Source organism: uncultured Sphingorhabdus sp. (assembly GCF_937872355.1).
Lineage (GTDB): Bacteria > Pseudomonadota > Alphaproteobacteria > Sphingomonadales > Sphingomonadaceae > Sphingorhabdus_B.
Genome location: NZ_CALMSV010000033.1, coordinates 1 through 50,492, shown reverse-complemented (window position 1 = coordinate 50,492; position 50,492 = coordinate 1). Strand labels below are relative to the sequence as shown.

51 protein-coding genes and 1 pseudogene are annotated in these 50,492 nt (G+C 59.0%); 30 read left to right on the top strand and 22 right to left on the bottom strand.

The window, feature by feature from the left end; translation table 11 throughout:
- From Q0239_RS01650 to Q0239_RS01640, 3 genes are all read right to left on the bottom strand, one after another.
- Nucleotides 1-705 (bottom strand): epoxide hydrolase family protein (locus Q0239_RS01650; RefSeq protein ID WP_298597338.1); only part of this gene is annotated, 705 nt, incomplete at its 3' end.
- Between the two features lie 61 nt (nt 706-766).
- Nucleotides 767-1,333: a TMEM165/GDT1 family protein gene (locus Q0239_RS01645; protein WP_298597337.1), complete on the bottom strand. Its 567-nt coding sequence runs from the start codon at nt 1,331-1,333 to the stop codon at nt 767-769.
- 31 nt (nt 1,334-1,364) lie between these two features.
- A complete protein-coding gene (locus Q0239_RS01640; protein WP_298597336.1) occupies nt 1,365-1,673 on the bottom strand; it encodes a hypothetical protein in 309 nt (102 codons plus the stop codon).
- Between the two features lie 204 nt (nt 1,674-1,877).
- On the opposite strand from Q0239_RS01640, the gene rpmG reads away from it, so the two are divergent.
- A complete protein-coding gene (rpmG, locus tag Q0239_RS01635) occupies nt 1,878-2,045 on the top strand; it encodes a 50S ribosomal protein L33 (RefSeq protein ID WP_115550391.1) in 168 nt (55 codons plus the stop codon).
- 87 nt (nt 2,046-2,132) lie between these two features.
- Here rpmG and nhaA read toward each other — a convergent pair whose 3' ends face one another.
- Nucleotides 2,133-3,344, bottom strand: coding sequence for a Na+/H+ antiporter NhaA (gene nhaA / locus Q0239_RS01630; RefSeq protein WP_298597334.1), 1,212 nt, complete (start codon nt 3,342-3,344; stop codon nt 2,133-2,135).
- A 121-nt stretch (nt 3,345-3,465) separates the two neighbouring features.
- Between nhaA and Q0239_RS01625 the strand changes: the two genes are divergently transcribed.
- The 3 genes from Q0239_RS01625 (at nt 3,466) to Q0239_RS01615 (ending at nt 6,038) form a co-directional block, all read left to right on the top strand.
- Complete coding sequence (locus tag Q0239_RS01625; protein ID WP_298597332.1) at nt 3,466-3,924, top strand: helix-turn-helix transcriptional regulator; 459 nt, start codon at nt 3,466-3,468, stop codon at nt 3,922-3,924.
- Nucleotides 3,925-4,073: 149 nt separating this feature from the next.
- Entirely contained in the window at nt 4,074-4,511 is a 438-nt protein-coding gene (locus tag Q0239_RS01620) for a hypothetical protein (RefSeq protein WP_298597330.1), read from the top strand.
- A 69-nt stretch (nt 4,512-4,580) separates the two neighbouring features.
- Nucleotides 4,581-6,038, top strand: coding sequence for a glycosyl transferase family protein (locus tag Q0239_RS01615; protein WP_298597327.1), 1,458 nt, complete (start codon nt 4,581-4,583; stop codon nt 6,036-6,038).
- Here Q0239_RS01615 and xseA read toward each other — a convergent pair.
- Nucleotides 6,004-7,479: an exodeoxyribonuclease VII large subunit gene (gene xseA / locus Q0239_RS01610; RefSeq protein ID WP_298597343.1), complete on the bottom strand. Its 1,476-nt coding sequence runs from the start codon at nt 7,477-7,479 to the stop codon at nt 6,004-6,006. The two genes, Q0239_RS01615 and xseA, sit on opposite strands and share 35 nt — an antisense overlap.
- Before the next feature lie 3 nt (nt 7,480-7,482).
- Between xseA and purD the strand changes: the two genes are divergently transcribed.
- The 3 genes from purD to Q0239_RS01595 all read left to right on the top strand — a co-directional run bounded on the left by purD (nt 7,483) and on the right by Q0239_RS01595 (nt 10,031).
- Entirely contained in the window at nt 7,483-8,760 is a 1,278-nt protein-coding gene (purD, locus tag Q0239_RS01605) for a phosphoribosylamine--glycine ligase (RefSeq protein ID WP_298597324.1), read from the top strand.
- On the top strand, nt 8,761-9,027 hold the full coding sequence (locus tag Q0239_RS01600) for a hypothetical protein (protein ID WP_298597321.1): 267 nt from the start codon (nt 8,761-8,763) through the stop codon (nt 9,025-9,027).
- A 107-nt stretch (nt 9,028-9,134) separates the two neighbouring features.
- The gene (locus Q0239_RS01595; RefSeq protein ID WP_298597317.1) at nt 9,135-10,031 is read left to right on the top strand and encodes a hypothetical protein; all 897 of its coding nucleotides are present in this window, start codon (nt 9,135-9,137) and stop codon (nt 10,029-10,031) included.
- Between the two features lie 69 nt (nt 10,032-10,100).
- Here Q0239_RS01595 and Q0239_RS01590 read toward each other — a convergent pair whose 3' ends face one another.
- The gene (locus Q0239_RS01590) at nt 10,101-12,212 is read right to left on the bottom strand and encodes a penicillin acylase family protein (RefSeq protein WP_298597314.1); all 2,112 of its coding nucleotides are present in this window, start codon (nt 12,210-12,212) and stop codon (nt 10,101-10,103) included.
- A 95-nt stretch (nt 12,213-12,307) separates the two neighbouring features.
- Here Q0239_RS01590 and Q0239_RS01585 point away from each other — a divergent pair, with 95 nt between their 5' ends.
- Complete coding sequence (locus Q0239_RS01585) at nt 12,308-13,864, top strand: leucyl aminopeptidase (protein ID WP_298597311.1); 1,557 nt, start codon at nt 12,308-12,310, stop codon at nt 13,862-13,864.
- A 110-nt stretch (nt 13,865-13,974) separates the two neighbouring features.
- Complete coding sequence (gene clpB / locus Q0239_RS01580) at nt 13,975-16,554, top strand: ATP-dependent chaperone ClpB (protein ID WP_298597308.1); 2,580 nt, start codon at nt 13,975-13,977, stop codon at nt 16,552-16,554.
- Nucleotides 16,555-16,765: 211 nt separating this feature from the next.
- Here clpB and Q0239_RS01575 read toward each other — a convergent pair whose 3' ends face one another.
- From Q0239_RS01575 to Q0239_RS01565, 3 genes are all read right to left on the bottom strand, one after another.
- Nucleotides 16,766-19,780 (bottom strand): TonB-dependent siderophore receptor, encoded by a 3,015-nt coding sequence (locus tag Q0239_RS01575; protein WP_298597305.1) that lies wholly within the window; start codon nt 19,778-19,780, stop codon nt 16,766-16,768.
- Between the two features lie 245 nt (nt 19,781-20,025).
- A complete protein-coding gene (locus Q0239_RS01570) occupies nt 20,026-20,886 on the bottom strand; it encodes a M23 family metallopeptidase (RefSeq protein ID WP_298597342.1) in 861 nt (286 codons plus the stop codon).
- 55 nt (nt 20,887-20,941) lie between these two features.
- Nucleotides 20,942-21,145 carry a DUF2093 domain-containing protein gene (locus Q0239_RS01565; protein ID WP_298597341.1) on the bottom strand — a complete coding sequence of 68 codons (204 nt, stop codon included), beginning with the start codon at nt 21,143-21,145 and terminating at the stop codon, nt 20,942-20,944.
- A gap of 107 nt (nt 21,146-21,252) precedes the next feature.
- On the opposite strand from Q0239_RS01565, the gene Q0239_RS01560 reads away from it, so the two are divergent.
- The 4 genes from Q0239_RS01560 (at nt 21,253) to Q0239_RS01545 (ending at nt 23,744) form a co-directional block, all read left to right on the top strand.
- Nucleotides 21,253-21,729 (top strand): response regulator transcription factor, encoded by a 477-nt coding sequence (locus Q0239_RS01560; RefSeq protein WP_298597302.1) that lies wholly within the window; start codon nt 21,253-21,255, stop codon nt 21,727-21,729.
- Between the two features lie 57 nt (nt 21,730-21,786).
- Nucleotides 21,787-22,173: a hypothetical protein gene (locus tag Q0239_RS01555; RefSeq protein WP_298597299.1), complete on the top strand. Its 387-nt coding sequence runs from the start codon at nt 21,787-21,789 to the stop codon at nt 22,171-22,173.
- Between the two features lie 27 nt (nt 22,174-22,200).
- A complete protein-coding gene (locus Q0239_RS01550; RefSeq protein WP_298597297.1) occupies nt 22,201-22,617 on the top strand; it encodes a hypothetical protein in 417 nt (138 codons plus the stop codon).
- A 62-nt stretch (nt 22,618-22,679) separates the two neighbouring features.
- A complete protein-coding gene (locus tag Q0239_RS01545) occupies nt 22,680-23,744 on the top strand; it encodes a hypothetical protein (protein WP_298597294.1) in 1,065 nt (354 codons plus the stop codon).
- Here the strand turns inward: Q0239_RS01545 and Q0239_RS01540 are convergent.
- From Q0239_RS01540 to ykgO, 7 genes are all read right to left on the bottom strand, one after another.
- Nucleotides 23,741-24,520 carry an enoyl-CoA hydratase gene (locus Q0239_RS01540; RefSeq protein WP_298597291.1) on the bottom strand — a complete coding sequence of 260 codons (780 nt, stop codon included), beginning with the start codon at nt 24,518-24,520 and terminating at the stop codon, nt 23,741-23,743. The genes Q0239_RS01545 and Q0239_RS01540 overlap by 4 nt on opposite strands.
- A gap of 10 nt (nt 24,521-24,530) precedes the next feature.
- Complete coding sequence (locus Q0239_RS01535) at nt 24,531-25,868, bottom strand: DUF389 domain-containing protein (protein ID WP_298597288.1); 1,338 nt, start codon at nt 25,866-25,868, stop codon at nt 24,531-24,533.
- Between the two features lie 12 nt (nt 25,869-25,880).
- Nucleotides 25,881-26,810 carry an electron transfer flavoprotein subunit alpha/FixB family protein gene (locus Q0239_RS01530; protein ID WP_298597285.1) on the bottom strand — a complete coding sequence of 310 codons (930 nt, stop codon included), beginning with the start codon at nt 26,808-26,810 and terminating at the stop codon, nt 25,881-25,883.
- Complete coding sequence (locus tag Q0239_RS01525; RefSeq protein WP_298597282.1) at nt 26,807-27,553, bottom strand: electron transfer flavoprotein subunit beta/FixA family protein; 747 nt, start codon at nt 27,551-27,553, stop codon at nt 26,807-26,809. Before Q0239_RS01525 ends, Q0239_RS01530 begins: the two co-directional genes overlap by 4 nt.
- 259 nt (nt 27,554-27,812) lie before the next feature.
- A complete protein-coding gene (gene sucC, locus Q0239_RS01520) occupies nt 27,813-29,018 on the bottom strand; it encodes an ADP-forming succinate--CoA ligase subunit beta (protein ID WP_298597278.1) in 1,206 nt (401 codons plus the stop codon).
- Between the two features lie 87 nt (nt 29,019-29,105).
- Complete coding sequence (locus tag Q0239_RS01515; RefSeq protein WP_298597275.1) at nt 29,106-29,708, bottom strand: HAD family phosphatase; 603 nt, start codon at nt 29,706-29,708, stop codon at nt 29,106-29,108.
- A gap of 93 nt (nt 29,709-29,801) precedes the next feature.
- Nucleotides 29,802-29,927 (bottom strand): type B 50S ribosomal protein L36, encoded by a 126-nt coding sequence (gene ykgO, locus Q0239_RS01510; RefSeq protein ID WP_029724010.1) that lies wholly within the window; start codon nt 29,925-29,927, stop codon nt 29,802-29,804.
- 118 nt (nt 29,928-30,045) lie between these two features.
- On the opposite strand from ykgO, the gene Q0239_RS01505 reads away from it, so the two are divergent.
- From Q0239_RS01505 to Q0239_RS01490, 4 genes are all read left to right on the top strand, one after another.
- Nucleotides 30,046-30,639, top strand: a complete 594-nt coding sequence (locus tag Q0239_RS01505) for a DUF4136 domain-containing protein (protein WP_298597271.1) — start codon at nt 30,046-30,048, stop codon at nt 30,637-30,639.
- A gap of 93 nt (nt 30,640-30,732) precedes the next feature.
- Nucleotides 30,733-31,869, top strand: a complete 1,137-nt coding sequence (locus Q0239_RS01500) for a M14-type cytosolic carboxypeptidase (protein WP_298597268.1) — start codon at nt 30,733-30,735, stop codon at nt 31,867-31,869.
- Between the two features lie 86 nt (nt 31,870-31,955).
- Entirely contained in the window at nt 31,956-32,654 is a 699-nt protein-coding gene (locus Q0239_RS01495) for an energy transducer TonB (RefSeq protein ID WP_298597265.1), read from the top strand.
- A 20-nt stretch (nt 32,655-32,674) separates the two neighbouring features.
- On the top strand, nt 32,675-33,130 hold the full coding sequence (locus Q0239_RS01490) for a GNAT family N-acetyltransferase (protein WP_298597262.1): 456 nt from the start codon (nt 32,675-32,677) through the stop codon (nt 33,128-33,130).
- On the opposite strand, the gene Q0239_RS01485 is transcribed toward Q0239_RS01490, so the two are convergent.
- On the bottom strand, nt 33,111-33,635 hold the full coding sequence (locus Q0239_RS01485; protein ID WP_298597259.1) for an Rrf2 family transcriptional regulator: 525 nt from the start codon (nt 33,633-33,635) through the stop codon (nt 33,111-33,113). The genes Q0239_RS01490 and Q0239_RS01485 overlap by 20 nt on opposite strands.
- A gap of 101 nt (nt 33,636-33,736) precedes the next feature.
- Here Q0239_RS01485 and Q0239_RS01480 point away from each other — a divergent pair, with 101 nt between their 5' ends.
- Nucleotides 33,737-34,354, top strand: coding sequence for a hypothetical protein (locus Q0239_RS01480; protein ID WP_298597255.1), 618 nt, complete (start codon nt 33,737-33,739; stop codon nt 34,352-34,354).
- Between the two features lie 68 nt (nt 34,355-34,422).
- A complete protein-coding gene (gene gpmA / locus Q0239_RS01475) occupies nt 34,423-35,109 on the top strand; it encodes a 2,3-diphosphoglycerate-dependent phosphoglycerate mutase (protein ID WP_298597252.1) in 687 nt (228 codons plus the stop codon).
- Between the two features lie 3 nt (nt 35,110-35,112).
- On the opposite strand, the gene Q0239_RS01470 is transcribed toward gpmA, so the two are convergent.
- Nucleotides 35,113-35,757 carry a GGDEF domain-containing protein gene (locus Q0239_RS01470; RefSeq protein WP_115549848.1) on the bottom strand — a complete coding sequence of 215 codons (645 nt, stop codon included), beginning with the start codon at nt 35,755-35,757 and terminating at the stop codon, nt 35,113-35,115.
- A 162-nt stretch (nt 35,758-35,919) separates the two neighbouring features.
- Here Q0239_RS01470 and purE point away from each other — a divergent pair, with 162 nt between their 5' ends.
- The 10 genes and pseudogenes from purE to Q0239_RS01420 all read left to right on the top strand — a co-directional run bounded on the left by purE (nt 35,920) and on the right by Q0239_RS01420 (nt 45,193).
- Nucleotides 35,920-36,375, top strand: coding sequence for a 5-(carboxyamino)imidazole ribonucleotide mutase (purE, locus tag Q0239_RS01465; protein WP_298597340.1), 456 nt, complete (start codon nt 35,920-35,922; stop codon nt 36,373-36,375).
- Nucleotides 36,372-37,442 carry a 5-(carboxyamino)imidazole ribonucleotide synthase gene (locus tag Q0239_RS01460; RefSeq protein ID WP_298597243.1) on the top strand — a complete coding sequence of 357 codons (1,071 nt, stop codon included), beginning with the start codon at nt 36,372-36,374 and terminating at the stop codon, nt 37,440-37,442. The genes purE and Q0239_RS01460 overlap by 4 nt, the downstream gene beginning before the upstream one ends.
- A gap of 38 nt (nt 37,443-37,480) precedes the next feature.
- Entirely contained in the window at nt 37,481-37,975 is a 495-nt protein-coding gene (locus Q0239_RS01455) for a dihydrofolate reductase (RefSeq protein WP_298597240.1), read from the top strand.
- A 3-nt stretch (nt 37,976-37,978) separates the two neighbouring features.
- Nucleotides 37,979-39,175 (top strand): dipeptidase, encoded by a 1,197-nt coding sequence (locus Q0239_RS01450; RefSeq protein ID WP_298597237.1) that lies wholly within the window; start codon nt 37,979-37,981, stop codon nt 39,173-39,175.
- Between the two features lie 2 nt (nt 39,176-39,177).
- Nucleotides 39,178-40,104 (top strand): bifunctional riboflavin kinase/FAD synthetase, encoded by a 927-nt coding sequence (locus tag Q0239_RS01445; RefSeq protein WP_298597339.1) that lies wholly within the window; start codon nt 39,178-39,180, stop codon nt 40,102-40,104.
- Nucleotides 40,101-40,937 (top strand): hypothetical protein, encoded by an 837-nt coding sequence (locus tag Q0239_RS01440; protein WP_298597234.1) that lies wholly within the window; start codon nt 40,101-40,103, stop codon nt 40,935-40,937. The genes Q0239_RS01445 and Q0239_RS01440 overlap by 4 nt, the downstream gene beginning before the upstream one ends.
- A 72-nt stretch (nt 40,938-41,009) precedes the next feature.
- Entirely contained in the window at nt 41,010-43,955 is a 2,946-nt protein-coding gene (gene ileS / locus Q0239_RS01435; protein WP_298597231.1) for an isoleucine--tRNA ligase, read from the top strand.
- Nucleotides 43,948-44,444: pseudogene (gene lspA / locus Q0239_RS01430) on the top strand (signal peptidase II). The gene ileS and the pseudogene lspA overlap by 8 nt, the downstream one beginning before the upstream one ends.
- Nucleotides 44,445-44,487: 43 nt before the next feature.
- A complete protein-coding gene (locus Q0239_RS01425; RefSeq protein ID WP_298597229.1) occupies nt 44,488-44,733 on the top strand; it encodes a DUF3035 domain-containing protein in 246 nt (81 codons plus the stop codon).
- A gap of 16 nt (nt 44,734-44,749) precedes the next feature.
- A complete protein-coding gene (locus Q0239_RS01420; RefSeq protein WP_298597226.1) occupies nt 44,750-45,193 on the top strand; it encodes a DUF3035 domain-containing protein in 444 nt (147 codons plus the stop codon).
- Between the two features lie 6 nt (nt 45,194-45,199).
- Here the strand turns inward: Q0239_RS01420 and Q0239_RS01415 are convergent, their stop codons facing one another.
- From Q0239_RS01415 to Q0239_RS01400, 4 genes are all read right to left on the bottom strand, one after another.
- On the bottom strand, nt 45,200-45,919 hold the full coding sequence (locus tag Q0239_RS01415) for a helix-turn-helix transcriptional regulator (RefSeq protein WP_298597223.1): 720 nt from the start codon (nt 45,917-45,919) through the stop codon (nt 45,200-45,202).
- Between the two features lie 5 nt (nt 45,920-45,924).
- Complete coding sequence (gene dxs / locus Q0239_RS01410; protein ID WP_298597221.1) at nt 45,925-47,856, bottom strand: 1-deoxy-D-xylulose-5-phosphate synthase; 1,932 nt, start codon at nt 47,854-47,856, stop codon at nt 45,925-45,927.
- 63 nt (nt 47,857-47,919) lie between these two features.
- Nucleotides 47,920-48,384, bottom strand: a complete 465-nt coding sequence (locus Q0239_RS01405) for a Fur family transcriptional regulator (RefSeq protein ID WP_298597218.1) — start codon at nt 48,382-48,384, stop codon at nt 47,920-47,922.
- Between the two features lie 43 nt (nt 48,385-48,427).
- Nucleotides 48,428-49,468 carry an alcohol dehydrogenase catalytic domain-containing protein gene (locus Q0239_RS01400; protein ID WP_298597216.1) on the bottom strand — a complete coding sequence of 347 codons (1,041 nt, stop codon included), beginning with the start codon at nt 49,466-49,468 and terminating at the stop codon, nt 48,428-48,430.
- A gap of 102 nt (nt 49,469-49,570) precedes the next feature.
- On the opposite strand from Q0239_RS01400, the gene Q0239_RS01395 reads away from it, so the two are divergent.
- Nucleotides 49,571-50,440 carry a LysR family transcriptional regulator gene (locus Q0239_RS01395; RefSeq protein ID WP_298597213.1) on the top strand — a complete coding sequence of 290 codons (870 nt, stop codon included), beginning with the start codon at nt 49,571-49,573 and terminating at the stop codon, nt 50,438-50,440.
- Nucleotides 50,441-50,492 lie beyond the last annotated feature (52 nt).

The window sequence follows — 50,492 nt, the reverse complement described above, 5'->3', positions numbered from 1 at the left end:
CGAATAGCCGCTGTCCTTTTCCTGATACCAGCCTGCCCGCATCGGCGATTGGGCCTCAAACGGTGTCGGCTCCGAAAGCACTTCAGGGGGAGGTGTCGCGACCGCCATGTTGACATGTATCGCGGCGCAAGCGCCTTTGTTCTGCGCACCGATGGCCGAGGTTACCATCGCCCCCCAATCGCCACCCTGCGCAAAATAGCGGTCATAGCCGAGCCCGCGCATGAGCACGTCCCAGCTTTCGGCAATCTTTTCGACCGACCAGCCCGCCCTGTCGGGCCGTCCCGAAAAGCCGTAACCGGGCAGCGAGGGCAGGACGAGATGGAAGGCAGGCTGACTGGGATCTGACGGCTCGGTCAACGCCTCAATGACATTCACAAATTCGAGCACCGATCCCGGCCAGCCATGCGTCATGATCATCGGGCGGGCATCGGCGCGGCTGCTTTTGATATGGATGAAATGGATATCGAGCCCGTCGATTTCGGTCTTGAAATGCGGCCAGCGGTTGAGCTCCGCCTCACACCGTCGCCAGTCGTAACTGCTGCGCCAATAATCGAGCAACTCCCGGGCATAAGCGAGCGGCAGGCCCTGATCCCAATCGTCGACGGTTTCCTTTTCGGGCAACCGGGTTAGCGCCAGCCGCGCTTGCAGGTCATCAAGCACGCTTTGGTCGATAGATACGGTAAAGGGCTGCGGTGAAATTGACATCGAGGCTCCACTCCTGATTGGAAGAGCCAAACTGTCGGCAATTTGCCAGTCGCGCAAGAGATCAGATGATATGCCAAGCCTTTAGCGCATGAATCAGCCCCAAAAGGCACAAGGCAACTCCGCCGCCAATCCGTATTTTCGATACAGGTAAGATCTTTGCCAGCCGCTCTTTCAGAAGGATCGCTGGGATCACGGCGACCAATGTGCCAAGCCAGCCCCCAATCGCGGGGAATAGCCAATGGTCGGCGCGCGCTGCATTGGCACCGATGATGAACTGCCCCTTGTCGCCAAATTGGAGGATGAAGATGCCCAGAAATGCCGTCAGGAACGGACCGGTCTTCCAACCCTCGAGCAGATCGACCGGCCTGCGCCAAGCGAGCATTGCCACGCCAGCCAGCACATAAGCGAGCCCGTTGAACAGCCGCACCGGATCCTGACTCACCCATTGGTCTATGAACGATCCGGCAAAAGCCGAAATCAGGCAATTTACAAGGCTGGCAGCTGCCAGCCCCAATATAACCGGTCGGTTGCTGGCAAAACGAATGGCCAGCGCTGCGGCTAACAACTGGGTCCGATCTCCGGTTTCGGTCAGAATCAGCGTCAGGAAGGATGCGATCAGGCTGTCCACCGGAGCTGCCTAGTCGAACGCTTTGCGCGTGTCAGCCACCAAGACGGATCGCGACCGAGGCGAGCAAAGCTTCGGATGCCGCCGGGTGCAGATGCGCGACACCGATTGCGTCAGATATAATGCCAAGGAAGCTGTCGCTTACCGCATGGCTGCCGTGCGCGCCGAAACGTTGCAGCGCCGCTTCAAAGGTGGCAGCAATTTCGGAAATCGCGGTCAGGCCGTGGCGCGCCGAGGTTTCGCGAATATTCTCCAGCCGCATCAGGAATTGCAAAGGATTGGCATCATAGGCGGTCATGCGCAAAGCCTCGACCAGTTCGCCCAGTTCCGCCCGAATCAACATGAGTTGATCATGATCATATTGCATGCCGGTTGCCCCCGATTGCCCTGACCCTGCTTTGCGCCTTTATGGTTACCGATTGGTTAAGGGTGACAGATTCATATGCGGGGTTGACTTTTGACCCGGTCCAGCGCAGTAGCGCGCCAGTTTCGGGCGGCATCGCGCCGTCCGTTTTCATTTTAGCGATTCGAACCGAAGGAACAGGCCATGGCGAAGCCAGCCACCATCAAAATCCGTCTCGTCAGCAGCGCTGACACCGGCTTCTTCTATGTAACGAAGAAAAACCCCCGGAATCAGACGGAAAAGATGTCTTTCCGCAAATATGATCCCGTCGCGCGCAAGCACGTCGAGTTCAAGGAAGCCAAGATCAAGTAAGCCTGGGCCGCGACCCGATCGGTCGCGCCGGAGCTGTCTGGCAATCGAATGAGGGACGCGATTTGCGTCCCTTTTTTGATTCGCAAATCAGGCCTTTTTCGCCTTGCTACCAAAGCGAAGCAGGAAATATCCGCTGAGTGCGGAAAGTATGGAACCCATCAGCACGCCAATTTTCACGGCATCGCCCTGGGTAGCATCGGTGAAAGCTAATCCTCCGATGAAAAGACTCATCGTAAATCCGATCCCGCACAGCAATGCCACGCCATAGACCTGCAACCAGCTGGCATCGCGTGGGCGTGCAGCCAGCCCGAGCTTGACGCAAGCCCAAACGCTGCCAAAAATTCCGACCTGCTTGCCGATGAAGAGGCCCAGCGCGATGCCAAGCGGCAGCGGTGCGAGCAGTGCATCCAAGCCCACCCCTTCGAGCGAGACCCCGGCATTCGCAAAGCCGAACAGCGGTACGATGACGAAGGCCACGGGTTTTGCCAGCGCATGTTCCAGTTGGTGAAGCAATGAATCTTCAGCATCGGGAGCAGCTTTTGTTCGACGCAAGGGAATTGCAAATGCCGCTAGAACCCCTGCGATCGTTGCATGCACCCCAGAAAGCAGGGTCGCATACCAGAGCAAAGCGGCAAGGATCAGATAAGGCCACAGACGCGCCACGCCGAAACGCCCCATAGCCAACATCGCCAGCCAGATAGCGGCAGCGGCACCCAATGCCATCATGTTGAGGCTGGCCGTGTAGAACAGGGCAATGATTGCGACTGCCCCCATGTCATCGACGATGGCAACGGTGGTCAGGAACAATTTAAGCGATGCCGGGGCACGGCTGCCCAACAAGGCGAGCACGCCGATGGCAAAAGCGATATCGGTTGCCGCAGGGATCGCCCAGCCACGGACCAGCGCCGGATCACCGCTAGCGATGAAAAGATAGACAGCCGCTGGTAGCGCCATTCCGGCTGCAGCTGCAATCATGGGTAGCAACCGGTCGTTCCAGCTGGCCAGATGCCCGTCGACAAATTCGCGTTTGATTTCCAAACCGACGAGCAGAAAGAAGATCGCCATCAGGCCATCGTTGATCCACAGATGCACCGTCATCGGGCCGAGTTTCGGTGTCAGTTCGGGCCCGGTTACCGCATGGATGAAATGGAAATAGCTCTCGGCAAGCGGCGAGTTGGCAACCAACATGGCGAGCGCGGCAACGCCCATCAGGATGATCCCTCCTGCAGCCTCGCTGTCGAGAAAATCGCGAAGCGCCGAAACAGGCTTAGCCGCTGCTGACTGGGCTTTTTCCATCATAGGGCAAACCAATAGCGCCCCTTTCAGCAAAAGGGCAACGTTTTACGGCAAAGTAGTTGCTTTCTGCCTGTTGGTTCAAGTAATTGCCAAGAACAGGCGATTGCCGGATGGGTGGAATTCGATGGACCAGCTTAACGTCGACAAACTGACCGATCGGCAAAAGGATTGCCTGCGGCTGGTCGCGCAAGGATTCACATCAAAGGAAATCGGTCGACTTCTCGACCTGTCGCCTTCGACTGTCGACAACCATGTGACCAGTGCGGTGCAGAGCCTTGGCGCTCCTAATCGTGGATCTGCCGCGCGTGCGCTTGCCGAAATCGAGCTTGGGCAGAAATTACCTAGGCAACCGCAGGCGCTTGCCCAAACCGACCAAAACGCCATCCTGACTGCCGAAGTGGGAGGCAGCAGTTTCAGCCAAGCATTGCGGCAGTTGCTGATCCTTCCCCCGGTAGGAGGGAAGAGAAATGACTTAGATGGCACATCGCGAACATTGCGTATCCTGCAGGTCGCGGTTCTGGCTTTGGCGTCGGTGATTGCATTGACGATCCTGGTATCCGGTCTCTTCCGGACATTCGGCTGAACCACACACCCTCGAACACGGCACCAGCGGCGGACCAGAGCCGCGTCTTGCCGGATGCGTTTCTGATTTTCCGGCAAAGGTCGGCAATATGCAGGTCGAAGCCACCACCCCGACTTGCATATTGCCACGGTCGATGGTCTTGACAGGACATGCCAACTACTTCCCTCCCCGACGCTCTGATCATCAGCCTGTTCTGGGTTTTTGCAGCCCTGTGTTGCGGTTTCGCCGCAATAACGGGTGGCAAAACGGGTCGCGCAGGCGCTGCGATGATCATGGCAGCAAGCGTCGCTTCAGCAGTAGCTGGCGAGTTCGGAAGCTGGGCTCAAACCCATATTCCCGTCATGGCCATCGACCTATTCCTTCTATTAGGTTTTTACTGGCTTGCCCTGCACAGCCAAAGCTTCTGGCCTATCTGGGCCACCGGTTTCCATTTGATTTCAGTAACATCGCATCTAGCGATCTTCTTCAGTGAAGGCGTCCAGCAGATGCTATATTACGGATTTGGCGCATTCTGGTCATTGCCGGTGATGCTCACCATGGTGATCGGCATCGCTTTGGACCGCGCGCGATTCCCAGTGGAACCCTGAATCGACTGCAACCCGCTGGGCATAACCGGTCAAGCCTGACCATCCAGCAGAGCTTGGACCACGGGATCAATGATATCGCCATTGGCTGCTCCCTCACTATGGTTGACGCTGGAGAGTTGGCAGCACGAACTTCTGCTGTTCAGCGCTATCTGGTTTCTGGTTGGGGCCATTGATGACCTGATTGTCGACGCTTTATGGTTATTGCACCGATCCGGACGGTGGCTGGCACGTTATCGAATTGCACCGCCGATGCGCGCAAGCGAACTGCCTGAACCGCAAGTAGCGGGCTTGATAGCCATCTTCATCCCAACTTGGTGCGAAGCGGACGTTATCACCACCATGCTCGCGCGCTGTCGCAACGCCTGGTTGGATAATGGCACGCACTACCGCATTTATATAGGTTGCTACCCGAATGATCGCGCCGGCGTAGCGGCGATAATGGCTGGTTGTCGACAATATGGAAGCGCCCGCCTCGTGTTGTGCGACCAAGATGGACCGACTTCGAAAGCGGACTGCCTGAACCGATTGTGGATTGCCCTGACACGTGACGAACTTGCCGCCGGGATCAAGGCCAAGGCGGTCGTGCTCCACGACGCTGAAGATATGGTCCACGCCGACGAGCTTCGAGTTTACGACTATCTGATCGAACGGGCGACCGCGGTGCAACTACCGGTGATTCCCGTGCGCGTTCCGGGCTCACGCTGGATCAGCGGTCATTATTGTGATGAGTTTGCCGAAGCCCATGGCAAGGCGCTGGTCGTGCGCGAAGCTGTGGGGGCGGCGATCCCGCTAGCCGGTGTCGGATGCGCGATATCGCGGACACATCTCGGCCGGATCGCGCTGAAAAATGGCGGCCTGCCCTTTGACCAATCGTCGCTGACTGAAGATTATGAACTGGGTTTGGGCGTTGCGGGCGATGGCAATAGAACGATTTTCGCCCGCATTCAGGATGCGTCGGGCCAATTGGTTGGCACGCGTGCCTGCTTCCCTGACACGCTGGGTACTGCGGTTCGGCAAAAGGCGCGCTGGATGACGGGGATTGCGCTTGCGGGGTGGGACCGGCTTGGCTGGCAGGGCGGATTGATCGAGTTCTGGATGCGCATGCGTGACCGAAAAGCCGTTTTTGCAGCGATCGTGCTGACGGCTGCCTATGCCTGTATTTTCCTGACAGCCCTCTTAATTCTTGGCCAGCTTGCGGGGTACCATAAGCCGAAACCTTTTGGTGATTTTCTGCTGATTATCTTGGCCATCAACGCAGTTCTGCTGATCTGGAGGCTAACAGTGCGGGCGTGCTTTGTCGCCCGCGTGCACGGCAAAGGTGAGGCGCTGGTATCGGTGCCGCGAACACTGATCGCCAATATCATCGCGATCATGGCGGCAAGGCGCGCGGTGACCGCATATCTCCGCCATATCCTGGGTGCTGCCTTACGCTGGGACAAAACTGCGCACAGCCATTTTCCAGCTTCGTCTTCCAGCACGAGCCAGTCCCCAATCAACCCTCACCAAACAGGTCCTGCTGGGTTGTAGAAGGCCCGCTACCCGAAGAAAGTTTCGCCTTTTGCGTTGGCGCTTTTCCACCCTGCACCAATGCATCGACACCGCCATCGCTAAAATTGAGGCGCACAACACCGGCCGCCACAGCCTGTTTGCTGCTGACGATGGTCGACTTGCCATCAGCAGTTGTTACCCGCGCAAAACCACGGGCCAGCGGCGATTCTGGATGGAGCGAGTTGAGCAGCCGATCGAGCCCCATCAGCCTTGAATTGCGTTCCTCCAACTGACGTTTGATCAGCGCCATCGGCAACCGAAGCGACTGTAACCGCTCTTCCGACATTGCCACACGGCGCCGCAACATGGCAGGCGACAACCGACCGCTGACCCCTGCAAATGCAACCCGTGCAAGGTCTGCCCGCTTTTCCAGCCCCCGACGCAGCCGATCTGCCAGATCGTCGGCATTCTGCTGACGCACTCCGATGATGTCGACTGTCTTTTGCAACAGCCTGATATGCGTCGTCAGCCGTTCGCGCGCCCGGTCGACAAAACTGCGAAGCCCGCCGGTTAGCCGCATCCCGCTTTGCGTAAGCTGCTGCGCAAGATCGAGCCGCACAGGCACGGCCATTTCGGCGGCAGCCGTGGGTGTAGGAGCACGCAAATCGGCGGCATAATCGCACAATGTCGTATCCGTCTCGTGCCCCACCGCCGAAATAACCGGGATGGACGATTCAGCAACTGCGCGAACCACCGCTTCCTCGTTGAAGGCCCACAGATCCTCGATCGATCCGCCGCCACGCGCGACAATCAGCAAATCCGGACGCGCCACCGGGCCATCTTCCGGCAGCGCAGAAAAGCCCCGAATGGCTGCGGCTATTTGTGCTGCTGAGCCATCGCCTTGCACCATCACCGGCCAAAGCACCACATGGCTGGGAAAGCGGTCCTCAAGCCGATGCATCATATCGCGGATTACTGCGCCAGTAGGCGAAGTTACGATACCAATCGTCCGTGGCAAGTGGGGGGCCGGCGTTTGGCGCGCGCCATCGACCAGCCCTCCGGCGGCCACCCCCTCTTTCATCTTTTCAAACAGAAACAGCAGCGCGCCTTCGCCCGCCAGTTCCAAACGATCGGCAACAATCTGGTAGCTCGAACGACCGGCATAAGTGGTGAGTTTTCCGGTCGCGATCACTTCCAGCCCGTCTTCGGGTGCAAAGGGCAGCCGCCCGGCATTACCCTTCCACATAACCCCGTCGAGCTTGGCATCAGCATCTTTGAGACTGAAATAGAGATGCCCCGATGCCGCCCGCTTGAATCCGGAAAGCTCACCGCGCACACGCACATGGCCAAAACGATCCTCAACCGTGCGCTTCAATGCATTCGAAATTTCGGAAACCGACAGGGCGGGGGCATTGCTGCCAGCCTTGGCCTCGGCTAACAGCCGCGCATTGCCTTCGTCATCGGGAATCGGGGAGTCCATCACTTGAATATCTTGCTTATCGGTTCGGGTGGACGCGAACATGCGCTGGCGTGGCGGCTTTCGCAATCGCCTCTTTGCGAAAAATTGTTCGCAAGTCCCGGCAACCCTGGAATTTCCGAATGTGCGGAATGTGTAGATGTCAATCCGGCCGACCATGAGGCTGTCGTCGCATTCTGCGCAAAGAAGCGCGTTGAGTTTGTCGTTGTTGGCCCCGAAGCACCGCTCGTCGATGGACTGGGCGACCGCCTGCGCGCAGCGGGTATCAAGGTATTCGGCCCCAATGCCAACGCGGCGGTGCTTGAGGGATCAAAGGGCTTTGTGAAGGACCTGTGTGCGCGGGAAGACATACCCACGGCCGCCTATGCCCGCCACAACGACAAGGCCGCGGCCCTTGCCGATCTTGGCCGTTTCGGTTTGCCGGTCGTGATCAAGGCGGATGGCCTTGCCGCTGGCAAGGGCGTGATCATTGCCGAAACCGCGGCCGAGGCGCAGGAAGCCATCGAACATATGTTCGGCGGCGGCTTCGGCAATGCCGGGGCGGAGGTCGTGATCGAAGAGTTCATGACGGGAGAAGAGGTCAGCTTTTTCGCGATCAGCGACGGCCAAAATGTCGTTCCCTTCGGCTCGGCGCAGGATCACAAGCGCGTCGGCGATGGCGATACCGGCCCCAATACCGGCGGGATGGGGGCCTATTCGCCAGCACCGGTATTTACGCCCGAACTCGAAGCCGACGTGATGAACCGCATCATCGAACCAACAGTTAAGGCGATGGCGCGCGACGGACGGCCCTATAGCGGCGTGTTTTTCGCAGGACTGATGCTGACCGCCCATGGGCCCAAGCTGATCGAATATAATTGCCGCTTTGGCGATCCCGAATGTCAGGTGCTGATGATGCGCTTTGAAGGCGATCTGGTCGCGCTGCTATTGGCAGCAGCGACAGAGGGCGGATTGGCCGAGGGCGCGCGCCCCGTTCTTTCGGATGAACATGCCCTCACCGTCGTGATGGCCGCGAACGGCTATCCCGGCACGCCCGAAAAGGGAGGGGCGATCACTATAGGTGATGTCGGCGCAGCGCGGATATTTCATGCAGGAACCGCAATGAAAGGCGATCAGCTGGTCGCTAATGGTGGCCGTGTATTAAATGTCACAGCCACCGGTGCTTCAGTAACCGAAGCGCAAGCCGCAGCCTATACCGCTGTCGGTGCCATCAGCTTCCCGACAGGTTTCTCGCGTCGCGACATCGGCTGGCGCGAAATTGAGCGCGAGAAGTCACAAAGTTGAATGACGGGCGATGTGGTAACCGACTGGACCTGTTTTGCACTCGGCGTAGGCGCTGGTTTCGCCTTGTGCTTCTTACTTTTGCGACGAAAGCGCGTGCAAACGCCGTCAGTGCAGCCTTTACAGGCGATTGAATTGCCACCGGATCTTAAGTCACTCGTTCTGCTCTACCGCGCCGACGGGCGCTTGATCGAAGCTATAAAGCTGGTCCGTGAACGAACCGGGTGTGACCTGCGTACAGCCAAATATCTGGTCGAGCATATCCGCTGACAGTTGGCCCAAATTTGGTTAAAAGCTGATACTGGACACTGGCTCTTGGCCGGTTAAGGTGCTCGCTACATGAATCTGAACAGCCGAAGGCTGGAGGGGAGTTTTAGATGGAATCGACTGCACTCATTTTTCTGGTTGTCGGCTTAGCGGTTCTCGCCATCCTCTTTTTTGTTTTCCCACGCAAAAAGGCTGAACCGCTCAAAGCTGAACCAAAGATTGAATCGCCCGCACAAACGGTGTCGCCGCCAGTTGCGCCCAAAGCGGTCGAGCCCGAACCAGTCGTCGCCGAGCCTGCGCCTCTGATGGATACGGCAGCTGCGAAACCAAAGCCAAAGGCGGCGGCAAAAGCCCCTGCAGCGAAGGCACCTGCCAAAGCAAAAGCAGCGCCAGCGAAGCCCAAAGCGGCTCCTGCAGCAAAGGCAGAGCCCAAGGTCGAAGCTGCCATACCCAAAAAGACCAAAGCCGCTCCAAAGGTAAAGGCTGTTGCAGCGCCCAAAGCCAAGACCGAGCCACAAGCAAAAGTTGCGGCCCCCACCAAAGCGAAAGCCGCACCCAAGGCTAAAGCAGCAGAACCGGTAAAAGCGAAAGCTGCGCCGAAGGCAAAAGCCGCGGCGCCAGTTAAGGTCAAATCGGCGCCAGCTCCTGCGCCAAAGAAGGTGGCAGCCCCTAAAGCAGCAGCGCCAAAGGCGAAAGCGGAGCCAAAGGCAAAGAGCGTCGCCGCAAAGCCAGCTGCCAAGCCCACCATTCCTGACAATATCGAACTGCTGAAAGGTGTCGGCCCGAAACTGGTGACGCAGCTCAAATCGCTGGGCATTACCAGCCTAGACCAGATTGCGAACTGGACCGCTGCCGACATCGCGGACATTGATCCGAAACTCGGTGTGTTCACCGGCCGTATCGGGCGTGACAATTGGGTCGATCAGGCCAAATTACTCGTCGCAGGAGACGTCGCCGGTTTCGAAAAGAAATATGGCGCTCTCGGCAGCGAAATAACCAAGGGGTGATGGCAGCCGCTAAAGCGGCACATCAAGAGGGGAAGGCGGGGTCTGGTGACACCCGCCTTTTTCTTTGCCTCAGGGTCGATAGCGCCGCTTTGCATTTTTTGCCGCGTCGGCCCAGTCGAAGTGCACGGGCTTGAATTTGCCGGCGACATAGAGCTTCATTTGATCGGTATAGTGCGGCGAATCCGGGCGGTTGGTCGCGGCACCATAAGGCTGGATCGATTCTGAAACGACTTGACCTGCCTTATTCCAGCGCACCAGCATGATGAAACTATCGCCGTGACGGACGCGCATCTTGCCGTCGGCCTGTTCGCCATCCCACATGGTGGTGGCCCGTAGCGTATCGGTACCGCCGAGCATGGGCAGGTCGACCTTACCGCGCCGCAAGCGCTGGATGTCGCCCAGCGCCGGGTCGAGCCGACCGAAGCGCTCGCCAAACTCTTCCACCGTTTTTTGCAACGTCTCCCGCGGATTGGGCAACGGATCATTCCGCCAATTGGCGCGAGCTGCATGGCGGATCAGGCGTTCGGCAATCGCATCAGCCCTGCCCTTACCGTCGCTCGACCAATCCCATTCGCGCAGCAATTTTTGTGCCTCGACCAGTTTCGCATCACCTTTGGCATCAACGGCCAACAGGCTGTCCATCCAGAGCTTGACCCAGCTCGACTTGGCGTAGCGGGTATCCATCTTGATCGCGAGTAGCTCTTCAGGCGTGATCGATGTATCGTTCATCATCAGTCCGGTGCCCATCAGCCCACGATTGGTCATACCCAATTCAATGCCCAGATAGGGTGACTGCGTCTTGGGATCGATTTCCGAACCCCGCCCGGCCGCCAAATAAGGCGTGTTGTTGGCATTTTGCACGAAGCCCGACACGGGGCTGACGACCTTCGGGAAGCGATCAAACGGCACAGGCCCTTTCCATACCGGCGCGGAGCTGTCACCCGGCAATATCTTGGTATAGTCAAAACCCGGTTTCCGGTCCGGGAATAGCGCATTGTAGACATAGGCAATACGCCCGGTCTTGTCGGCATAGATGAAGTTCGTTCCGGTGATGCCGCCAGTCGACATCGACTTGGTCCACTCTTCCCAATTGGTCGCCTTGGTGTTGCGATAATATTGCTCAACCGCCTTAACATTATCGATCCCGGCATAGCGGATCGCGAAAGCGCCCTGATCGTTCTTGATCACAGGCCCATGCACAGATCGATAGATGGTCTGCGGGATCGGCACGGTGAACCAGCCGAATTTCACCGGCAGCCAGACGCGTTCTTCCTGCAGCGGTAGCCATTTGCCATCGTAGCGATATTGATCGCCCGCTTCGTTGACCACCAGCTTGTAGATATCCACTAGATCGGGCCGGTTGACCGTATTGGTCCAGCCCAGATGGCGGTTATGGCCGAGCAGGACAAAGGGCGAGCCGGGAAACAGCGCGCCCGCCATGTCGAGCCCTTCGCCTGAATGGACAACCGCTTCATACCAGGCGACTTGGCCCTCGAGAGGCTGGTGCGAATTGGAAACCAGCCAGGTCTTGCCATCGGCCATCCGGCTCGGTGCAACCGCCCAGGCGTTCGAGCCATTCATTTCGGGATCGCGCCCAATCGGCGTCATCGCCGCAGCGCTTTCATTGGGCGGCGGCTTCCCCTCAACCAGCGTCGAAATGTAATTGTCGAGGCCGTAGAAGAAGGGCGCACGCAGCACGAATCCGGCCACGATATCCTTACCATTCACTGGGAAGAGGTTCGACAATCGCACCTCTTCTGGATGCTTTTCAGCATAATGGTTGAGCCCCGCCGCATAGGCATCAAGCACCGCCCTTACATCCGCCGGAATTTCTTCATAGCGCCGCTCGACGGTGTCTCGCACACCGAGCAGGTGAAAGACGAAATCGACCTTCGCGCCATCCTGCCCGGCAATCGCGCCATAGCGGCCCCGCGTCATCGACACGACTTCCTCAATCGTCGAAAAATCATCCTCGGAATGCGCGAAGGCGAGGCCATAGGCTGCGTCGGCATCGGTCTTGCCATTGATGTGCGGTACGCCGAAACCATCGCGGACGATTTCGACATCATAGCTTTTGGAGGGCGGCGGTGGCGCGCTTTCGGCAGCAAGTGGTTCCCAGAACATCGATGCGCCGCCAATCATCGCGACCACAGCGGCCCCACCCCACAGCCATTTGCCCATCTATCTCTCCCCTTCGTCGAAGCTATCTTGTCGCTGTCGCAGCATTGCCTAAAGAGCGTTGCATATAGAAGATTCAGGGAAAGGAAAGTTCACCCATGCGCCGTCACTTGTTCGCACTCATTCTCGCTACCGCCAGCGTGCCTGCCTTGGCACAGGGCGTACCGGCTGGATCGGGTATCGAACCCTCCACCGCCGCCAATTCGCAGGCGCGCCCGATTGCCTTTGCAAACCGCGCTGCCGATGATGGCGTGCTCGTGATACTGATGCGAAATGCCGATCTGCCAACGGGCGTGCTTGGCAGCGCGACTGAAGCCAGCGTCAAGGCGGCAATCGCCAATGCGAAGTTCGATGGCAAGGACGGCAGTGATCTGACGTTACGCGGAATTGGCCGCCACGCGCGCATCGATCTGGTCGGCATGGCTGGCGATGGCGATGTAGCAGACAGGCTACGCCGTGCAGGCGGACGCATTGCTCAGGACATGCGCGATGAAGCCCATCCCGTGAGCATTGTCGGTGCCGCCAGCGATGAAGCGGCAAACGTCGCGCTGGGCTATAGCCTCGGCCAATATCGGTTTGACCGGTACAAGACCGTCGGTAAATCAGTGCCCTCTGCGCAGCCTGCCACTATCGTAGTCGGGGACGTTCGCAGTGCCGAAGCCGAATGGAAATCGCGTGGTGCCCCGCTGGCCGAAGGCGTTACGCTCACCCGCGATCTTTCGACCGAACCCGCCAATGTCATCTACCCCGAAAGTTTCGTCGCCCGCGTGCGCGAAGCCTTTGCCGGAGTATCGGGCGTAAAGATCGAAGTGCTCGACGAAGCTGCGATGCGCCGTCTGGGCATGGGCACTCTGGCAGGCGTGGGCCAAGGCTCACGCCGTCCGCCCCGCCTGATGCTGGTCGAATATCGTGGCGGAAACGGAGCGCCCATTGCCTTGGTAGGCAAGGGCATCACCTTCGACAGCGGCGGCATTTCGATCAAACCCAATTCGGGCATGTGGGAAATGAAGTCGGATATGGCAGGCGCTGCCTCAACGATGGGCGCTGTCCTTTCGCTCGCCAAATCGCGCGCCAATGTGAATGTCTTGGCGGTCGCAGCCCTAGCGGAAAATATGCCGGGCGGTAACGCACAGCGCCCTGGAGACGTCGTTCGCACCTATAGTGGCAAAACCATCGAAGTGATGAATACAGACGCCGAAGGGCGTCTCGTCCTCGCTGATGCCAATGAATATGTCATCGCCAACCATAAGCCCGCGGCGCTGGTAAATATCGCCACGCTCACCGGCTCGGTCGGTCAGGCATTGGGTTATGATTATGCGGGCCTGTTTGCGCGTGACGATGCCATGGCCACACAAATGGCCGCTGCAGGCAAGGCAGTGGGCGAAGAAGTCTGGCGTTTGCCGCTCCATCCCAACCACACCAAAACCATGAAATCCGACATCGCCGATATCAAGAATTCGGCCGAAGGCGGACGTCCGGGTGCCAGCCTCGGCGCTGCCTTTATCGGATTTTTCGTCAATGAGGCGACACCTTGGGCACATCTCGATATTGCCGGCGTCAACTGGGCCGACAGCAGCGACGATGTCACCCCGAAAGGTGCATCGGGTTGGGGTGTGCGCATCCTCGACGAGTTTGTCCGCAACTGGAAACGCTAAGAAAAAATCGCGCCCTCGTCCCTTGTGTTGCAAAAATGCAACATTACATCTTTGCCTGAGGCTTCCTAAATTGGTTTTGGGGAAGCGCTGAGACACAAGGGACGAGGGATATGAATCTCGAGAAATTTACCGACCGCGCAAAAGGTTTCCTGCAGTCGGCCCAGACCGTTGCGATCCGCATGAACCATCAACGGATTTCACCGGAACATATCTTGAAGGCATTGCTCGAAGACGAGCAAGGCATGGCATCGGGCCTTATCAAGGCGGCAGGTGGCGATGCGGCTGCGGCTGTACGCGAGACCGACGCCGCACTGGCGCGCGTGCCTGCCGTAACGGGTGGCGGCGCTCAACAGACCCCGGGCCTCGATAATGATGCGGTCCGCGTGCTCGATGCAGCCGAACAGGTGGCGCAGAAAGCAGGCGATAGCTTTGTCACCGTGCAAGCGATACTGTTGGCGCTCTCCTTGGGTGGCAATACCGCTGCGAGCAAGGCATTGGCCGCTGCTGGCGTCAAAACTGAGGCGCTCAACACCGCAATCAAGAACCTGACCGGTGGCCGCACCGCCGATACAGCCGGTGCCGAAGACCGCTATGATGCGCTAAAAAAATTCCCCCGCGCCCTGGCCGAGGTGCCCCGCGGGGGAAATCCCGACCCCGTCATCGGCCGCGATGAAAAAACCCTTCGTACCATAAAAACCCCCGCCCGCCGCACCAAAAACAATCCGGTGCTGATCGGCGAAGCCGGAGTCGGCAAGACCGCGATCGCTGAGGGCCTCGCGATCCGCATCGCCAATGGCGACGTGCCCGACAGCCTGAAAGACCGCAAGCTGATGTCGCTCGACATGGGCGCGCTAATCGCTGGCGCCAAATATCGTGGTGAGTTTGAGGAGCGGCTGAAGGGCGTGCTCGACGAGGCCAAACAGGGCGAAGGCGATATCATCCTCTTCATCGACGAAATGCACACGCTGGTCGGCGCGGGCAAGGGCGAAGGCGCGATGGACGCCTCCAACCTGCTGAAGCCTGCCTTGGCCCGCGGTGAGCTCCACTGCATCGGTGCGACCACGCTCGATGAATATCAGAAGCATGTCGAAAAAGACCCGGCGTTGCAGCGCCGTTTTCAGCCGGTGTTCGTCGGTGAGCCGACAGTTGAAGATACAATCTCGATCCTGCGCGGGTTGAAAGAGAAATATGAGCTGCACCACGGCGTGCGCATCACAGACGGCGCGCTGGTGAGCGCGGCGACGCTTTCGCACCGCTATATTTCCGACCGTTTTCTGCCCGACAAGGCGATCGACCTGATGGACGAGGCTGCTTCGCGCTTGCGCATGGAGGTCGAATCCAAGCCGGAGGAAATCGAAAATCTCGACCGCCGCATCATGCAGCTGCAGATCGAGCGTGAGGCGTTGAAGAAGGAAAGCGACGCGGCCTCGAAAGACCGGCTGGCGACGCTCGAGGCCGACCTTGCCAACCTCGAACAGCAGTCGACCGAACTTACCACCCGCTGGATGGCGGAAAAGGAGAAGATTTCGGCCGAGTCCAAGATCAAGGAAGCGCTCGACCATGCGCGCATCGAGCTGGAGCAGGCGCAGCGCAATGGCGATTTGGCCAAGGCGGGTGAGCTACAATATGGCACGATCCCCGGCCTTGAAAAACAACTGGAGGATGCCATTGCCGCAGCCGGCAATGCGATGCTGCGCGAGGAAGTGACGAGCGAAGACATCGCCTCGGTCGTCAGCCGCTGGACCGGAATCCCCGTCGACAAGATGATGGAGGGCGAGCGCGAAAAGCTCCTCAAGATGGAGGAATGGCTTGGCGCGCGCGTTATCGGACAGAAGGATGCCGTCGAAGCCGTTTCGAAAGCCGTGCGCCGTTCGCGAGCCGGTTTGCAAGACCCCAACCGCCCGCTTGGCAGCTTCCTCTTCCTCGGCCCCACCGGCGTCGGCAAGACCGAGCTGACCAAGGCGCTCGCGCAATATCTGTTCGACGATGACAGCGCGATGGTCCGCATAGACATGAGCGAGTTCATGGAGAAGCACAGCGTCTCCCGGCTTATCGGCGCACCTCCAGGCTATGTCGGCTATGACGAAGGCGGAGTGCTCACCGAAGCCGTGCGCCGCCGCCCCTATCAGGTGGTGCTGTTCGACGAGGTCGAAAAGGCGCACAGCGATGTCTTCAACGTGCTGCTGCAGGTGCTCGACGATGGCCGCCTGACCGACGGTCAGGGCCGCGTGGTCGATTTCTCGAACACGCTGATCATCCTGACCTCCAACCTCGGCAGCCAGTATCTGGCGGCTTTGGGCGATGATGAGGATGTCGAAAAGGCCGAGCCGCAGGTGATGGAAGTCGTCCGCGCGCATTTCCGACCGGAATTCCTGAACCGGCTGGATGAAATCATCCTGTTCCACCGCTTGGCCGCGCAGCATATGGCACCGATTGTCGACATCCAGGTCGGCCGTGTGCAAAAATTGCTCAAGGACCGCAAGATCATCATCGAACTCAGCGATGGTGCGAAAGGCTGGCTGGGCCGTGTCGGTTACGACCCGGTTTACGGCGCCCGGCCGCTGAAGCGTGCAATCCAGCGCCATTTGCAGGATCCGCTAGCCGATCTGATTCTTAGAGGCGAAGTACCAGACGGCGCGACGCTGAGGATTGAAGAAGGCGATGGCGCTTTGATCTTCAAGGTTGTCTAAGGTCAGTCCTGACTAGATATAATTGTGATCCGAAGTTGCCTAACTAAGTCGCCCATGCCAGTTTCTGGCCGTCAGAAGCGCATCGGTCGGCTTGGACTGTTTTGATATTTCAGACCGATCGACGCAAATACCGATCGATTTAAACATCATCGTTCCGCACGAAAAAAAGGGCGGCCATTGGCCGCCCTTTCTTTTTTGTTTCCGACAGTTGTCAGAGGGTGACTTTCGCACCGATGCGGAAGTAGCGACCCATGATATTCGGACCAGCCCAAGCCGGGTTGAACTGGAAGAGGTGATACGCTGCCGACGGTTCGAACGGCGCATCGATATCGAAGACGTTCAACACGTTGGCGTAGATCGTGAACTTGTCGTTGAGTTTGTGAGTCAACGTCATGTCCGCATTCCAGGTCGGCTTGGCGCGGCAAAGAACTGGCGTACCATCGACATAGCCGAGGGTCGACGATGCGATGTCAGCATTGCCCTGGCAGTCGCCCTTTACGCCACCGAAGTCGATCGACGCTGTGTCGTATCCGCTGGTGTAGTAAGCCGTCAACGACAGAGTGGTATCACCGAAGTCGACGGAATTTTGCCAGCTTGCACGCCACTTGGGAGCACCCGAACATGAAGTGATGTTGCAGGGGCTGAGTGTACCATCATAGCGAAGCACATCGCCGGCATCAGTCGTGAGTTCATACTTCATCAGGTACGAAGCGTCGAAGCTGCTACGGAACGAAATATTTTCGCTCAACGGCAACGACAAATTGGCACCGAAGTCCAGACCGCTAACCGTCTGACGGTCTTGGTTGGCGTAAGACGACTGGATGAAACCGATCTGCGGAAGTGCGTTCGGGAACGCCGGATCCGGCTGTCCAGGTATCACGGTGATGCCCGGAATGTTCACGACTCCGTTGTTGGAGTAATAGGCCGCTTCAGCAGCTGCGGTCGAAGTAACGCCTGAAATCAGGCCCTTTACCTTGATGCGCCAGAAATCAACCGTCAGATTGATATTGCGGGTCGGCTCGAATATCGCACCGGCAGTGAACGCTGTCGATTTTTCAGGGTCGAGAGCCGGGTTGCCGATCTGAGTCAGACCCAATCCATATTGACCCGTCGCATAGGCATTGTTGCCGTGCGCGGCGCAATAGGCAGCGTAAGTGGTGCAGTTAACCTGACGCGTCACGAAACCGGTGGTCGGCAGACCAAAAGCTTCGTTGAAGCTGGGGATACGGAAACCCTTCGACCAAGTTCCGCGAATAGCGATTTCAGGGATCGGGGTGAACTTAGCGCCAACCTTAGGCGAAAAGTTTTCCTGGCCCGTCGAGTATTTGTCGAAACGACCAGAAACGTTCAGCTCGAGCTGATCGAGGATCGGTGCATCAATTTCAAAGAAAGCCGACTTGACGTTGCGGCTTCCCTTGGTGCCGACCGAGTTGATCGAATAGTAACGCTCGTACTGGTTGCCGAGCGTGCCCGGGTTTGCGCTGGGTGCATTGATCGATTCCTGACGATAGGAAAGACCAACGGCTGCTTGTGCAGTGCCCCCCGGCAGTTCGAACAGGTCACGTGACAGGTTGGCTTGTGCCTGCCAGAGCTTCGAGGTCGAATTGACGATGTTATCGGGTGCGATAAAGTCCCAAGCAGCTTCCGAGTTTGCGTCGAGGTCCATGAAATTGAACGTGCCGCGCGCAAGTGCATCCATGATTCGCTGCGGAATCATATAGTTGGCTTGCGTGCGCTTCAGGCGAACTTCCGAAGCGGTGAAATTGGCCGAATAGCGCCAGCTATCACCAAAGCTTCCGTCAACCCCGAGAACGCCGCGGAGCGTCTGCGAGTTTGTGTCAACCGTACGCGGACGAGTTGAACGCACAAAAATCTGCGCGGTCTGACCGAGCGCTGCAAAGGGGTTGTAGGGGTTCAGCGTACCATTGGTTGCATCGCATCCGGTACCCACACCATTACGGGTGCCGACGCCGGTTGAGCAGATGTAAACGGGCGCGATGGCGTTGTACGCGCCTGCGCCGTTGTTCGGAGCCGTCGGTGTGCCGTTAAAACCAAGTGGTGTGAACGAGGCATGGCTCTGGGTGTTGTAATAGTTCACCATCGCATAGACTTGCGCGCTATCGCCGATGTTGAAAGTCACGCGACCTGACAGGCCTTTACGTTCGATTTCCGGCTGCAGCATGATGTAGTCGTTCTGGAAGTCAACTTCGCAGACCGTCGATGGTGCCGTTGCGGACACGCCTGCAGGAAGCGTGTAAGACGAATAACCACGGCAGCCGGCCGCAGGGTTCAGGAACGAGAACTGCCCGGCACCGCTAACTGCGCCGGCAACCGTCACGGGACGAACAAGGGCAACGCCAGGAACGCTGATGAGACCGTTAAAGGCAGCAGGAATGTTGCCTAGCTCAGGCGTGAAGCCGTTCCAGTTGAGATTTTGCATACAGCTGCCAGTGTCGCCGCAGATGTTGCTAAGGTCAGAACTGTTGAACGGATAGCCACGGTCGCGTGCCCAGAGTTCGTCCTGACGCTGATATTCGGCGCTCACATAGAAATTGAAGCCTTGATCGTCGAGGCTGCCATAGCCCCAAGTGGCATCAAAGCGCTGTTCGCCAGCATCGCCACGCTGCGATATGCCGGCTGATGCATTCAGGTGAAGGCCTTGAACTTCTTTCTTGGTAATGACGTTGATAACGCCTGCAATTGCGTCCGCACCATATGTGGACGACGCACCGTCACGAAGAACTTCGATACGTTCAATAATCGCATCGGGGATCGTGTTAAGGTCAACGAAGTTACGCTGACCATCGTCGGCAAGCGGATAGGGCGCAATACGAAGGCCATCAGCGATCGAGAGTGTCGATTGGACAGTCAAACCGCGAAGCGCAGGAGCGTTGGCGCCGCTGGCGAAGTTGAAGCCAGTGTTCCAGCCCTGTGTAATCGCACCCGCGTTGTTCGCGGTCAAGCGCTGGACCGCATCGGCAGCAGTGTTGATGCCGCGCTCATCCAAGGTTTCTGCAGACAGAACGGTAACGGGTGACGGAGACTCAGCACTGGTACGGCGCAGAATCGATCCAGTCACAATGATCGTTTCATCTTCTTCCGATTCTTCGGCAGCAACCGCTTCATCGTCAGCAGATTGAGCGAATGACGGCGCTGAAATCAGCGCGAGACCGAGCGCAAGCGGCGCGGTCGCATATTTGAATTTGCTAATACGTGTGTTTTTCACGTTTCCAGCCCCTTAATCTGAATTGGCATTGGCCTCCCCTCCCATTTGAAGAGCCGACCGTGCCGGTTTCGACTTCTCTGTTGGCCTGCACGGAAAGAGGACGCACCTCACCCACGCAAAACACCAGATTGCCGAAGGTGTTGGAACAAAACGTCGGGCAGGGCAAAGAAAATGTCGCAAGAACACTTAGTTTTGTGGGTGGCTGTCACTATTCTGCAACAGATTGGCAAACGGGCGCGATGCGATTAAATATTTGTTAGCAAGTTCAAAGGATCGACCCGGGCAGCGTTCCACTTCATACCCCAATGCAAATGCGGGCCACTCGCTCTACCCGTCGCGCCAACTTTGCCGATTACCTGCCCCTGGCGGACATGCTGACCCTCTTCGACCAACAACTCGGAACAATGCAGAAAAGCGCTGTTCAGGCCCATTCCATGATCGATCATCAGCAAATGCCCCTCCAGCGTAAAGGCATCTTTTGCTGCCAGCACGACGACACCATCGGCAGGTGCGACAAATGGCGTGCCGGCAGGCATCGCGATATCGAGGCCGCTGTGATAGCTGCCAGGGCTGCCATTGTAGATTCGCTGCGCTCCGAAACGCCCCGATATCCGGCCCCGTAATGGCCAGACGAAATCCTGCCGCCAGCCATCGCTCTCCACAGCCCTTGCGCGTGCGGCATTGATTCGCGCGAGTTCAGGCCCCCGCCTTGCCTGAAATTCGGCAGTGGTTTTGGCGCCGCCCAGCCGATTGGCGTTCACATGCTGAATTTGCCAGTTACCGGGTTTGACGGGCAAATATTGCTCGACATGCCGTCCGTCCGCCAAAGTGGCCACCAGACTTGCACTGTTTTCAGAATCGCGGTCAAAGCCGATGATGAAAAAGCCATCCGCTGTCAGCGGTATCTGCTTTCCATTGAACAAAATGCTTTTGGCTCCAGACGGTGCCCGCGCCACACTAACGGAACCCTGCACAGGTTCGCGTGCGAGCCAGAATCGTTCGCGATTACTTGCGACCGGCGTTTGATTTTCGGTTGCAGCGGCAACCGGCGTTGGCGGGCTTGGCAAAGGCGCGGCCGCCTGTGGTGGTATTGCCGTGCACGTCATGAGCGCGGCAAAGGCAAGCAGCGAAACTGACGAGCGAGCGAGGTTCATCGAACACTTATCGCTGTGCGAGCGCCGCTTTCACGGAAATTTCCGCACTGGCATAAGGCTCCTGCCGGGAGACGCTCCAATAACGCAACTCATCAAGCGAAATCGTTTCGCCCGTGACGGCACAGACCACATGGTCTCCGCTCGACAACATACGAAATCCGTTGGCCATATAATGCAATTTGGCCTGTTTATTGCGGTTCATCATCAACATGGAGCCAATATGGCGCAAAAGCAGGATTTCGGCAACTGCCGCGCGGCAATTGGATTCTAACCATAATTATATGGCAGGCCGGATAGGATTTACGCTATTTTAGATCTGTGGGCGAAATCAGCGGTCTTGGCATAGAGAAACTATCGGCTGCGCAGGTGGAAACCTTGCAGCATGTTTACGCGCATCGAAGTTCCAAGGAAATTGCCCGAATCATGGGCGTGTCGCCACATACCGTCGACGAGCGCTTGCGGCGGGCGATCCGCATCCTCGGTGTGAATTCGCGAATCGAAGCGGCCCGGCTGGTGGCGGGAGAAGTACAGCCTACGACATATCAACCTTTGATATATCAGTCTTCGGAGCTGGTAGAGGGCAGAATTGCAGCCGATGAGCAGGCTGCCCCGGCCGGAAGGGTCGAGTTAGTTGCGCTCAGCATCGGCTACCCCTTTCCGACCAGGGCCAGGCCAATCAACACACATGGCCTGAGAGAACGGATTTTATGGCCGATACTGATCGCCTTCTGCACGATCATGGCATTTGCCGCGCTCTACGCCGTCCTTCTCGGTCTGGGGGCCATGCTTACTTGACCGGGTCAACAATTTCGCCGCCTGCTAGGTGGCATAAAGACCGACAGGGAATAGGAAATGCTCAAAGAACGCTTAGTTGCTGCAGAGCGCATTGCAGCCGAATTGCATGATGCCGAACACGCCATCGATCAGGCTATTGTCAAAATTGCCCAGCTGGCAGCAACGCTACCGATTGCGCGAATTGATACCAACATGTCTGCGATCGTCGGACAGGAGGCTGTCGCAAAGGTGACGCAGGCAGTGGCGGCGGCAGGTCAGGTCCGCCAGATGATGACCGAGGCGCATCAGGCGCTGGGCGAAACGCAAAAGCAGGTCGGCCTTGGTGCGCGCATGTTCGGTGCCGGCTTGAACAAGCCGCCAAGCGGCAGCCATAATGTGCCGTTGCCGTTCAATCAGAATGGATCAGAATCGCCAGCGGGATTAACCGAAGGCGTAGCCGCCTGAAGCGCAGAGAGCGGAGCGGTAAGGACGATGGATCACAAACTTCTTTATTACATCGTCCTTGTCACCACCGTAACCGTGGCATTCTGGAGAGGGTCACAGAGCGAGCGTTGGGGTGCGGTGACGGCGTTGGCGGGTTCGCTCGCGTCGACACTCACCGCACTCAACGCAAACTGGAGCGGACTGATCGTCCAGCTTTTTGTCATCGACCTGCTGGTCCTTGCCAGTTTCTGGTGGCTGGCGATCAAAAGCCGTCGCTACTGGCCCTATTGGGTCACCGGCTGGCAGCTGGTTGCAGTTTTGGTGCACATACAAAGGGCACTTTTCGAAGACATATTGCCTGCCCCCTATGCGCTGATGACAATGTATCTGTCTTACCCGACGCTGCTATTGATCCTCTTTGCATCGGTACAAAGCCAGCGAAGACCCTCTGAAGCGATGGGTTGAAACGCCAACTTCCAGCCTCCGTTCACGGAACAGTCCCCATTCATCTTGAAAGGACCCCCGCCATGCCGGGTTTCAAGGGGCGTGCCCTTATCTATCCCGGTCTGCTCATCGCAGGCTGGATTGTCGGTCGCAGTATCAGCCTGTCTGCATCGCCTCCCGCATCGATTGCGGAGCCTGCCCTGCCCGCAGAGACGCGAACGGCAGGAGCAGGGCTGGCATCGGTTGGCATCGCCTGCCCAATGCCGGTTCCGCACTATCCAACAGCCGCACCTCAATATCTGCCAATGCGGCCCCGCTTTCTATATGCCGGGATGCATCGGCAGGCGCGGCCTGCTTTTTCTGCTGGCAGGGCAGATCCTGCCCTAGCACTTGCCCATAGGCCGGCGCCCTACACCAGTGTAACGGAAACAGAATCGTTTCAGTTTACTGCCCTTCCGGCTACTACGCGGGCGCAGGCAAAGGCTCAACCCAACGCCGCTTTGCCCAAACAACGGCGACTAGAGTTTTACAGCTATAATTTCTGGCGGCAGGGCAGTGCTGGCGCGGCGCTAGCACCTCAAGCACAATATGGCGGCAGCCAATATGGCGCGATTGCGACCTGGGACCCGCTGGGTAGTGCTGGCAAAGGTCCGGCATTGCTGGTGCGCGCTTCGGGCACGCCGGACGGACAGCAACAGGAAGTTGCCGTCGGAGCCAGGTGGCAGCCTGTCAGGAAATGGCCGGTATCGCTTTCAGTCGAGCGCCGTTTCCGTTTCTACGGGAAAGACGGTTTTGCGGCCTATGTAGCGGGTGGAGTGGATACGGCTCCGCTGGTTGGGAAGTTGACACTCGATGCCTATGGGCAAGCGGGCTATTCGCTGGGCGGCATATCCAGCCCGTTTGTCGATGCTCAAGCGCGCGTACAGCATCCGCTGGCCAAACCGCTTGGCATCCCGATCCGGATAGGGGGCGGGGTTTGGGTGGGCGGCCAAAAAGGCGCCTATCGCGGCGATATCGGGCCGACATTGTCTGCTCAAGTCGACAACCGTTTCGCCGACTTCACTTTGCAACTCGATTGGCGGAAACGCGTGGTCGGTAATGCGGCCCCGGTCGATGGCCTGGCCTTGACCGTCGCGACAGACTTTTAACCCTGCGTTCGTCCGCGCTCGATCACGGCCATGCGGCGAGCCTCGACTTCCTCCGCACTGACACGGCCGTTGGCGGCGGTCGATACGCGCGCTTCGTGCGCCATTGCCTCGCCAAAGGGCAGCGCATAGCCATCGTCGATGATGCGCTTATAGGTTTGCACCATCACCGGATCGACCGATGCGATATCGCGGGCGAGTGCCTTTGCATGGGTCATCAGTTCATTTGCAGGCACGACAAAATTGACCAAGCCCCAGTCAGCGGCGGTTTCGGCATCAAGGAAGTTGCCGCTGAACGACAATTGCTTCGCGCGCGATATGCCGATGGTGCGCGACAGTTTTTGCGACAGGCCCCAGCCGGGCATGATCCCGACCCGGGCATGGGTATCGGCAAAGCGGGCGTTGGTGGAGGCTATCAAGATGTCGCAGGCAATTGCGACCTCGAACCCGCCCGTGATGGCGACGCCGTTGATGGCACCGATCACCGGCTTGCGACAAATCTCGATCGCCTTCACGGGATTTTCGTCGGCACTCTCGGCATTGGCCGCGCCCAGATTGCTGGTGTCCGCGCCCAGTTCCTTGAGATCCAGCCCAGCGGTAAAGGCGCGCTCGCCTGCCCCGGTCAGGATGACGCAACGCACGCTGTCATCAGCATCAACCGCCCGCATCGCCTTGGCCAGTTCTGCCCGCAACGCCCGCGACAGGGCATTCATCGCCTCCGGGCGATTGAGGGTTACGACGGCAATGCCATCTTCGATTTCGGTTAAAACCGGTGCCATTCGACGCTCCTCATTCATTGTTCACTTCAGGCGCTGCCTCGCTGGCGCTAGTCGCACCTTCAAGATTGGCGCTTTGCAACAGCCAGCCCGGGAAACGTGATTGTGCCTCAGTCACGATGCGGTCCTTCGCGGCAGCCACTTCGCCAGCTTCTGCACCGCGATCGCGGTTGATGATGGCACGCCGCGCCTGCGCATCGAACAGAATGCTATCACGTTCAATCAGACCTCCGACGGTCAAACTGGAGAGGATTGCCTCGACCTCGGCATCACGTTGTTCAAGCGCGCTGATGCGCCTATTGAGCCGATCCTGCGACTCTTCCGCCGCATTCGTCTGTCGTTTCACCTGCGCCAGATCGACAAGCACTTCGCGACCAAGGCGCTGTCCACTCGTCTTGGCGAGCTTGTCACCAAGGGATGGTGTGAATTTGTCCACCAGCACCACACCTTCAACCGAAACATCGTCACCGGCGATGCTCACGTTGAGATTTTCTATCCGATCGCGCGGCTGCAACAGCCCCGCCAGTTCGGATTGGACGATCGCCCGAGCCCGCACCTCGCGACCAATATTGTCGAGCGAGATCGCCAATGGAATCGACAGCACGCCCAGAGTGGCAATGATGCCAACCAGTTGCACTGCCGTATGTTGCGGGGTCAGCGATGGCCCGAAACGGTTGATGCGGGCGACAATCGTTGCCGCAAAGGCAATGGCGAGCGTATTGGTCAGGAACAGCAAGGCGGCACCAGTGGCAAAATCGGCCCGACCGGTAACGATGCCGAAGCCAACCGTTGCCAACGGCGGTACCAGCGCGGTGGCAATCGCCACGCCGACCATGACACCACTCATATTGCGAATGATGGCGATAGCCCCAGCTATACCGCCAACGACTGCCACGCCCAGATCCATCAATGTCGGCTGTGTGCGAGCCCGCAATTCAGGGGTTACATCCTGAATAGGTGAAATCAGGATGATAAACATCGCCACCAACACCGCCAACGCCATACCAGCGGCAAGCGTAACCAGCGACCTTCGGATGAGCCCAAGATCGATGGTAGCAACGCCAAATCCGACCCCCATGATTGGCCCCATCAGCGGCGAAACCAGCATGGCGCCAATGACCACAGCTGTCGAACTTTGCAGCAAGCCAAGCGTAGCAATTGCCGATGCCAGCGCGATCAGGATCAGAAACTGTCGGTCGAGCCGGGCATCGCGGGCAACGCCCGCCAGCGTCAGTGCGCGACTTTCATCTGTTCGTTTTTGCGCGGAAAGGTCAACAAAAATGCCGGAGCGTTCAGCCCCGGCATGATTGGTTGCGCTGTCCGACCCTGATGTTCCTGATCGGCTCGCCATATATGTGTTCCCTCAGAGCTTGCTCGTAAGTTCCGGTACCACATTGAAAAGATCGCCGACAAGGCCGATGTCCGCGACCTGGAAGATCGGGGCGTCTTCGTCCTTGTTGATGGCGATGATGGTTTTTGAGTCCTTCATGCCAGCCAAGTGCTGGATCGCGCCGGAAATGCCGACAGCGATATAGACTTCGGGGGCGACGATCTTGCCGGTCTGGCCGACCTGATAGTCGTTGGGGACATAGCCCGCATCGACCGCAGCGCGCGACGCTCCGACAGCGGCGCCCAGCTTGTCAGCAAGCGGGAAGATGGTCGCTTCGAAAGTCGGCCCGTCCTTGAGCGCGCGACCGCCCGAAACGATGATCTTCGCGCTGGTCAGTTCGGGGCGTTCCAGCTTGACGATTTCGGCGCCAACGAAGCTGGAGGTGCCGGCATCACCGGGGCCCGAAACGGCTTCGACCGCCGCGCTGCCGCCGCTAGCTTCAGCCTTGGCAAAGGCGGTACCGCGAACGGTAATCACCTTCTTCGCGTCCGAGGACTGCACGGTTGCGATAGCGTTACCGGCATAGATCGGGCGGGTGAAGGTATCGGCACTTTCAACCGAGAGGATATCGCTGATCTGCATCACGTCGAGCTGGGCAGCGACGCGCGGAGCGATGTTCTTGCCATGTGCGGTCGCGGGGAACAGCACCGCATCATGATGGCCCATCAATTCGGCAACCAGCGGTGCGACATTTTCAGCGAGCTGGTTGGCATAAGCGGCGTTATCGGCGACATGCACCTTGGAAACGCCTGCAACCTTGGCAGCCGCATCGGCAACCGCACCACAATTGTGGCCGGCAACCAGAGCGTGCACTTCGCCAAGCTGCGAAGCGGCAGTCACGACGGCCAACGTCGCATCCTTCATCGAGGCATTGTCATGTTCGACATAAACGAGCGTCTTCATCCTGCGACTCCCATTTCTTTGAGCTTGGCGACAAGCGCATCAACATCGGCAACCTTGATACCGGCGCTGCGCACCGGCGGTTCGGCAACCTTCAATGTCTTCAGGCGCGGGCTGACATCGACGCCATAATCGGCGGGCGTCTTCTGCGCGAGCGGCTTTGACTTTGCCTTCATGATGTTCGGCAGCGATGCATAGCGCGGTTCGTTCAGGCGAAGGTCGGTGGTGACGATCGCCGGAGTCTTCAAGGATACAGTTTCAAGGCCGCCATCGACTTCGCGGGTCACTTCAACCGCATCGCCCTTAACTTCGACCTTCGACGCAAAGGTGCCCTGCGGACGACCGGTGAGCGCAGCCAGCATCTGGCCCGTCTGGTTCGAATCGTCGTCAATCGCTTGCTTGCCGAGGATCACGAGGCCGGGGGCCTCTTCCTCAACAATCTTGGCAAGGATCTTGGCAACGCCAAGCGGTTCTACATCTTCGGCAACCACGAGGATCGCACGGTCCGCACCCATGGCGAGCGCGGTGCGCAGCGTTTCCTGCGCCTTGTCGGGGCCGATCGAGACCGCAACGATTTCGGTCGCTGCGCCCTTTTCCTTCAGACGGATCGCTTCTTCGACAGCGATTTCATCAAAGGGGTTCATCGACATTTTGACGTTCGACAGATCCACACCCGTGCCATCCGGCTTCACGCGGGGTTTCACATTATAGTCGATCACCCGTTTCACGGGGACGAGGATTTTCATGGGTCTCTCCCTTTCCAAACCGACTCAACTTACGGGGCAGGATAGCCCCAAAAACTGGCGCCCTATGAATGACGTTTACGTTAACGTCAAGTAGGCAGTCTCTCTCCTTCAGGGGAGAGAAAGACTTGGCTTGGAAACTTGTTTCCTAGCAAGTCTTGAGAGGGGGGTCTCCGGCGCGAGATCAGCCCCTCTCCACTGCGACTAGGCAGCAAGCTGCCAAGTCTCGCTCCTCTCCCCTGAAGGAGAGAGGGCGTCGTTCTCAAGCCGCGCGAACCTCGGCGACAATCTTCTTCGCGGCATCGCCCAGGTCGTTCGCAGGAACGATCGGCAGGCCACTGTTCGCGAGGATATCCTTACCCTGCTGCACATTGGTGCCTTCGAGACGGACGACAAGCGGAACCGAGAGGTTCACTTCCTTCGCCGCAGCAACGATGCCTTCGGCGATGATGTCGCACTTCATGATACCACCAAAAATGTTGACGAGGATGCCCTTCACCGCAGGGTCCTTGAGGATGATCTTGAACGCTGCGGTCACCTTTTCCTTGTTGGCGCCGCCACCTACGTCGAGGAAGTTGGCGGGAAATTCGCCGTTCAGCTTGATGATGTCCATCGTCGCCATGGCAAGGCCTGCGCCATTGACCATGCAGCCGATATTACCGTCGAGCTTGATGTAAGCGAGGTCATATTCGCTGGCTTCGACCTCGGCCGGGTCCTCCTCGGTCAGATCGCGCAGTTCGGCTAAATCCTTGTGGCGGAACATGGCGTTACCGTCGAAGCCGACCTTGGCGTCGAGTACCAGCAGTTCGTCGCCATTGGCACCTTCGCAAACTGCGAGCGGGTTGATTTCGATCTGTTCGGCATCGCAACCGAGAAATGCCGAATAGAGGCCAGCCAGAACCTTGGCAGCCTGCTTCGCCAGATCGCCTGTCAGACCCAGCGCTTTGGCAACGCTTCGGCCATGGTGCGGCTGAAGCCCGGTTGCGGGATCAATAGTAATGGTGTGGATCTTGTCGGGCGTGTTGTGCGCGACTTCTTCAATGTCCATGCCACCTTCGGTCGAAGCGACAACCGCAATGCGGCTGGTCGCGCGATCGACGAGAAGCGCAAGATAGAATTCCTGCTTAATGTCTGCGCCATCGGTAATGTAAAGCCGGTTGACCTGCTTGCCTTCAGGCCCGGTCTGGATTGTGACCAGCGTGTTGCCGAGCATTTCCTTCGCATGTGCTTCGACTTCTTCGACACTTTTGGCCAGACGTACGCCCCCCTTCGCATCCGGACCCAGTTCCTTGAACTTGCCCTTGCCGCGACCGCCGGCGTGGATTTGCGATTTCACCACATAGAGCGGCCCGGGAAGCTGCTTGGCAGCAGCCACAGCTTCTTCGACAGAAAGCGCGGCAATGCCCTTGGGCACCGCAACGCCGAATTTCGCGAGCAGTTCCTTGGCCTGATACTCATGGATGTTCATGGAAAAAGCGTCCTTTCGATGGCGGAGTCGAAAGGGCCTTAAGCACAGCTTGCGCGCTAAGGGAAGTAGGCCAAACCCGCTTTTTTGCTAGAGCAGCCCCAGCGCGGCCAACTCAACCCGCAGCGTCGGTGCATCGATGAAATGATGGGCGTGGAAGCCGTTGGCGCGCGCGGCTTCGACATTGGGCAGGTTGTCGTCGATGAACAGCCCCTCGCCCTCTGCCAATCCAAAGCGACGCAGCGCCAACTGGTAGATCTCGGCATCGGGCTTCACAAGCCGCTCTTCGCCGGACACAACAATGTCGCGGAAGTGATTGAAGATCGGCTGCGTTGGGCGGAACATGGCCCAGAATTCGGCGCCAAAATTGGTGATTGCAAATAACGGCACATCGCGGCGCGCCAGCTCTTCGACAATTTCATAAGACCCAGCCACCGGCCCGGGGATGGTTTCGTTGAAGCGCGTGGCATAGGCATCAATATGCGCAGCATAGTCCGGAAATTGCGCCTGCCGTTCGGGAACCATCTCCGCGAGCGGACGGCCAGCATCGTGCTGGAAATGCCATTCGGGGGTCACGACATTTTGCAGGAACCAATCGAGTTCGCTTTCATCGTCGATCAGTTTTTCGAACAGCGTGCGCAATTCCCATTGTACCAGCACCCGTCCGACATCGAACACAACCGCCCGAATCATCAAACCCTCCCAAGCTCAAACGCAAAAAACCGCCCGCGGATTTTCCGGGGCGGTTGCTGCCGGCATGCCGGGCATGCCTGCCAATCCGGCGAATCAGCCCTGGCGGGCTTTGAAACGGCGGTTGGTCTTGTTGATCACATAAGTGCGGCCACGACGGCGAATCACGCGGTTGTCGCGGTGACGGCCCTTGAGGGACTTGAGAGAATTGACGATCTTCATCGAACTGTTCCGTAAATCTTGGGGCCATTGGCCGGAATTGAAGGCGCGCCTCTATGGGGGAGTCGGCGCAAAGTCAAGCACCATTGCGGCTTTCGGGCGAACGCGATAGGGTTTGGTCATGAACCTGTTCCGCAAAGCTCCGCTCCTCCTCCTGCCGCTCGCGCTGTCCGCCTGCATGATACCAACCGGCCCGGTTGAAGTCACCCGCTTCAATCGCGTTGCCGAGGGCATTGTCTATGGCAAGGGCAGCTTTTCGGTCACTCCTGGCGATGCCGCTGCTGGCGACAGCTTGAAACTCTCACCGTACCTTGCAGCCGTGCAGAGGGAGATGTTGCGCGTCGGCTATACGCAGGCGCTCGATCAGGGTGATGTCGTCGCCGAAGTTTCGGTCAATCGCTTCGAATTTCGCGGTAATGATCGTAGCCCGGTTTCGGTGGGTGTCGGTGGATCGACGGGCAGCTATGGATCGGGCGTCGGCATGGGGGTAGGCGTCAACCTCAATGCGTTGGGAGACCAGCGCGGCATTGAAACCACATTGAACGTTCGCATCCTGCGCACCACCGACAATCTGGTGATCTGGGAAGGTCGCGCGGTGCAGCGCGGCGCGCTCAATTCGCCCGCTGCCCAGCCGGGGATCGCCTCATCAAAACTGGCCGAGGCGCTGTTTAAGGATTTCCCGGGCACCAACGGCGAAACGGTTACGGTTCCCTGACGACATTTTTCACCGAAGTCCTGAGCTTGTCGAAGGACGTCTCTCAGCATAGAAGCGCCCTTCGACAGGCTCAGGGCTACGGTAAGATATTATATGACAATTCACAGCATCAACGCCGCCTTCGACAGCGGCAATATCGTTGTCCACTCGATCGATGGCGCGACCGCCAACCTCACCATCCGCAAGGACAAGGATTCGGACTTCTTCCAATGGTTCCATTTCCGCGTCGTTGCCGAAGCGGGTGAGGAATTTGTCCTGCGGATCACTGGCCTCGAAAAAAGCGCCTATCCCGGCGGCTGGCCCGATTACCGCGCCTGCGTTTCCGAAGATCGCGACTATTGGGCGCGCGCCGAGACCAGCTATGACAAGACCGAAGACGGCGGCACGCTGACCATTCGCTACACCAGCGTTTCGGGCCTCGCCTGGTTCGCCTATTTCGCGCCTTATTCGATGGAGCGGCACTACGACCTCGTCTCCGAAACTGCGGCCTGCGAAGGCGTCGACTATCGCTGCTTGGGCACCAGCCTGGAAGGCCAGCCGATCGACTGCCTCGAAATGGGCAATGGCGATATGCAGGTCTGGCTCTACGCCCGTCAGCATCCGGGTGAGAGCATGGCCGAATGGTGGATGGAAGGCGCGCTCGACATGCTCACCGACCCCAGCGACCCGCACACGCGCAAATTGCTCGAAAAATGCCGCATCCATGTTGTGCCCAATTGCAACCCTGACGGCAGCTGCCGTGGCCATCTGCGCACCAACTATGTCGGGGTGAACCTCAACCGCGAATGGGCCGAGCCCAGCGCCGAGCGCAGCCCCGAAGTCCTCGCCATCCGCAACGCGATGGACGCCACCGGTGTGCATTGGGCGATGGACGTGCATGGCGACGAAGCTATCCCCGCCGCCTTCATGGCAGGCTTTGAAGGCATCCCCAGCTGGGCCGACGCGCAAGGCGAGCGCTACACCCGCTTCATCAACCGCCTCGCCGAACGCACCCCTGATTTCCAGACCAAGCTTGGTTATGGCATTTCAGGGCCGGGCAAAGCCAACCTTACTATGTCGACCAACCAGCTTGCCGAGCGCTTTGGCCCGTCGCATGGCTGCGTGAGCATGACGCTGGAGATGCCCTTCAAGGACACCATCGGCGCCAACGATCCCGAACAGGGATGGTCGCCTGAGCGTTGCAAGCTGCTGGCTCGGGAGTGCCTAGCGACATTGGCGGAGATGGTTTGATGTCGATCCGAATATTGTCGCTACTAGCTGTATTCGCCATTTCCGGCAACGCGCAAGCGCTATCAAAAAGCCCTCCCAAAGGGCATTTGGGCAGCGAATGGGAAGCCAGAAATGGCGACTTGATCCACCCGCAACTTGGCCTTTCGTTGATGGCTCCTGCGCCAACTGCGGATGTCTTCCGGCCCGAAGGGTTTGATTGGCGCAATTCGAACATCCAGCAGGGTCCCTACCCCCCTAAAGCACTGAAAGCGGACAAAGAAGGCGTAGTCCCGCTGAACTTGACGGTGGATGTAGCCGGAAAAATCAAACATTGCGAGGTTGATGGCACCAGCGGCCTTGCCGAATTAGACGGTCATGCCTGCCCGCATTTGGTGCGCACAGTGCGCCTCTACCCGGCACTTGGTGCAGATGGTAAACGCATAGAGCGAACCATCTCTGCACAGCTGAGCTACGAACTCAGATTGCGAATAACAACTTTTGCTGAAGGCGGTACCGTTGAGAGCACACCTAAAGTGCGAGCCAAGCGAAATGGTCCGATTAGTCTGGAGTCCATCGGCATAGCAACAGAGGTCAGGAAATTAAGAGACGCACGAAGCTTTGCCGCATGGGTAAAAGTCCTTCCCGATGGTCGCCCTGAAAGTTGTCAATTGGTATCGCCAACATATGATGATGGCATTGATGCGCTTGTGTGCAACACCTTGATGCAAAAGACCACATATTCGCCAGCCCGCGACGCAGTTGGCAACGCCGTTGCCGATACCGTAAATGTTTTTCTAAGTTGGTAGCGACGCGGCGCATTGCAAATATGCACATCATCGAAGACGATCTTTCCGGCCCCGAAATCCGCGCACTGCTCGAAGTGCATTTCGCCGGGATGCTCGCCAATTCGCCCAAGGATAGCTGCCATTTCCTCGATTTTGAGGGGCTGAAGGGGCCCGGCGTAACCTTCTGGTCGGTGTGGGATGAGGATGCGCTGATGGGATGCGGCGCGTTGAAGGAAATCGATTCCGGCCACGGAGAAGTCAAATCGATGCGGACCCATGCGGATCAACTCCGCAAGGGCGCGGCTGCGGCGATGCTCGAACATATCATCGCAACGGCGAGGCAGCGGGGCTATAATCGGCTGAGCCTTGAAACCGGTTCCGGCCCGGCCTTCGATGCCGCACATGGTCTCTACCTGCGCTATGGCTTTGAATATTGCGGGCCCTTTGCGGACTATAAGGAAGACCCGTTCAGCCGCTTCATGACGCTGGCGCTTTAGGCTTTTTCTCGGGCAGCACCGTCACATTGGCTTCATACCAGCGGAGCATTTCGAGCATGTGCTGCGCGTTGCCCTCCCCGGTTACATCGGAGAGGATATCGCTCAGCCGGATTTCGCGCAGCAGATCGCGATAGACATTTTCGGCACGGCTAAAAGCGGCGGCGATGGCGCAAGGTGCACGACATTCGGCACGCGGGATGGCGCATGGCCCCTTCTGGCGGATTTCGGTGCAGCGAAAGGCGGGTGCGTTGCCATCGACCGCCTGTTTGATATCCCAAAGGCTGATCTCCTGCGGCGCTTTGGCGAGTGCATAGCCGCCGGTATGGCCACGGCTGGTGCGGACGATCCCGGCCTTGCTGAGCAGCTGCATCTGCTTTGCCATATAGGGCAAGGGCACGCCATGATAGTCGGCGAGCGCCGCGAGACTGAGGCCCCTTCCCGCCCCCAAAGGCGCGAGCAAGGCGCAGGCGTGGACCGCCCATTCGACACCCTTGTTCATCTTCATCCGGAACCACCTGACCTATGTTCGCCGCCCCTGCTTGCGGCGGCGATTTATTTCGGATATTTAATATCCATATTGATTCGCTATTTCAAGGAAAAAGCCCCATGACCCGCAAGCTGCACCGCATTACCGGGGGCGTAATCGCGCTCTTTCTTTTCACCCATCTTGCGGTGCATCTGTTCGCGCTCGCCGGGCCGGAGGCGCATAATGCGGCGCAGAAATCGGTGCAGTGGATCTATCGGAACCCGCTCGTCGAGCCACTGCTCATCGCCGCCCTGCTGTTCCAGATCGGCCTCGGTATCCGCCTCGCGCTGCGTCGCTGGCACGAACCGGGCAAGAGCCGCTGGGCCAAGCTGCAGCTGGCGAGCGGTTTTTACCTCGCTTACTTCATTGTCGCGCACAGCGGCGCCGCGCTTTACACCCGCTACGGTGCCGGATTGGACACCAACTTCCTTTGGGTGTCCGGTCCGTTGCTACATGCCAAAATGCAGGGCTATTTCTATCCCTATTACGCCCTAGCCGTGCTGTCGGTCGGGGCACATCTGGGCGCGATCCTGCATTTCAACGGGAAAGAAAAAGCGGCCCGGATCGCGGCGTGGAGTGCCGTCCCGGTGGTGCTGGCCTATTGGGCAAGCTTTGGCGGCTGGCTGTATCCGGTAGAAATCCACCCCGATTACCGCGATTATTATGATGGTCTGTTAGCGATTATCGGGCTGCCCTGAGGCTTGCGTCCGAGGGCGGACCGCCCTAAGCGCGCGCTGAAAGCACCACCTGCTCAAAGGACACTCCCATGCCCAAGCTCATCCTTATCCGCCACGGCCAGTCACAATGGAATCTGGAAAACCGCTTCACCGGTTGGTGGGATGTTGATGTCACCGAAAAGGGTGCGGCGGAGGCCTGGGCCGCAGGGGAGCTGATGAAGGCAAAAGGCATTGCGCCCGACACCTGCTTTACCAGCGTGCAGACCCGCGCGATCAAGACGCTCAATCTCGCGCTGGAGGCGATGGGCCGCCTGTGGCTGCCCGTCACCAAGGACTGGCACCTCAACGAACGCCATTATGGCGGCCTGACCGGCCTCGACAAGGCCGAGACGGCAGCGAAGCATGGCGACGAGCAGGTCCATATCTGGCGCCGCAGTTTCGACATTCCGCCGCCGCCGCTCGACGCCGATTCGCCCTATGACCTGTCAAAAGACCCCCGCTATGCCGGCATCGCCATCCCCAATACCGAAAGCCTGAAGGATACGATCGCCCGCGTGCTACCTTATTGGGAAGGCGTGATAGCGCCCGAACTGAAAGCCGGAAAAACCGTGCTGATCTCAGCCCATGGCAACAGCTTGCGCGCACTCGTAAAGCACTTGTCGGGTATTTCGGATGCCGAAATCACCGGCCTTGAAATCCCCACCGGGCAGCCGATTGTTTACGAACTGGATGATGCGCTGAACGCGACCGACCGCTATTATCTGTCAGAGCGTTAAAAACTAACGCGCGTCCTCTCCATATTTGGAGCGTTTGTCTGCATACATGGTACGGTCTGCCTCGATGAGAACCTCGCTGGCACGCGAACCGGACTCGATGAGGCAATGGCCAACCGACACGTCAATTTTCAAAGTCGGCCCGGCTGTCTTCACTGGCAGCGCTGTCAGCAGTGCGCGGACTGACTCTGCCTTTTCTGCAAGCTTTTCTGCCGAAATCGAATCGAGCAAAACGGCAAACTCGTCACCACCCATGCGCGCAACGACATCCGATTTGCGCGTCGCGGAAGACAGCGCCTCCGCAATCGCGCAAAGCACATTGTCACCAGCGACATGGCCATGCGTGTCGTTTACCTGTTTCAGCCGGTCGACATCAAGGTAGAGAAGTCCAAAAGTCCCGCCATAACGGTGCGCGCGCCAGCACCAGCGATCAAGTTCCTGCATAAGATAGCGACGGTTGAACAAGGGCGTCAGCGTGTCGATTGTTGCCAGCCGTTCCAACTCGGCCACACGGGCTTTCAGATGCAAATTTTCGCGCACAAGCGCATCGCTGCGATCGTTCGCATTGGCAGGAGAAATTTGATCGTTGCGCTTCAGCATCTTGGCCCCGGTTATGTTTTGCGACCCGGATAGCCGTTGTTTTTTGCGCATACAGTGTATTTCTGAATAAATTGCAACTATTTACGTCTCTGACGCATTCTGCCTTCGGCAATTGCGCTTGCGGAAAGGCGTCGCTACAGAGCTAGTCCTCGGAACAGAAGGGCAAATCAGGGACATCAGGTGGATAGCACAGCACCATTGGTCGGCATCATCATGGGCAGCCGTTCGGATTGGGAAACCATGCGCGAGGCATCGTCTGTGCTCGCAGCCCTCGGCGTTGCGCATGAGTGCAAGGTGGTGTCGGCGCACCGCACGCCCGACCGGCTTGTAAGCTACGCCAAAAACGCTGTCGACCGCGGGCTGAAATGCATCATCGCAGGTGCCGGCGGGGCAGCCCATCTGCCCGGCATGGTTGCGTCGATGACCCGCCTGCCGGTGCTGGGCGTACCCGTTCAGTCGCGCGCGCTTGACGGTATGGATAGCCTCTTATCCATAGTTCAAATGCCCGGCGGAATTCCGGTTGGAACGCTGGCCATAGGCAAAGCGGGGGCAACCAATGCCGGCTTGCTCGCCGCAGCGATGCTAGCCACCAGCGACCCGGAATTGGCAGAGCGTCTGGACGCCTGGCGCGCGGCGCAAACCGAATCAGTCAGCGAGACCCCCGAATGACGAAGCTGCCGCCGGGCTCCACCATTGGTATATTGGGCGGCGGGCAATTGGGAAAAATGCTTGCCATTGCTGCGACGCAGATGGGCTATCGCTGCCATATCTATGCCCCCGAGGAAAATTCGATCGCAGCCGAAGTGGCCGCCGAATTTACTTGCGCTCCTTATGACGATGTCGCCGCACTTTCGACCTTTGCCGATAGCTGCGATGTCATTACCTATGAGTTTGAAAATGTGCCCGTAGCGCCCTTGCGCGTCATCGAAGCGGGCACACCAATCCGGCCCAATATCAGGGCGCTGGAAATCGCGCAGGATCGGGTTGAGGAAAAACTTTTCGCCAGTCGCCTGGGCGGCAAGACCGCACCCTTCGAAATTGTCGGCGAACGGCAGGATGCCAGTGCCGCATTTGAAAGAGTGGGCTTTCCCGCGATATTGAAGACCATCCGTATGGGTTATGATGGCAAGGGCCAGGCCCGCGTCGGCGAGCCACGTGACATATCAGAAGCATGGGCGCAGGTCGGTCGCCAACCTTCAATTGCAGAAGCCATGATCCACTTCGACGCCGAATTTTCGGTGATTCTGACACGGGGCACCAATGGCGAAATCCGTTTCTGGGACAGCCCGCGCAACCGGCACGAAGGCGGAATATTGGCGCATTCGACACTGCCCGCCGGACCGCTAATCGAAGACCAGCAGGCTGAAGCGCGCAAGCTGGCGGCGGCGGCGGCTGAAGAATTGGAATATGTCGGGGTGATGACGATGGAGTTTTTCGCCACTGCCAACGGCCCGCTGTTCAACGAGATGGCGCCCCGCGTTCACAATAGCGGCCACTGGACGATCGAAGGCTCCGCCACCAGTCAGTTCGAAAACCATATTCGCGCGGTGTGCGACCTGCCTTTAGGTGCGACAGACCTTACGGCTGATCGGGTGGAGATGGAAAACCTCATCGGCGATGATGCCAATGATTGGGAGCGCCTGTTTGCGGACGACGACGCCAACGTCCATCTTTATGGCAAGGGCGCACCCAGCCCCGGTCGCAAAATGGGCCATGTAACGCGGCTCTATCGATAGGCCTTGTCAGGCCGGAAGCGACTGGGCAAAGCAGCGGCATGAATCATCCCGAAATCATCCTGGTGGTGGCGCGTGCCGATAATGGCGTGATTGGCGCCGATGGCGACCTGCCCTGGCGTATCCCGGCGGACCTCAGGCATTTCAAGCAGGTGACCAAGACCCTGCCGATGATCATGGGACGCAAGACCTTTGACAGCCTGCCAGGGCTGCTCGAAGGGCGCCGCCATATAGTACTGACTCGCGACCCCGAATGGGCAGAAGAAGGCGCGGAAGTCGCGCATTCGGTCGAGGGCGCGCTGAAACTCGCCAATGGTCCGCATGTCTGCATTATCGGCGGAGCTGAAATCTATCGCCTGTTCCTTCCCAGGGCAGACCGGGTCGAGCTCACCGAAGTCAAGACCAAGCCAGAAGGCGACACCATGCTGGAGGCGTTTGATAGCAAGGACTGGCAGGAGACTTCGCGGGTATCGCACCCCGCAGAGGGAAGTACGCCCGCCTTCGATTTCGTGACACTGGTGCGCAAGGAGGGGTAGCGCATGCGTAAGTTTTTCTGGGGGATTGTCGCCCTGCTCTTGATAGGCGCGGTCGGCTTTTTCGGCATCGCGCCAGGCTATGTCGAAGCATCGATGAACAAGGTCGATGGCAAGCCATTGCCCAAAGTGAGCGCCGAGGCGATTGCGCTGCACAAGACGCTGACCATCGTCGACCTGCACTCCGATACGCTGATGTGGAAACGCGATATGCTCGAGCGCGCCGAGCGGGGGCATATGGATTTGCCGCGCCTCGTCGAAGGCAATGTCGCGCTACAGGTTTTTTCGAGCGTTTCGAAAACGCCCAAGGGGCAGAATTACGACGCCAATGGAGCGGATAGCGATAACATCACATTGCTGGCAGTCGCGCAGATGCAGCCGGTGCGGACATGGAATTCGCTGCTCGAACGATCACTGTGGCATTCGAAGAAGCTGCATTTGGCCGAGGCCGCCAGCGATAGCGACGGCGGATTGCGGCTAGTCGATACGAGTAGCAAGATCGATAGCCTGCTTGCCGCACGCAAGGGCGTCCGTTCGGTCCCGGTGGGCGGATTGCTCTCCATCGAAGGCCTGCAAAACCTCGAAGGCAAGGCCGAAAATCTCGACAAGCTTTACGCCGCCGGTTTCCGCATGGCGGGCATCACCCATTTCTTCGACAATGAACTCGCAGGATCGATGCATGGCATCAAAAAGGGCGGACTGACCCAGCTGGGGCGCGAGGTCATCCAGCGGATGGAAGACAAAGGCATGATTGTCGATATCGCCCATTGCAGCCGCCAGTGCGTCACCGAGATATTGGCAATGGCGCGCCGTCCGGTCGTCTCCAGCCATGGCGGGGTGCAGGCGACCTGCAAGGTCAACCGCAACCTCTCTGACGAGCATATCAAGGGCGTCGCCAAGACCGGTGGCATCATCGGCATCGGTTATTGGGATGGCGCCATCTGCGACACCAGCCCCAAATCGGTGGCGAAGGCGATGAAGCATGTCCGTGATCTGGTCGGCATCCAACATGTCGCGCTGGGTAGCGATTATGACGGCGCGACCACGGTGCGTTTCGATACTTCGAAGCTGGCGCAGGTGACTCAGGCGCTGATGGACGAAGGCTTCACCGCCGATGAAATCCGCGCCGTGATGGGCGGCAATGCCATCCGCGTGCTGCGCGAAGGACTGAAACCCATGGCAAAGGCACCGCCCGCCGCATGAACATCCCCCGCCTATCCTCCCGCGATCCCATGCCCGAGGCGCTGCGCGGCGCCGTGGTCGCGTTGGGCAATTTCGATGGCTTCCACCTTGGCCATCAAGCCGTGGCGGGCGAAGCCATTCGGCAAGCGAAGGCCGCGGGGAAGCCAGCGATCATTGCCACTTTTGATCCGCACCCAGTGCGCTTCTTTGCGTCGCATGTGCCCTGGTTCCGGCTGACCACGCTTGAGCAGCGGCAGCGGCTGTTTGCAGAGGCAGGTGCCGATGCGATGCTGGGGTTCGATTTCGATGCCGAACTCGCCGCAACCACGGCAGAGGATTTTGTCATCAAATTGTTGGCCGAACGGCTGGGCGTTTCGGGCGTGGTCACTGGTGAGGATTTCACCTTTGGCAAGGCGCGCGGCGGCAACACCGATGTGCTGCGCGATCTGGGCGCGGCGCATGGCATCACTGCAACCACTGTGGGTCCAGTCACCGACGCGGGCGGCGTGATCTCCTCCAGCCGCATCCGCGACGCTTTGAAGGCGGGCGAGTGCGACGTGGCAACGCGCCTCCTCACCCGGCCCTTCGCGATCGAGGCGGTCGTCCAGCATGGCGACAAAAATGGCCGCGACCTCGGCTTTCCCACTGCCAATATGGACATGGGCCACTATCTGCGCCCGCGTTATGGCGTCTATGCGGTGCGCGGGAAGCTGCCCGATGGCCGCGTGCTCGACGGCGCCGCCAATGTCGGTATCCGCCCGCAGTTCGAGCCGCCCAAGGAATTGCTCGAGCCGCATTTCTTCGATTTCGCCGAGATGATCTATGACCAGATGATCGAAGTCGAATTCCACGCCTTTCTGCGGCCTGAAGGCAAATATGACAGCCTCGACGCTCTGATCGCGCAGATCGCCAAGGATTGCGAAGATGCGAAGGCGGCGTTGAAGGCATGAGAGCCTCCAAAGGCACCACCATCATCGTCCTTGCGCTGACAGCACTCTTCTTTGCCTTCACCCTGATCCATGCCAGCTGGCTGGCCGACGCGCCTAAGGGTGGGCCGAAGCTGGTTGCGGACAAGGGCGTTGCGCCGGTGCTTGGGGAGGACGGATGCGTGTCTGCGGCCAATGCGGGCTATGGCGCGGTTGCCGTCGGCCCTGATCTGGCGGCGTTGCAACTGGCGGCAGGGGCGGAGGCCGATGCCGTGCACGTTCCGGTGGAAATGGCCGATGGAAAACTGGTGCCTGTGCGCCAGTTTGCCAGCAGATGCGCCGCCGATCTGGCGCAACCGCGCCCCGATGTTGCGGCCACAGCCTACAGTCTCTCGCGCCCCGAACTGTCCCGACGGCCCAACGCTGCCGCCCCCGAACCGCCCGCACTCGCCAGGCTTCCCGCCGGGGATCGCCGCCATATCCTGATTGGCGACGAGGCGGCGGTTGCCGCTGCAAAAGCCGAACGCCCGGCGATGCGCGCCTTCACCGTCGCTTCTGCCCGTCAATGCGCAGCTGACTATCGCGGTTCGCTGTTGGGCTCCGTCCCCGAAAGCTGCGCCAATGGCGTGATGCTGCTGACGCTGGATGAACTGGGCTTCACCCTCTGGGTCTGGCCCAACCGCTTCCTCGACCGCATGGCCAATGCGAAAACAACGGTCATCATCGCGCAGGATGTAGCGGATGGTAAGATCAAAGGGCTCACCGATGTCCGCCAATATGGTGAAATTGCCAGCGGCTTTAACGGCTATGTCTGGGTCGACAGGATTGAGGAGCTGGGGCCTGCCTTGCGGCGGTAAGTCCCTCTCCCAAGGAGAGAGGGGTTTCTTGGCTTTATCCCAGCCGCGTAATCCCCTAAGCACCCGCGCGATATGACCGAAAAGCAAGACTATAAAGACACCGTCTTCCTGCCGAAGACCGAATTCCCGATGAAGGCTGGCCTGCCGCAGAAGGAACCGGGCATATTGGCAAAGTGGGAAGCGGACGGGCTGTACCATAAGCTGCGCGAGGCCCGCGCTGGCCGCGAAAAGTTCATCCTCCACGATGGCCCGCCCTATGCCAATGGCGACATGCATATCGGCCATGCGCTCAACCATATCCTGAAAGACATGGTCTGCCGCACGCAGAGCTTGCTCGGCAAGGATGCGCCTTATGTGCCCGGCTGGGATTGCCACGGCCTGCCCATCGAGTGGAAGGTCGAGGAGCAATATCGCAAGAAAAAGCTCAACAAGGATGAGGTTCCGGTCAAGGAATTCCGCGCCGAATGCCGCGCCTATGCCCAGCATTGGGTGAATGTGCAGCGCGAGCAGGTGAAGCGGCTCGGCATCCTCGGCAATTGGGACAAGCCCTATCTGACGATGGATTTCGACAGCGAGGCGACGATTGTTTCCGAACTGCTGAAATTTGCCGAAAGCGGCCAACTCTATCGCGGCGCCAAGCCGGTGATGTGGTCGCCGGTGGAAAAGACCGCCTTGGCCGAGGCCGAGGTGGAATATGAGGATATCACCTCGACCCAGATCGATGTGGCGTTTGAAATCACCGAAAGCCCGATCCCCGAACTGGTTGGCGCTTATGCGGTGATCTGGACGACGACGCCCTGGACGATCCCGGTCAACCAGGCGATCGCTTATGGGCCGGATGTTGAGTATGTGGTGGTCACTTCAAATGGCAAACGCTGCTTGGTTGCAAAAGATTTGGATCAAGCTTTCCAAGTCCGTTCCGACCAACGAGCAGGACTGGCTGAAATACTTGGTGAAGTCCCTGAGAAGGAACGTAGCTGGGAAGTAGACGGCCCGACGAGCGAAATCGGTACCATCAAAGGCTCCGACCTAGCCGGAACCGTTGCCCGCCACCCGATGCACCATCTCGGCGGCTTCTTTGTCAAGCCCCGCCCCTTCCTGCCCGGTGATTTCGTCACCACTGATAGCGGCACCGGGCTTGTCCATATGGCGCCCGATCATGGCGAGGATGACTTTGAGCTTTGCAAGGCGCACGGCATCGAGCCGCAATTCGCGGTCGAGGGCGATGGCAAATATCGCGCCGACTGGGCTTGGCTCGGCGGGCAGGGCAGCGTCATCAACCCCAAATTCAACGCGCCCGATGGCCCCATTTGCACCGACCTGCGCGAGGCAGGCGGCCTGCTCGCCGCCAGCGCGGATTACCAGCACAGCTATCCGCATAGCTGGCGGTCGAAAGCCAAAGTCATCTATCGCTGCACCCCGCAATGGTTTGTGCCGATGGATAAACCCGTCGCCCCGGCGCAGGCCGGGGCCGCCGGAGGCCTAGCTCAACCGGCGACGGATAAACCGATGGCGGCCCCTGCCTTCGCAGGGGCGACGATTGTCGAGGACGGACCCGACAAGGTCGGCCACGCGGCAACCTCATCCACCCTGCGCGAAACCGCGATGTCCGAAATCAACCGCGTCCGCTTCGTCCCCGAAAAGGGCCGCAACCGCATCGGTTCGATGGTCGAGGGCCGCCCTGACTGGGTGCTCAGCCGCCAGCGCGCATGGGGCGTGCCGATCACGCTGTTTGTCGATCGCAAGACCGGGCAATATCTGAACGACGCGGGCGTGAACGCACGCATTGTCGAGGCAATCAAGGCCGAAGGCGTCGATGCCTGGGAAGCGGCGCGCGCACAGGAATATCTGGGCGCGGACTATAAGGCCGAGGATTATGAGCAGGTGTTCGACATCCTCGACGTCTGGTTCGATTCGGGCTGCACCCATGTCTTCACGCTCGAAAGCGGCAAATGGCCCGAGCTAAGCTGGCCCGCCGACCTTTATCTCGAAGGCAGCGACCAGCATCGTGGCTGGTTCCAGTCTTCGCTCCTGCAAAGCTGCGGCACGCGCGGCCGCGCGCCGTACAACGCCGTCCTCACCCATGGCTTCACCATGGACGCCAAGGGCCTGAAAATGTCGAAGTCGGTGGGCAACACCGTCGACCCGCTGAAGGTAATGGAAACCAACGGTGCAGACATCATCCGGCTGTGGGCGCTGTCGGTCGATTTCACCGAAGATCACCGCATCGGCGATGAAATCCTGAAGGGTGTGGCCGACCAGTATCGCAAGCTGCGCAATACCTTCCGCTATCTGCTCGGCGCACTGGAGGGGTTCAGCGAGGAAGAGCGGCAAGAGGCCAATCTGCCCCCGCTTGAGCGTTATATCTTGAGCGAGCTGGCTTATCTCGACCGCAAATTGCGCAAGGCCGTCGATGATTTTGACTTTAACAGTTACGTCCGTGCGCTTACCGATTTCTGCAACGAAGACCTGTCTGCCTTCTTCTTCGATATCCGCAAGGACTGCCTCTATTGCGACGGCGTCGATTCACACAAGCGACGCTCCTACCGCTCGGTGCTGGACATATTGTTCAACGCGTTGGTGCGGTACGCAGCGCCTGTGCTCGTCTTTACGGCAGAGGAAGTCTGGCAGTCACGCTATCCGGGATCGGATTCGGTGCACCTGCTCGAATGGCCAGAAATCGGCCGTTGGGAAGATGACGATCTGGGCACCGAATGGACCGCCCTGCGTGCGCTGCGCGCTCAGGTTCTCGAGGCAATCGAGCCGATGCGGCGCGAGAAAGTGGTAGGTTCGGGATTGGAAGCGGAAGTGGCCGTGCCCGCTTCAGCGGCGCTCAGCCTGCAACCCGAAGCACTCGCCGAGCTGTTTATTACCGCCAAGGTCAGACTGGCCGACGGCGAGGCCGTGGAGGTATCGCGGACGGACGACCACAAATGCGGCCGCTGCTGGCGGCATTTGCCCGAAGTGGCAGAGGATGGCGCGCTTTGCGGGCGTTGCGACGAGGTGCTGAATGGGTAATGCAAAATTCCGCCTGCAGGGCCTGATGCTCGCCAGCTTTCTGTTCATTGCCGATCAGGCGGTGAAGTTCATCATGATCGGCCCGCTGGCGCTGCAAAGCCGGCGGCAGATCCATATCGTCTCTTTCTTCGACCTGACTGGGCCGAAAATCGCGGCGTATCGATGGGCTTTCTGGAGGCGGGGAGCGAGCTGGAACGCTGGCTGCTCGTCGGCCTCACCGCGTTGATCGCGGGCGTGGTTGGCGTATGGATGTGGCGCGAGAAATTGCGCGGTGATGTGCTTGCACTGGCGATGGTGCTGGGCGGGGCGCTGGGCAACATCGTTGATCGGGTGCGTTATGGCTATGTCGTCGACTATGCCGACCTGCATTTCGGCAGCTTCCGCCCGTTCTGGATTTTCAACCTTGCCGATGCCTGCATCACCATCGGTGTGCTGATATTGCTTGCCCGCGCGTTCCTGATACGCGACAAGGGCGGCGATAATTTATAAGCGTTCATCCCGCATCAAGCGGGAAAGGGATAGCGGAGTAGAAATGACGCGCAAGTTCATCATAGCATCAGCAAGCCTGCTGGCACTCACCGCGCTTTCCGGCTGCGGCACTTCAAGCGTGCTGGACCGCGAACGGCCCGACGAATTCGCCGTCGGTCGCGCAGCGCCGATTGTGGTGCCCGCTGATCTCAATACCCTGCCGACGCCGCAGCCAGGCGCGGCGCGCCCGCAAGAAGGCGAGACCAAGGCAGCGATGCTCGAAGCCATGTTCGGCGCGCCGAAACAGTAAGGACCGGAAAAGAGCCATGAAGAAGAATCTCGCCCTTGCTGCCAGCACCTCCGCGATGCTGCTTGCTCTTTCCGGCTGCCAGTCGGTCGGCAACGCCTATCAGGCTCTGTATGACTTTGACATTCGCGGCGACAGCGCCCCGCAAGCAGCAACCACCAGCCGCGTGGCTCCCTTGGTCGTCCCGCCCGATTATCCGTTGCTACCCGCGCAAGCCGGTGTGCCGCGCCAGAATGACGGTAACACGCCCGAACAGGTCCTCGAAGCGATGTTCGGCGGCGATGCCTCCCGCTCCGCCGGTGAACGCGCGGTTGTAGCCGCGGCAGGCAACAGCGAAATGGGCATCCGCTCGACCGTGGGCGACCCCGAAACAACAACGGTGAACAAGGGTGCCGTCACCCGCGACATCATCGCCGCACCGGAAGGTGACGGGCAAAGCGCACAGGCAGCTGTTCCGCAATAACCCCAGTCAGGGTTTCACGGAAAATCGGAGGCGATAGGGTGTCGCTGGCTGGGCGTCCGCCTTGCTGCGGAAATTCATATAAGGTTTGCGATTGAACCAAAGCTCGTGCCGCTTTCCCGTGCGCGCGATACAATTGAGTGTATAGCTTTTGCCATCTGTCGACTGTTCCGGTTTTCCGCTGCATTCGGGATAGGTCGCCCGGTCAACCTGCACGAAACTGAAACTGTCCGGGGCCATTGGCCGATCGAACCGGACGGTCAGCTTGTACGGACCCGGCTTGATCTGTGATCCGTTGACCGGATAGGTTGAAACAACCGTTGCCGCAGAACCAGCCGGAGCTGGGCTGTTCATCGAAAATAGAAAAGCCGCGCTGGCGAGCAGAGTTGCTGAAACGATCATGACGAGAATCCCTTTGTTGATGCCTGTTTGCGCAAGCGTGTGACCCACTTGCGCTTTCACATCAGTCACCGCTTCGGATGGCTTGGGATATCCAAATTCCTTGTCCCCAAAATTTTTGGGACTGTCTGCTTCGGCCAGCGCCAGCACTCGCGCGGCTTCCCGACTGCTACCCACGCCTAGTTTGCGTCGCGCATCGCGCAAACGCTCATTCACCACATGGGTCGATAGATCGAGGTGTCGCGCAATGCTTTTCGCGTCATGCCCAACCAGCAGAAGCCGCAGCACATCCTTTTCACGCTCGAGCAAAGCCGAAACGTCGTGCGCCATGCCGGTCAGGCCCGAACCCCGGCTTCCTCCACACCCGCGCTGTTATGGCGCAGCGCCTTCAGCACGGTGTCGACAATCTGCGGCGCGTTCAGCCCCGCTTCGTCATATTGCTTCTGCGGGTTATCATGTTCCTGAAAGACGTCGGGCAGGCGCATCGTGCGGATTTTCAGGCCCGCATCGGTGAGGCCAAGATCGCTCGCCAGCGTCAGCACATGCGCACCCAGGCCGCCAATGGAGGCTTCCTCTACGGTTACAACGACCTCATGCGTCGCCATCAGGCGGCGGATCAGGTCTTCATCGAGCGGCTTGGCAAAGCGCAAATCGGCAACCGTGGTCGACAGGCCTTTGGCATCCAAGGTGTCAGCGGCCTTGAGCGCTTCTGCGAGGCGGGTTCCCAATGACAGTATCGCCACCGACTTGCCTTCGCGCACGACGCGACCCTTGCCGATTTCCAGCCGTTGCGGAACTTCGGGCAGAGGCACCCCAATGCCATTGCCGCGCGGATAGCGGAAGGCGATCGGACCGCTGTCATGGCAGGCGGCGGTATAGGTCATGTGCACCAATTCCGCTTCGTCGGCGGCAGCCATCACCACCATATTGGGCAGCGTCGCCAGATAGGTGACATCGAACGAACCGGCATGGGTGCTGCCATCGGCGCCGACCAGACCGGCACGGTCGATCGCGAATCGCACCGGCAGGTTCTGGATGCAGACATCGTGCACCACCTGATCATAAGCACGCTGCAGGAAGGTCGAATAGATCGCGCAGAAGGGGCGCATCCCCTGCGCTGCCAATCCGGCAGCGAAGGTCACCGCATGTTGTTCGGCAATCCCCACGTCGAAAGAGCGTGTGGGGTGCGCCTGCGCGAACTTGTCGACGCCGGTGCCAGTCGGCATCGCGGCCGTGATGGCCACAATCCGGTCGTCGGTTTCGGCCAGCTTGGCGAGCGTTTCGCCGAAGACATTCTGGTAGGCGGGCGGGCCGCCGCCGGGCCCCTTGTCCTGCTTGCCGGTGATGACGTCGAATTTGACGACGCCATGATATTTGTCTGCCGCCGCCTCGGCCGGGGCATAGCCATGACCCTTTTTGGTGACGACATGGATCAGGCACGGCCCCTCTGCCGCATCGCGGACATTTTCGAGGACGGGGATGAGATGATCGAGATTGTGCCCGTCAATCGGGCCGACATAGTAAAAGCCCAGCTCCTCGAACAGCGTGCCGCCCATCGCCATGCCGCGCGCGAATTCGTCGGTCTTGCGCGCCGCGATATGCAGCGGCTCGGGCAATTTGCGCGAGATGCGCTTGGCGACTTCACGCAAAGACAGGAAGGGCCGCGACGATACCAGCCGCGCCAGATAGGCCGAAAGCCCGCCCACTGGCGGCGCGATCGACATGTCGTTGTCGTTCAAAATGACGACCAGCCGGTTGCCCGCCGCCTGCGCATTGTTCATCGCCTCATAGGCCATGCCCGCCGACATCGAGCCATCACCGATCACGGCAATAGCCTTGCCCGGCTTGTCGTTCAGCTTGTTGGCAATTGCGAAACCGAGTGCGGCCGAAATAGAGGTTGAGCTGTGCGCCGCGCCGAAAGGATCATATTCGCTCTCGGTCCGCTTGGTGAAGCCCGAGAGCCCGCCACCGGTGCGCAGCGTGCGGATGCGGTCGCGACGCCCAGTCAGGATCTTGTGCGGATAGCATTGGTGGCCGACATCCCAGACCAACCGGTCTTCAGGAGTGTTGAACACATAATGGATCGCGGTGGTCAGTTCGACGACGCCAAGGCCCGCCCCCAGATGCCCGCCGGTAACCGAGACCGCGCTGATCGTTTCGGTACGCAATTCGTCTGCCAACTGGCGGAGTTGGGAAGGTTCCAGCTTTCGGAGATCTGCGGGAATCTTGACCTTGTCGAGCAAGGGCGTGACGGGTGTATCAGTCATGCAAGGCAGCTTTAACGATGTTTGGAGGATGTGTCGAACGGGTTATTTGCCCGTAGCGCGTATCTAATCGCAGTCGGCGCAAGTGCCGCGCACTTCAACCACCGGGCGGACGGCATGGAAGCCTGCCGCCTCGGCGGCCTTACGGACATTGCCGGTCAGGCTGTCATCATCGATATGCGTCGCGCTGCCACAAGTGTCGCAAATCAGGAAGATGCAGTCGTGCAGGCATCCCGGGTGCGCGTTGGCGAGATAGGCGTTGGCGCTTTCCACACGACTGGCGAGGTTGTTCGACACAAACAGGTCGAGGATGCGATAGACGCTGTTGGGCGCTACGCGCTTGCCGCGTTTTTGCGAAACCAGATCGGCAATATCATAGGCCGAGGCAGGTTTGTCGAAAGTCGCGAGCACGGCGAAGATATCCGCCCGCATATCGGTCCACTGCTCACCTGCGGCTGTCAGCGCAGACTTGGCGGCATCGGCCAGATCATGGCCCTGATGTTCGTGATGATGATGTGCGTGCGTCGCCATGGCCGGAAATTTAGGCGTTCCGGCACGAATAGGCAAGCTAAGGCTAATCGGGGAGAAAAATCAGCTTCGGTCCGTTGTCCAGCATCGCGTCGGGTGCCTCGCTGAATTTTGCAGTTCGATGGGTGACATGTTCGGGGTGCAGTTTGCCGCAAGCGATGCAATCGACCACGTCAGGCAACCAGCGGCGCGCGCTGGCCCGGCTCGTCTGGAATCGTAAGCCTTTGTAATAGGCAGCGGTCAACGGCACAGGCGTAGTTTGCCCCAAATGGATCGATACGCTCGTCAAGATGCCGTCGGGCGCGCAAGACTGGATCGCGAATGCCAATGCCGGCGGTGTTCCGGCTGCCTCGACCACGATTTCGAATTGCTCCTTATGATCCCGGCCCTCGTTCAATCCTAGCGGTTCGGCACTGGCCCCCATGGCAATCGCCCGAGCACGGTTATCCGGATTATCATCCAGATAAAGTACGCGCCCCGCGCCAAGAGCAACGGCGGCTCCGGCAGCATAGAGCCCGACGCTCTGCGCCAGCCCTGCAACGATCAGCACCGACGCCCCAGGATATTCCGCGAGCTGCGGAGCAACCGCACGCCAGCCATCGGGAATATTGTCGGCTGCACTCGCCGCTGCAATGCTGTCGACAGCGTCCGGAACCGGGACCAGCATGTGATCGGCAAACGGCACCTTCACATAGTCACCAATAGCACCGCCAAAATCCTTTCGCCCATTGCCGCCAAGTCCAAATGCCGAATAGGCCGGGACTGACCGGCACGATGCCGTGAAGCCGCGCCGACAAGGGTCGCAGCTTCCGCAAGAAATCTGGAACGGAACGATGACACGTCGACCAGGTTGCACGCCTGCGCCTTCGCCGGCATCGATTACCTCGCCGACCATTTCATGGCCGAAACCAAATGGCCCCGCCATCGGAACGAAACCGGTGGCGATATAAAGGTCAAGATCGCAGCGCGCGACCACCAGCGGGCGCACCAGCGCGTCTGTGGGCGATTCGATTTTCGGCGCCGCAACCTCCCGCCATTCAAAGCTTCCGGGTTTGAGAAAGGTCAGTTGGTTGATGCTGCTGCTCATGGATTCTGCTCCGAAAAGTTGTTCGGGGCTTACCGTTGACAGCTTCACATCAATAGTTGCATGATTGCAAAACTATATTGCTTATTTGCAAAGGAAGCACAGTTGGCACTGGATCCGCGCGAACTTGATGATCTTGTTGCCATCGCCAAAACCGGTTCGCTTTCGGCTGCTGCCAAAAAGCGCGGCGTTGCGGTTTCCACCATTTCGCGCCGCATCGAAACACTCGAAACCAATCTGCATCTGCGGTTGATCGACCGCTTCACTAGAGGCGCGCAATTGACGCGCGCGGGAAGCGAGATTGCAGCCGCCGCAGAACCGCTTTCAGCCCAGATTGATCGCGTCCGGCGCGTTGCCGAAGCGCTGCAGGGGGAACTGGCCGAACTACCCGTGCGGGTAACGGCGACGGAGTTCGTCATTTCCGATGTCCTGGCGCCCCGGCTTGATCGGCTATGGGCAGCAGGTGCGCATTTTCCGGTTCACCTCCAATCCGAGGCTGCAGTCGTCAGTCTGGCGGGACGCGAGGCCGATATTGCCGTCCGTATGATCCGTCCCGAAGGAGCAAGCCTGGTGATCCAGAAATTGCCAGCCTTGCATTTGGGCCTGTTTGCATGCCGCAATGGTGAAAGATTGCCAGCGCCCGAAAGATTGCTGGTTTATGATGATAGTTATGGTCGGCTGCCCGAACTCGATTGGCTCGATTCGATCGGGCTACGCAAAAATGTCGTGATGCGCACCGCCAGCACCCGAAGCCTTTTAACGGCGGCACGATCCGGTGCGGGGGCAGCCTTGTTGCCCAAGGCGATTGCTCGCCGTTATCCGGACCTTATCCAAATCGATGTCGGCAGCAGTCCGCCATCACGAACCCCATGGTTGACCGTTCACCGCGATTTGCAGCGTCAACCATCGGTACGCCAGGTGCATAAATGGGTGCGCAATTGCTTCGCGTCGCTCGTTTCGGCGGAACAAAACTAGCGCGAAGCGCGCAGGTTCAGATCGTGGCCGAGTGCCAATATCGCGACGCCCA

Bases quoted from the DNA above. Each gene is read 5' to 3' on its own strand.
- nhaA (WP_298597334.1), bottom strand. From the start codon at position 3,344: ATGATGGAAAAAGCCCAGTCAGCAGCGGCTAAGCCTGTTTCGGCGCTT.
- Q0239_RS01425 (WP_298597229.1), top strand. From the start codon at position 44,488: ATGACGCGCAAGTTCATCATAGCATCAGCAAGCCTGCTGGCACTCACC.
- rpmG (WP_115550391.1), top strand. From the start codon at position 1,878: ATGGCGAAGCCAGCCACCATCAAAATCCGTCTCGTCAGCAGCGCTGAC.
- Q0239_RS01600 (WP_298597321.1), top strand. From the start codon at position 8,761: ATGACGGGCGATGTGGTAACCGACTGGACCTGTTTTGCACTCGGCGTA.
- ileS (WP_298597231.1), top strand. From the start codon at position 41,010: ATGACCGAAAAGCAAGACTATAAAGACACCGTCTTCCTGCCGAAGACC.
- Q0239_RS01550 (WP_298597297.1), top strand. From the start codon at position 22,201: ATGGATCACAAACTTCTTTATTACATCGTCCTTGTCACCACCGTAACC.
- Q0239_RS01555 (WP_298597299.1), top strand. From the start codon at position 21,787: ATGCTCAAAGAACGCTTAGTTGCTGCAGAGCGCATTGCAGCCGAATTG.
- Q0239_RS01590 (WP_298597314.1), bottom strand. From the start codon at position 12,212: ATGGGCAAATGGCTGTGGGGTGGGGCCGCTGTGGTCGCGATGATTGGC.
- Q0239_RS01595 (WP_298597317.1), top strand. From the start codon at position 9,135: ATGGAATCGACTGCACTCATTTTTCTGGTTGTCGGCTTAGCGGTTCTC.
- Q0239_RS01545 (WP_298597294.1), top strand. From the start codon at position 22,680: ATGCCGGGTTTCAAGGGGCGTGCCCTTATCTATCCCGGTCTGCTCATC.
- Q0239_RS01525 (WP_298597282.1), bottom strand. From the start codon at position 27,553: ATGAAAATCCTCGTCCCCGTGAAACGGGTGATCGACTATAATGTGAAA.
- Q0239_RS01420 (WP_298597226.1), top strand. From the start codon at position 44,750: ATGAAGAAGAATCTCGCCCTTGCTGCCAGCACCTCCGCGATGCTGCTT.
- Q0239_RS01485 (WP_298597259.1), bottom strand. From the start codon at position 33,635: ATGAAGATGAACAAGGGTGTCGAATGGGCGGTCCACGCCTGCGCCTTG.
- Q0239_RS01615 (WP_298597327.1), top strand. From the start codon at position 4,581: ATGATATCGCCATTGGCTGCTCCCTCACTATGGTTGACGCTGGAGAGT.
- Q0239_RS01570 (WP_298597342.1), bottom strand. From the start codon at position 20,886: ATGACGTGCACGGCAATACCACCACAGGCGGCCGCGCCTTTGCCAAGC.
- Q0239_RS01565 (WP_298597341.1), bottom strand. From the start codon at position 21,145: ATGTTGATGATGAACCGCAATAAACAGGCCAAATTGCATTATATGGCC.
- Q0239_RS01490 (WP_298597262.1), top strand. From the start codon at position 32,675: ATGCACATCATCGAAGACGATCTTTCCGGCCCCGAAATCCGCGCACTG.
- Q0239_RS01535 (WP_298597288.1), bottom strand. From the start codon at position 25,868: ATGGCGAGCCGATCAGGAACATCAGGGTCGGACAGCGCAACCAATCAT.
- sucC (WP_298597278.1), bottom strand. From the start codon at position 29,018: ATGAACATCCATGAGTATCAGGCCAAGGAACTGCTCGCGAAATTCGGC.
- Q0239_RS01540 (WP_298597291.1), bottom strand. From the start codon at position 24,520: ATGGCACCGGTTTTAACCGAAATCGAAGATGGCATTGCCGTCGTAACC.
- ykgO (WP_029724010.1), bottom strand. From the start codon at position 29,927: ATGAAGATCGTCAATTCTCTCAAGTCCCTCAAGGGCCGTCACCGCGAC.
- purE (WP_298597340.1), top strand. From the start codon at position 35,920: ATGGGCAGCCGTTCGGATTGGGAAACCATGCGCGAGGCATCGTCTGTG.
- dxs (WP_298597221.1), bottom strand. From the start codon at position 47,856: ATGACTGATACACCCGTCACGCCCTTGCTCGACAAGGTCAAGATTCCC.
- Q0239_RS01505 (WP_298597271.1), top strand. From the start codon at position 30,046: ATGAACCTGTTCCGCAAAGCTCCGCTCCTCCTCCTGCCGCTCGCGCTG.
- Q0239_RS01400 (WP_298597216.1), bottom strand. From the start codon at position 49,468: ATGAGCAGCAGCATCAACCAACTGACCTTTCTCAAACCCGGAAGCTTT.
- Q0239_RS01500 (WP_298597268.1), top strand. From the start codon at position 30,733: ATGACAATTCACAGCATCAACGCCGCCTTCGACAGCGGCAATATCGTT.
- Q0239_RS01625 (WP_298597332.1), top strand. From the start codon at position 3,466: ATGGACCAGCTTAACGTCGACAAACTGACCGATCGGCAAAAGGATTGC.
- Q0239_RS01585 (WP_298597311.1), top strand. From the start codon at position 12,308: ATGCGCCGTCACTTGTTCGCACTCATTCTCGCTACCGCCAGCGTGCCT.
- Q0239_RS01450 (WP_298597237.1), top strand. From the start codon at position 37,979: ATGCGTAAGTTTTTCTGGGGGATTGTCGCCCTGCTCTTGATAGGCGCG.
- Q0239_RS01530 (WP_298597285.1), bottom strand. From the start codon at position 26,810: ATGAAGACGCTCGTTTATGTCGAACATGACAATGCCTCGATGAAGGAT.
- Q0239_RS01440 (WP_298597234.1), top strand. From the start codon at position 40,101: ATGAGAGCCTCCAAAGGCACCACCATCATCGTCCTTGCGCTGACAGCA.
- Q0239_RS01470 (WP_115549848.1), bottom strand. From the start codon at position 35,757: ATGCGCAAAAAACAACGGCTATCCGGGTCGCAAAACATAACCGGGGCC.
- clpB (WP_298597308.1), top strand. From the start codon at position 13,975: ATGAATCTCGAGAAATTTACCGACCGCGCAAAAGGTTTCCTGCAGTCG.
- xseA (WP_298597343.1), bottom strand. From the start codon at position 7,479: ATGGACTCCCCGATTCCCGATGACGAAGGCAATGCGCGGCTGTTAGCC.
- Q0239_RS01620 (WP_298597330.1), top strand. From the start codon at position 4,074: ATGCCAACTACTTCCCTCCCCGACGCTCTGATCATCAGCCTGTTCTGG.
- gpmA (WP_298597252.1), top strand. From the start codon at position 34,423: ATGCCCAAGCTCATCCTTATCCGCCACGGCCAGTCACAATGGAATCTG.
- Q0239_RS01480 (WP_298597255.1), top strand. From the start codon at position 33,737: ATGACCCGCAAGCTGCACCGCATTACCGGGGGCGTAATCGCGCTCTTT.
- Q0239_RS01515 (WP_298597275.1), bottom strand. From the start codon at position 29,708: ATGATTCGGGCGGTTGTGTTCGATGTCGGACGGGTGCTGGTACAATGG.
- Q0239_RS01460 (WP_298597243.1), top strand. From the start codon at position 36,372: ATGACGAAGCTGCCGCCGGGCTCCACCATTGGTATATTGGGCGGCGGG.
- Q0239_RS01640 (WP_298597336.1), bottom strand. From the start codon at position 1,673: ATGTTGATTCGGGCGGAACTGGGCGAACTGGTCGAGGCTTTGCGCATG.
- Q0239_RS01405 (WP_298597218.1), bottom strand. From the start codon at position 48,384: ATGGCGACGCACGCACATCATCATCACGAACATCAGGGCCATGATCTG.
- Q0239_RS01455 (WP_298597240.1), top strand. From the start codon at position 37,481: ATGAATCATCCCGAAATCATCCTGGTGGTGGCGCGTGCCGATAATGGC.
- Q0239_RS01415 (WP_298597223.1), bottom strand. From the start codon at position 45,919: ATGGCGCACGACGTTTCGGCTTTGCTCGAGCGTGAAAAGGATGTGCTG.